At 62.2% G+C, this 56,463-nt stretch carries 49 protein-coding genes, 2 tRNA genes and 1 pseudogene (1 of these 52 only partly in view); 20 read left to right on the top strand and 32 right to left on the bottom strand.

The window, feature by feature from the left end:
- The 3 genes from rodA to ACWGXF_RS15145 form a co-directional block, all read left to right on the top strand.
- Window positions 1-300, top strand: the 3' portion of a protein-coding gene (rodA, locus tag ACWGXF_RS15155; RefSeq protein ID WP_003068946.1) for a rod shape-determining protein RodA. 882 nt of this gene lie to the left of the window's left edge; 300 of the gene's 1,182 nt are visible here — the last part of the coding sequence; its start codon lies off the left edge, out of view; the stop codon is at window positions 298-300.
- 384 nt (window positions 301-684) lie between these two features.
- Complete coding sequence (gene tldD, locus ACWGXF_RS15150) at window positions 685-2,145, top strand: metalloprotease TldD (RefSeq protein ID WP_003051333.1); 1,461 nt, start codon at window positions 685-687, stop codon at window positions 2,143-2,145.
- A 589-nt stretch (window positions 2,146-2,734) separates the two neighbouring features.
- Entirely contained in the window at window positions 2,735-3,895 is a 1,161-nt protein-coding gene (locus ACWGXF_RS15145; RefSeq protein WP_003068944.1) for a 3-deoxy-7-phosphoheptulonate synthase, read from the top strand.
- 95 nt (window positions 3,896-3,990) lie between these two features.
- Here the strand turns inward: ACWGXF_RS15145 and ACWGXF_RS15140 are convergent, their stop codons facing one another.
- Entirely contained in the window at window positions 3,991-4,362 is a 372-nt protein-coding gene (locus tag ACWGXF_RS15140) for a YqcC family protein (RefSeq protein WP_012839819.1), read from the bottom strand.
- 395 nt (window positions 4,363-4,757) lie between these two features.
- Here ACWGXF_RS15140 and ACWGXF_RS15135 point away from each other — a divergent pair, with 395 nt between their 5' ends.
- Window positions 4,758-5,075 carry a hypothetical protein gene (locus ACWGXF_RS15135; RefSeq protein WP_012839818.1) on the top strand — a complete coding sequence of 106 codons (318 nt, stop codon included), beginning with the start codon at window positions 4,758-4,760 and terminating at the stop codon, window positions 5,073-5,075.
- 142 nt (window positions 5,076-5,217) lie between these two features.
- On the opposite strand, the gene mpl is transcribed toward ACWGXF_RS15135, so the two are convergent.
- A complete protein-coding gene (gene mpl, locus ACWGXF_RS15130; protein WP_256628567.1) occupies window positions 5,218-6,636 on the bottom strand; it encodes a UDP-N-acetylmuramate:L-alanyl-gamma-D-glutamyl-meso-diaminopimelate ligase in 1,419 nt (472 codons plus the stop codon).
- Between the two features lie 43 nt (window positions 6,637-6,679).
- On the opposite strand from mpl, the gene ACWGXF_RS15125 reads away from it, so the two are divergent.
- The 8 genes from ACWGXF_RS15125 (at window position 6,680) to ACWGXF_RS15090 (ending at window position 13,431) form a co-directional block, all read left to right on the top strand.
- The gene (locus ACWGXF_RS15125) at window positions 6,680-6,913 is read left to right on the top strand and encodes a hypothetical protein (RefSeq protein ID WP_164091265.1); all 234 of its coding nucleotides are present in this window, start codon (window positions 6,680-6,682) and stop codon (window positions 6,911-6,913) included.
- Complete coding sequence (locus tag ACWGXF_RS15120) at window positions 6,910-7,512, top strand: hypothetical protein (RefSeq protein ID WP_256628566.1); 603 nt, start codon at window positions 6,910-6,912, stop codon at window positions 7,510-7,512. Before ACWGXF_RS15125 ends, ACWGXF_RS15120 begins: the two co-directional genes overlap by 4 nt.
- Entirely contained in the window at window positions 7,505-8,056 is a 552-nt protein-coding gene (locus ACWGXF_RS15115; RefSeq protein WP_003068935.1) for a TlpA family protein disulfide reductase, read from the top strand. The genes ACWGXF_RS15120 and ACWGXF_RS15115 overlap by 8 nt, the downstream gene beginning before the upstream one ends.
- 147 nt (window positions 8,057-8,203) lie before the next feature.
- Window positions 8,204-8,662 carry an acetyl-CoA carboxylase biotin carboxyl carrier protein gene (accB, locus tag ACWGXF_RS15110; protein WP_087080453.1) on the top strand — a complete coding sequence of 153 codons (459 nt, stop codon included), beginning with the start codon at window positions 8,204-8,206 and terminating at the stop codon, window positions 8,660-8,662.
- A gap of 126 nt (window positions 8,663-8,788) precedes the next feature.
- Window positions 8,789-10,147 carry an acetyl-CoA carboxylase biotin carboxylase subunit gene (gene accC / locus ACWGXF_RS15105; RefSeq protein ID WP_003068932.1) on the top strand — a complete coding sequence of 453 codons (1,359 nt, stop codon included), beginning with the start codon at window positions 8,789-8,791 and terminating at the stop codon, window positions 10,145-10,147.
- Between the two features lie 142 nt (window positions 10,148-10,289).
- Window positions 10,290-11,180, top strand: a complete 891-nt coding sequence (prmA, locus tag ACWGXF_RS15100; RefSeq protein ID WP_003068930.1) for a 50S ribosomal protein L11 methyltransferase — start codon at window positions 10,290-10,292, stop codon at window positions 11,178-11,180.
- Between the two features lie 61 nt (window positions 11,181-11,241).
- Complete coding sequence (locus ACWGXF_RS15095) at window positions 11,242-12,507, top strand: zinc-ribbon and DUF3426 domain-containing protein (protein ID WP_256628565.1); 1,266 nt, start codon at window positions 11,242-11,244, stop codon at window positions 12,505-12,507.
- Window positions 12,508-12,531: 24 nt separating this feature from the next.
- Window positions 12,532-13,431 carry a carbohydrate kinase family protein gene (locus ACWGXF_RS15090; protein WP_046460600.1) on the top strand — a complete coding sequence of 300 codons (900 nt, stop codon included), beginning with the start codon at window positions 12,532-12,534 and terminating at the stop codon, window positions 13,429-13,431.
- Window positions 13,432-13,534: 103 nt separating this feature from the next.
- Here the strand turns inward: ACWGXF_RS15090 and ACWGXF_RS15085 are convergent, their stop codons facing one another.
- The 8 genes from ACWGXF_RS15085 to ACWGXF_RS15050 form a co-directional block, all read right to left on the bottom strand.
- On the bottom strand, window positions 13,535-14,311 hold the full coding sequence (locus ACWGXF_RS15085) for a histone H1 (RefSeq protein WP_452102065.1): 777 nt from the start codon (window positions 14,309-14,311) through the stop codon (window positions 13,535-13,537).
- A 179-nt stretch (window positions 14,312-14,490) separates the two neighbouring features.
- Complete coding sequence (locus ACWGXF_RS15080; protein WP_003070968.1) at window positions 14,491-15,582, bottom strand: ribonucleotide-diphosphate reductase subunit beta; 1,092 nt, start codon at window positions 15,580-15,582, stop codon at window positions 14,491-14,493.
- 228 nt (window positions 15,583-15,810) lie between these two features.
- On the bottom strand, window positions 15,811-18,720 hold the full coding sequence (locus tag ACWGXF_RS15075) for a ribonucleoside-diphosphate reductase subunit alpha (protein WP_034381329.1): 2,910 nt from the start codon (window positions 18,718-18,720) through the stop codon (window positions 15,811-15,813).
- Window positions 18,721-19,225: 505 nt separating this feature from the next.
- Entirely contained in the window at window positions 19,226-19,855 is a 630-nt protein-coding gene (gene ampD, locus ACWGXF_RS15070) for a 1,6-anhydro-N-acetylmuramyl-L-alanine amidase AmpD (protein ID WP_256628564.1), read from the bottom strand.
- Window positions 19,848-21,314 carry a sigma-54-dependent transcriptional regulator gene (locus ACWGXF_RS15065; RefSeq protein ID WP_081007817.1) on the bottom strand — a complete coding sequence of 489 codons (1,467 nt, stop codon included), beginning with the start codon at window positions 21,312-21,314 and terminating at the stop codon, window positions 19,848-19,850. Before ACWGXF_RS15065 ends, ampD begins: the two co-directional genes overlap by 8 nt.
- A 47-nt stretch (window positions 21,315-21,361) precedes the next feature.
- On the bottom strand, window positions 21,362-23,167 hold the full coding sequence (locus ACWGXF_RS15060) for a sensor histidine kinase (RefSeq protein WP_256628563.1): 1,806 nt from the start codon (window positions 23,165-23,167) through the stop codon (window positions 21,362-21,364).
- Between the two features lie 4 nt (window positions 23,168-23,171).
- Window positions 23,172-23,417 carry a PP0621 family protein gene (locus ACWGXF_RS15055; protein ID WP_057093520.1) on the bottom strand — a complete coding sequence of 82 codons (246 nt, stop codon included), beginning with the start codon at window positions 23,415-23,417 and terminating at the stop codon, window positions 23,172-23,174.
- Window positions 23,414-24,220: a cytochrome C assembly family protein gene (locus tag ACWGXF_RS15050; RefSeq protein ID WP_034357803.1), complete on the bottom strand. Its 807-nt coding sequence runs from the start codon at window positions 24,218-24,220 to the stop codon at window positions 23,414-23,416. The genes ACWGXF_RS15055 and ACWGXF_RS15050 overlap by 4 nt, the downstream gene beginning before the upstream one ends.
- A gap of 497 nt (window positions 24,221-24,717) precedes the next feature.
- Between ACWGXF_RS15050 and ffh the strand changes: the two genes are divergently transcribed.
- The gene (gene ffh, locus ACWGXF_RS15045) at window positions 24,718-26,109 is read left to right on the top strand and encodes a signal recognition particle protein (RefSeq protein WP_003070990.1); all 1,392 of its coding nucleotides are present in this window, start codon (window positions 24,718-24,720) and stop codon (window positions 26,107-26,109) included.
- A gap of 296 nt (window positions 26,110-26,405) precedes the next feature.
- Complete coding sequence (locus ACWGXF_RS15040; RefSeq protein WP_034357801.1) at window positions 26,406-26,984, top strand: C40 family peptidase; 579 nt, start codon at window positions 26,406-26,408, stop codon at window positions 26,982-26,984.
- Between the two features lie 67 nt (window positions 26,985-27,051).
- Here ACWGXF_RS15040 and ACWGXF_RS15035 read toward each other — a convergent pair whose 3' ends face one another.
- The 9 genes from ACWGXF_RS15035 to modA all read right to left on the bottom strand — a co-directional run bounded on the left by ACWGXF_RS15035 (window position 27,052) and on the right by modA (window position 37,087).
- Window positions 27,052-27,759, bottom strand: coding sequence for a DUF1266 domain-containing protein (locus tag ACWGXF_RS15035; protein ID WP_003070995.1), 708 nt, complete (start codon window positions 27,757-27,759; stop codon window positions 27,052-27,054).
- Complete coding sequence (locus ACWGXF_RS15030) at window positions 27,756-28,958, bottom strand: hypothetical protein (protein ID WP_256628562.1); 1,203 nt, start codon at window positions 28,956-28,958, stop codon at window positions 27,756-27,758. Before ACWGXF_RS15030 ends, ACWGXF_RS15035 begins: the two co-directional genes overlap by 4 nt.
- Window positions 28,940-31,252, bottom strand: a complete 2,313-nt coding sequence (locus ACWGXF_RS15025) for a hypothetical protein (protein ID WP_256628561.1) — start codon at window positions 31,250-31,252, stop codon at window positions 28,940-28,942. The genes ACWGXF_RS15030 and ACWGXF_RS15025 overlap by 19 nt, the downstream gene beginning before the upstream one ends.
- A 188-nt stretch (window positions 31,253-31,440) precedes the next feature.
- A complete protein-coding gene (miaB, locus tag ACWGXF_RS15020) occupies window positions 31,441-32,769 on the bottom strand; it encodes a tRNA (N6-isopentenyl adenosine(37)-C2)-methylthiotransferase MiaB (protein WP_256628560.1) in 1,329 nt (442 codons plus the stop codon).
- Window positions 32,770-32,926: 157 nt separating this feature from the next.
- Window positions 32,927-33,331, bottom strand: coding sequence for a hypothetical protein (locus ACWGXF_RS15015; protein ID WP_256628559.1), 405 nt, complete (start codon window positions 33,329-33,331; stop codon window positions 32,927-32,929).
- 96 nt (window positions 33,332-33,427) lie between these two features.
- Window positions 33,428-34,291 carry a formate dehydrogenase accessory sulfurtransferase FdhD gene (gene fdhD, locus ACWGXF_RS15010; RefSeq protein WP_256628558.1) on the bottom strand — a complete coding sequence of 288 codons (864 nt, stop codon included), beginning with the start codon at window positions 34,289-34,291 and terminating at the stop codon, window positions 33,428-33,430.
- A 57-nt stretch (window positions 34,292-34,348) separates the two neighbouring features.
- A complete protein-coding gene (modC, locus tag ACWGXF_RS15005) occupies window positions 34,349-35,434 on the bottom strand; it encodes a molybdenum ABC transporter ATP-binding protein (protein WP_054075735.1) in 1,086 nt (361 codons plus the stop codon).
- Complete coding sequence (gene modB, locus ACWGXF_RS15000) at window positions 35,431-36,111, bottom strand: molybdate ABC transporter permease subunit (protein WP_003075261.1); 681 nt, start codon at window positions 36,109-36,111, stop codon at window positions 35,431-35,433. The genes modC and modB overlap by 4 nt, the downstream gene beginning before the upstream one ends.
- Window positions 36,112-36,292: 181 nt before the next feature.
- Complete coding sequence (modA, locus tag ACWGXF_RS14995; RefSeq protein WP_003075262.1) at window positions 36,293-37,087, bottom strand: molybdate ABC transporter substrate-binding protein; 795 nt, start codon at window positions 37,085-37,087, stop codon at window positions 36,293-36,295.
- 97 nt (window positions 37,088-37,184) lie between these two features.
- On the opposite strand from modA, the gene ACWGXF_RS14990 reads away from it, so the two are divergent.
- Window positions 37,185-38,057, top strand: coding sequence for a molybdenum-dependent transcriptional regulator (locus ACWGXF_RS14990; protein WP_081007818.1), 873 nt, complete (start codon window positions 37,185-37,187; stop codon window positions 38,055-38,057).
- Window positions 38,058-38,221: 164 nt separating this feature from the next.
- On the opposite strand, the gene ACWGXF_RS14985 is transcribed toward ACWGXF_RS14990, so the two are convergent.
- The 4 genes from ACWGXF_RS14985 to mdlC all read right to left on the bottom strand — a co-directional run bounded on the left by ACWGXF_RS14985 (window position 38,222) and on the right by mdlC (window position 42,930).
- Window positions 38,222-39,238, bottom strand: a complete 1,017-nt coding sequence (locus ACWGXF_RS14985) for a Bug family tripartite tricarboxylate transporter substrate binding protein (RefSeq protein WP_012839795.1) — start codon at window positions 39,236-39,238, stop codon at window positions 38,222-38,224.
- 30 nt (window positions 39,239-39,268) lie between these two features.
- Complete coding sequence (locus tag ACWGXF_RS14980) at window positions 39,269-40,240, bottom strand: Bug family tripartite tricarboxylate transporter substrate binding protein (RefSeq protein WP_059440751.1); 972 nt, start codon at window positions 40,238-40,240, stop codon at window positions 39,269-39,271.
- A gap of 103 nt (window positions 40,241-40,343) precedes the next feature.
- The gene (locus ACWGXF_RS14975) at window positions 40,344-41,285 is read right to left on the bottom strand and encodes a ketopantoate reductase family protein (RefSeq protein ID WP_087865218.1); all 942 of its coding nucleotides are present in this window, start codon (window positions 41,283-41,285) and stop codon (window positions 40,344-40,346) included.
- Between the two features lie 28 nt (window positions 41,286-41,313).
- Complete coding sequence (mdlC, locus tag ACWGXF_RS14970; protein WP_256628557.1) at window positions 41,314-42,930, bottom strand: benzoylformate decarboxylase; 1,617 nt, start codon at window positions 42,928-42,930, stop codon at window positions 41,314-41,316.
- 111 nt (window positions 42,931-43,041) lie between these two features.
- On the opposite strand from mdlC, the gene ACWGXF_RS14965 reads away from it, so the two are divergent.
- Complete coding sequence (locus ACWGXF_RS14965) at window positions 43,042-43,947, top strand: LysR family transcriptional regulator (RefSeq protein WP_012839790.1); 906 nt, start codon at window positions 43,042-43,044, stop codon at window positions 43,945-43,947.
- 156 nt (window positions 43,948-44,103) lie between these two features.
- Here ACWGXF_RS14965 and ACWGXF_RS14960 read toward each other — a convergent pair whose 3' ends face one another.
- The 7 genes from ACWGXF_RS14960 to ACWGXF_RS14930 form a co-directional block, all read right to left on the bottom strand.
- Window positions 44,104-45,273 (bottom strand): MFS transporter, encoded by a 1,170-nt coding sequence (locus ACWGXF_RS14960; RefSeq protein WP_193751125.1) that lies wholly within the window; start codon window positions 45,271-45,273, stop codon window positions 44,104-44,106.
- A gap of 375 nt (window positions 45,274-45,648) precedes the next feature.
- Window positions 45,649-45,725, bottom strand: a tRNA-Met gene (locus ACWGXF_RS14955).
- A gap of 121 nt (window positions 45,726-45,846) precedes the next feature.
- Window positions 45,847-45,923, bottom strand: a tRNA-Met gene (locus ACWGXF_RS14950).
- A gap of 73 nt (window positions 45,924-45,996) precedes the next feature.
- On the bottom strand, window positions 45,997-46,776 hold the full coding sequence (locus tag ACWGXF_RS14945) for an enoyl-CoA hydratase (RefSeq protein ID WP_012839788.1): 780 nt from the start codon (window positions 46,774-46,776) through the stop codon (window positions 45,997-45,999).
- A gap of 96 nt (window positions 46,777-46,872) precedes the next feature.
- The gene (locus tag ACWGXF_RS14940) at window positions 46,873-48,690 is read right to left on the bottom strand and encodes a M61 family metallopeptidase (protein WP_256628556.1); all 1,818 of its coding nucleotides are present in this window, start codon (window positions 48,688-48,690) and stop codon (window positions 46,873-46,875) included.
- A 94-nt stretch (window positions 48,691-48,784) separates the two neighbouring features.
- A complete protein-coding gene (locus ACWGXF_RS14935; RefSeq protein WP_003071046.1) occupies window positions 48,785-49,492 on the bottom strand; it encodes a DsbC family protein in 708 nt (235 codons plus the stop codon).
- Between the two features lie 128 nt (window positions 49,493-49,620).
- Window positions 49,621-50,748: an FAD-dependent monooxygenase gene (locus ACWGXF_RS14930; protein ID WP_012839786.1), complete on the bottom strand. Its 1,128-nt coding sequence runs from the start codon at window positions 50,746-50,748 to the stop codon at window positions 49,621-49,623.
- A gap of 164 nt (window positions 50,749-50,912) precedes the next feature.
- Between ACWGXF_RS14930 and ACWGXF_RS14925 the strand changes: the two genes are divergently transcribed.
- From ACWGXF_RS14925 to ychF, 3 genes are all read left to right on the top strand, one after another.
- Complete coding sequence (locus ACWGXF_RS14925) at window positions 50,913-51,800, top strand: MOSC domain-containing protein (protein ID WP_256631280.1); 888 nt, start codon at window positions 50,913-50,915, stop codon at window positions 51,798-51,800.
- A 107-nt stretch (window positions 51,801-51,907) separates the two neighbouring features.
- A complete protein-coding gene (locus ACWGXF_RS14920; RefSeq protein WP_256628555.1) occupies window positions 51,908-52,231 on the top strand; it encodes a hypothetical protein in 324 nt (107 codons plus the stop codon).
- Between the two features lie 274 nt (window positions 52,232-52,505).
- A complete protein-coding gene (gene ychF, locus ACWGXF_RS14915) occupies window positions 52,506-53,603 on the top strand; it encodes a redox-regulated ATPase YchF (protein ID WP_003071057.1) in 1,098 nt (365 codons plus the stop codon).
- 629 nt (window positions 53,604-54,232) lie between these two features.
- On the opposite strand, the gene ACWGXF_RS14910 is transcribed toward ychF, so the two are convergent.
- Complete coding sequence (locus ACWGXF_RS14910; protein ID WP_003071059.1) at window positions 54,233-54,601, bottom strand: DUF1428 domain-containing protein; 369 nt, start codon at window positions 54,599-54,601, stop codon at window positions 54,233-54,235.
- 445 nt (window positions 54,602-55,046) lie between these two features.
- Window positions 55,047-55,871: pseudogene (locus ACWGXF_RS14905) on the bottom strand (GGDEF domain-containing protein); the annotation flags it as partial.
- A 69-nt stretch (window positions 55,872-55,940) separates the two neighbouring features.
- On the opposite strand from ACWGXF_RS14905, the gene ACWGXF_RS14900 reads away from it, so the two are divergent.
- Window positions 55,941-56,463, top strand: a 523-nt coding sequence (locus tag ACWGXF_RS14900; protein ID WP_452102064.1) for a transposase, incomplete at its 3' end; no start/stop codon positions are given.

Raw genomic sequence — 56,463 nt, 5'->3', positions numbered from 1 at the left:
CTCTTCATCATCGTCGGCTTTCTGCTGCTGGTCTGGCGCGGGCTGGCCATTTCCATGAATGCCAACTCGCTGTTCGGCCGGCTGATGGCAGCTGCCGTGGCCATGATCTTCTTCACCTATGCGTTCGTGAACATGGGCATGGTCAGCGGCATTTTGCCGGTGGTGGGTGTGCCCCTGCCTTTCATCAGCTATGGCGGCACGGCCATGGTCACGCTGGGCCTGGCGCTGGGCGTGCTGATGTCGGTGTCGCGGGCACAGCGGCAACTACCCGGCGGTGATGGGCATATTCCCCATGCGTGAAGACCCGTGATAGGGATTGGATGCTCTTGAAAGGAGAGCTTCCATCCTATGTTTTGCAAGCCTTGAGTAATGGTTTTGTGTGAAATTGCGTGCTGGGGCGGCAGGCTTAGATCGTTGAAAAATGTCAGTAGTTCCGTCCAGGGTCTTGCTTCGACTGTAAACAGCGTTTACAAACGGTTCTGGGGGGTCAGAAGACCGATCAAGCGGGAGCGGCAAAGACCCAGGTGGGGTTCTGCAATGCAAAGCGGGCAGGGCGGAACCCGGCAAGTGCGAAGCTAAGTGAACGGAGCGGAATGTTGTTCAGCCTGGTGGGGCAGCATTCCGCTCTTTTTTATGCGCAGCCCGAGACAAGTCAGGGCTTGCAGCTATCTCTACAATGCTCTCATGATTTCCCGCGAACCCACCATCGAACGCTTGGCCACGGCCCGTCAGTTGCTGCTTGAGCCCTTCGGCCTGGACGAAACCCATCTTGCGCGTGCGCTTGCCGAAATTCGCTCGCACCAGGTGGATGACGCCGATCTCTACTTCCAGTACACCCGCGCGGAAGGCTGGAGTCTGGAGGAAGGCATCGTCAAGACCGGCTCCTTCTCCATCGATCAGGGAGTAGGCGTTCGGGCGGTCAGCGGCGAGAAGACGGCTTTTGCCTATTCCGACGACATTTCCGAAGCCTCGCTGCTGGATGCCGCACGTACCGTGCGCTCCATCTCCAGCGCAACCCAGACGCGCCGCGTCAAGGCGGGTGCGCAGAAGATTGCGCAAAGCCGCTCGCTCTATCCTGAGCTGGATCCCATCAGCACGCTGGACAGCACGGCCAAGGTCGAGCTGCTGGGCAAGGTGGAAAAGCTGGCCCGCGCCAAGGACCCGCGCGTGGTGCAGGTCATGGCCGGTCTTGCCAGTGAATACGATGTGGTTCTGGTGGCGCGTGCGGACGGCACGCTGGCCGCTGACGTGCGCCCGCTGGTGCGCCTGTCGGTGACGGTGATCGCCGAGCAAAAGGGCCGCCGCGAGGTGGGCTCCTCCGGTGGTGGCGGTCGCTTCGGTCTGGCCTATTTCAGCGACGAGCAGATCAGCCAGTATGTGGACGAGGCCGTGCATGCGGCCCTGGTCAACCTCGAATCGCGTCCCGCACCGGCCGGTGTGATGACGGTGGTGCTGGGCTCGGGCTGGCCCGGCGTGCTGTTCCACGAGGCCGTGGGCCACGGCCTGGAAGGCGACTTCAACCGCAAGGGCTCCAGCGCCTTCAGCGGCCGCATCGGTCAGCGCGTGGCCGCCAAGGGCGTGACCGTGCTGGACGACGGCACGATTGCCGATCGCCGTGGCTCTCTGAACGTGGACGACGAGGGCCATGTCAGCCAAAGCAATGTGCTGATCGAGGACGGCATTCTCAAGGGCTATATCCAGGACTCCATGAATGCACGCCTGATGGGCGTCAAGCCCACGGGCAATGGCCGTCGCGAAAGCTACGCCCACATCCCCATGCCGCGCATGACCAACACCTATATGCTGGGTGGCGACAAGGATCCGCAGGAGATCATTGGCTCCATCAAGAAGGGCCTGTACGCCACCAACTTCGGCGGCGGTCAGGTGGACATCACCAGCGGCAAGTTCGTGTTCTCTGCCAGCGAAGCCTACTGGGTGGAAAACGGCAAGATCCAGTACCCCGTCAAGGGAGCGACCATCATCGGCAGCGGCCCGGAGTCGCTCAAGCACATCAGCATGATAGGCAACGACATGCGACTGGATTCGGGTGTGGGCACCTGCGGCAAGGAAGGCCAGAGCGTGCCTGTGGGCGTGGGCCAGCCTACGCTGCGCATTGACGGCCTGACAGTCGGCGGCACGGCCTGATAGAAGTTTCATGACGGCTTTGCCCGTCGCGAGCACCAACCCCCGCTTTGCATGGCAGAGCGGGGGTTTTTCATTTCAGTGTGCTGCAGGCCGTTCGCCACAGGCCGTTTACGGCAAAAAAGCGTGTGGCAAACCGCTGTAGATCGCCAGGCAGCAGGGTTTTTTCATGGCGTTTCGAGGCCTTGCCCTGAATATTGTCGATTCGCTGGAAAATTGCATTGATTCTGGATTATTGGAATTTTTTATCAATAAAATTCTGAAAAATAAGAAAAAACGCAAAAATATTGCGAATGAATAAATTTTGAAAAATGCGCCATTTCAGAGGGAAAACCTGTTTTTGACAGAACAGCGGTGCGAGCTGCCGATGTTGCAATGCAAAAGAGCTGTGCTACATTGAAAGACATGCAAACGCAACGCGCCTATTTCTTTTACTTTTGGTTCTCGCCCCCGGCGGCTGAGAGGTAAACGCGCGCACCCTGCAAACACCTCCCAAAGAACCGCCGAAGCTGCAAAGCCCGGCGGTTTTTTTTCACCCCTACGTTTCAGCACCCCCGGTTTTCAACGATCAAACACCTCACGAAAGATTGCCATGACTGCTCTGAACACTTCCGCCACCGATTCCTGGTATCGCGCCGGCTCTCCCAAGACAGGCCAGACCGACGACGCACGTATCAAGGAAATCACAGTGTTACCCCCTCCAGAGCACCTCATTCGCTTCTTCCCCATTCGTGGCACTGCCGTGGAGACGCTGATCAGCGACACCCGCCGCAGCATCCACAACATCATGCGTGCGCAGGATGACCGTCTGCTGGTCATCGTCGGCCCTTGCTCCATTCACGATCCGGCTGCTGCCCTGGACTACGCCCGCCGTCTGGCCGTGGTGCGTGAGCAGTACAAGGACACGCTGGAAGTGGTGATGCGCGTCTATTTCGAAAAACCCCGCACCACCGTGGGCTGGAAGGGGCTGATCAACGATCCCTACCTGGATCAGAGCTATCGCATCGACGAAGGCCTGCGCATTGCGCGCCAGCTCCTGATCGACATCAACCGCCTGGGTGTGCCAGCGGCCAGCGAGTTCCTGGACGTGATCTCTCCCCAGTACATCGGCGATCTGATCAGCTGGGGCGCCATCGGTGCCCGCACCACGGAAAGCCAGGTGCATCGCGAACTGGCTTCGGGCATTTCGGCGCCGATTGGTTTCAAGAACGGCACGGACGGCAATATCCGTATTGCCACCGACGCGATTCAGTCGGCCAGCCGCGGCCACCATTTCCTGTCGGTGCACAAGAACGGCCAGGTCGCCATCGTGCATACGGGCGGCAATCAGGACTGTCACGTGATTCTGCGCGGTGGCAAGACGCCCAACTACGATGCCGAGCATGTGGCGGCTGCCTGCAGGGATCTGGAGACAGCGGGCCTCACACCTTCGCTGATGGTGGACTGCAGCCACGCCAACAGCAACAAGCAGCATGAGCGCCAGAAGGATGTGGCGCGTGATATCGCGGCTCAGATCGCCGGAGGCTCCAGCAGCGTGTTCGGTGTGATGATCGAAGGTCATCTGGTCGGCGGTGCGCAGAAGTTCACGCCCGGCAAGGACGAAGTCTGCGATCTGACCTACGGCCAGAGCATTACCGATGCCTGCCTGGGCTGGGATGATTCTCTGGCAACGCTGCAAGAGCTGTCGCAGGCCGTGAGCCAGCGCCGCGCTGCTGCGCTCGCCAGCAAGCAGGAAGCCGAAGTGCTCGCCTGATCGATAAAGCGGGCGTGAACGAAACAGGCCACAGGGAGTATTTCCTGTGGCCTGTTTGTTTTTCCATACAGGAATGGGGCTGCTTGCCTGCTCGATCAGTGTTTGGTGTCCGGCGTTGATGCCGGAGTCATTTCGCATCCATTGAGGGTGGCATCGATGCGGTTGAGCAGGCGCAGCAACTGTTGCTTGTCAAAGTCGGTGCGCTGCTGCCACTCGTGGTCGGCCAGCGGATAGACATGGCTTTGGTGGGGGAGGCTGCCCTTGGCATCGATCACGGCGCGCAGGCGCGGGATGAATACCCATTGCAGCCACTCGTGCAGCTTGAGCGTGTCGTACATGAAAGGCGTGGTGGATTCCAGTGCCTTGGGGTCCGGAGCAACGGCAGACCAGAGTTTCTGGACTTGAAGTTCGGCTTCCAGCTGCAGCAGATGCTCGCGTATTTCTTGGTGGATGTTCTCAGCGGTCATGGTGATGGTTCCTGAAGGCGTTGCAAGGCCTGCAAACTGGTGTTCGTCAAAGATTTATGCAGTATGTAAGTCCTCTCATCACATTTTCAAGGCAGGAGCCTGGATGGAGATAACTGGCGGGTTACGAGTCCGTAATGACACTTGAAAAAGACAGTTTTGCCCTTATATTCTTGCCAAGCATGCGAGCAATGCTATGAAATTTAAAGATTTTTCATTGCTTTGCATGCCATGTTCCTGTAACCACTGTGATGCTTGATGCAAGTCTTTCAGGCCATGCATTGGTTGCCGCAGCTGTTTGCAAGCCGTCAGCTTGCAGCGTCTTCAGCACCGCGGTCACTATTAAGCTGTGGCCACGACAACGAATGGTGCAAGAGTCACCAGGTCAGAGGAGATTTATGCGTAGTGAAGTAATCGTGGTTTTGGATGGCGACCGTGAATACCGGGTCGATACCCAGTCGCTGTCCCCTATCAGTTCGGACGAAGGCCGACGCTGGCTGGATCAGCAGTTTGTCTCGCTCGAGTGCGAGCCTTTGCGGGCTACCGGCAAGGTGTTGCTGGCTGACAAGCTGGTGGTGGTGGCGCGTGAGGCGCGCAATCGCCCCGAGCTGTTTGACAACGAAGACTGGCGCAACAGCTATGCCCTGGCAGCGCATGCAGTGCTGTCCAAGCCCTTGATCCGGGTGGATGTGCCTGCGATGTCGATTAGCTATTGATCCCCCTGAGCCGCTTTGCGGCTTCCCCCCAGGGGGACGACGCCTTTGCTGCGGGGCGGCCCTTGCTTGGCGTCTCTGGCTTGGTCTGTTCTCGAGCAATGAAAAATGCCCGCGTAGAGCGGGCATTTGCTTTTATCGGGGCTTATTTCAGCGCTTGCAACAGCTTGGCGTGGATGCCGCCAAAGCCGCCGTTGCTCATGCAGACGATATGGTCACCGGGGCGGACGACGGCGCTGATCTGCGCTATCAGGGTCTCGATATCACCTGCTACCTGAGCGCGCTGGCCGGGGCCTACGCCCATGGATTCCAGGGCTTCGGCGGCATCCCAGTCGAGGCCTGCGGTGTGGCAGAAGACCAGATCGGCGCTTTCCAGCGACCAGGGCAACTGGCTCTTCATGGTGCCCAGCTTCATGGTGTTGCTGCGAGGCTCGAACACTGCCAGGATGCGGGCCTCTGCCCCGAGCTTGCGGCGCAGGCCGTCCAGGGTGGTGCGGATGGCTGTGGGGTGGTGGGCGAAGTCGTCATAGACCTCGATGCCGTTGACCGTGCCGCGCAGTTCCATGCGACGCTTGACGTTCTGAAAGCGCGACAGGGCTTCGCAAGCCACCTCGGCACTAACGCCCAGATGGTCGGCGGCAGCGATGGCGGCCAGTGCATTGAGCTGGTTGTGCACGCCGGTCAGGCTCCAGCGCAGTTGCGCCACCTTTTTGCCGCGGTGCAGCACGGCAAAGTCGCTGGGATCGCCATCGGCGCTGAAATCGCTGACAGCCGAGCCGAAGCTCCGCACTTCGCTCCAGCAGCCCTGGGCCAGTACGCGGGTCAGGCTCTCTTCCAGGCCGTTGATCACCACACGACCGGTCGACGGTACGGTGCGTATCAGGTGGTGGAACTGGCGCTCGATGGCTGCCAGATCGTCAAAGATGTCGGCGTGATCGAATTCCAGGTTGTTGAGCACGGCCGTGCGGGGGCGGTAGTGCACAAACTTGCTGCGCTTGTCGAAGAAGGCGGTGTCGTACTCATCGGCCTCGATCACAAACACGGGTTCGTCACCGACGGGGCCAGGACCAGCGGCGGGGCGCTGGGCCGCACCGAGGCGGGCGGAGACGCCAAAGTCCAGTGGTACGCCGCCGACCAGGAAACCGGGTTGCAGACCTGCGCACTCAAGCACCCAGGTCAGCATGGAGGTGGTGGTGGTCTTGCCGTGGGTGCCGGCCACGGCCAGCACATGGCGACCGCGCAGCACATGCTCGGCCAGCCATTGCGGGCCGCTGGTATAGGCGGCGCCGGTGTCCAGAATCGCCTCCATCAGCGGGAATTTGGGCGACCCGTCGGGCAGACGTTTGCGGCTGACGACGTTGCCGACCACATACATATCGGGCTTGAGCGCAATCTGGTCGGCGCCATAGCCCTCGATCAGCTCGATGCCCAACTGGCGCAGCTGATCGCTCATCGGCGGGTAAACACCGGAATCGCAGCCCGTCACCCTGTGACCGGCTTCTCGTGCCAAGGCGGCCAGGCCCCCCATGAAGGTGCCGCAAATGCCCAGAATATGTATGTGCATGGCCGGGGATTCTACGTTTGCCTGCATGACCTGGAGGCAAGCCATGGCCCGCCTGAGCGCTGACGGTAACCTTTCTTATCAAATTGATAGCTGGTTGCGCATGACCTATATGGATTTAAATGTGTTTTTACTTTCGGTTCGATACAAAGCGGTCGCTAGCAGCTATCAAAACCTTGGTCTGTACGGGCCAGGTCAAAGTGCGGTCATTCATCTGGGTCACAATGCGAGCATGACCTGCCGCGCCTGCTGCGGCGGGCGTGATGAAATAGCGCTATGAGTTTGGATAACGTGACTGCTGAAATCGCTCAGACAGCGGCCCGCCTGGTGGTGGAGGAAGGCCTCGAATGGGGTCCGGCCAAGCAACGGGCCGTGCGTCAGCTCGGCCTGCCCGGCCGCACGGCGCTGCCCGACAACGACCAGCTTGAAGAAGCGGTGCGTGAATATATAGAGCTGTTCTGCGGCGACACCCAGCCGCAGGAGTTGCAGGCACTGCGCGAGCTGGCCCTGGTCTGGATGGACAGGCTGCAGGAGTTTCGCCCGCATCTGGCCGGAGCAGTCTGGCGCGGAACGGCCACGCGGCTGTCGGATATCTATCTGCAACTGTTCTGCGATGATCCCAAGTCTGCCGAAATAGCGCTCATCAACAACCATGTGCAATACGAGCCGAGCACGATCACAGGCTTTCAGGGCAAGCCGGTCGAGGCACTTTCCATTCATGCACTGTGCAAGCCGATCAATGAAACCGTGGGCGTGCATCTGCTGGTCTACGACCATGATGATATGCGCGGAGCCATGAAGTCCGACAGCCATGGCCGCAGCCCGCGTGGTGATGCCAAGGCCTTGCGCAAGCTGCTGCAGGAGAGCTGCAATGAGTGAAAACACCTCTGAGAACAAGTCGACCAATGGCTCGCGCCGTCTGTGGCTGACCGGCGCAGTGGCCGCAGTGGCGGCCGGGGGCGGCGCCGGCGTGGCCTGGTGGCGCAGCCAGCCTCAGGCCATGGGCCCTGGCATCGAGGCGCAACTGTGGGGTCAGACCTTTGAAACGCCCGATGGCAAGCCTTTTGTCATGGCAGGCTTCCAGGGGCGGCCCTTGCTGGTCAACTTCTGGGCCACCTGGTGCCCGCCCTGTGTCAAGGAGCTGCCCATGCTCAGCGAATTTGCGGCGCAGCAGGGTGCAAAAGGTATTCAGGTCGTTGGTCTCGCGGTCGACAAATCCGAAGCCGTGCTGCGTTTTTTGCAGCGTCAGCCTGTGCAATTTCCCGTAGCCATCGCCATGCAAGGGGGATTGGGACTGAGCAGAAGTCTGGGTAACTTGCAGGGAGGCCTGCCATTCACGGTTCTGTTTGATGCCAAGGGGCAAGTGCGGCAACGTAAAATAGGCGAGCTTTCCAGCGAAGATCTGACAGATTGGAGCAAATAGAGCGAATGAACATTGCTCTTGTCGTCAGAAAAGTGTAGGCAACTAAATTCCATGGCGACGTTAGTGAAAAATATCTGCCAATGCACGCAGAAGGCCGAATTTGAGGTAAATTCGCGCCCTGTTTAGAAATACGTCGCTGGAGCTCCCATGGATTTGCGAAAACTCAAGACCCTTATTGATCTGGTGTCCGAATCGAATGTGTCGGAACTGGAGATCACCGAAGCAGAGGGCAAGGTCCGTATCGTCAAGAGCGAAGGTGTGGTTCACCAATACGTTGCTGCCCCCGTGCAAGCCGCTCCTGTGATGGCTGCCCCCTTGGCGGCAGCTCCCGTTGCCGCTGCTCCCGTGGCGGCCGCAGCACCTGCTGCTGAAGGCCATGTGGTCAAGTCGCCCATGGTCGGTACCTTCTACCGTGCCTCCAGCCCCGGCGCCAAGCCCTTTGTGGATGTGGGAAGCCAGGTCAAGGAAGGCGAAACCATCTGCATCGTTGAAGCCATGAAGATCCTCAACGAAATCGAAGCCGACAAGACCGGCACCATTGTTCGCGTTCTGGGTGAAAACGGCCAGGCTGTGGAATACGGCCAGCCTCTGTTCGTGATCGAGTGATATAGATCATGAGGCGTTGCGTGCAGTTCGCATGGCAGCGCCGAGGTGCGCTAGCCACTGGCTGCGCGACTGAGTCATTGGCAGTAGTCTGTGCCGCGGCACAGGCACCAAGCTGCGAGGAACTTCATGTTTAAGAAAATTTTGGTTGCCAATCGGGGCGAGATCGCCCTGCGCATCCAGCGCGCTTGCCGTGAGCTGGGTATCAAGGCGGTGATGGTGTACTCCGAAGCCGATCGTGATGCCAAGTACGTCAAGCTGGCCGACGAGGCCGTCTGTATCGGCCCGGCTCCTTCTCCGCTGTCCTACCTCAACATGCCGGCCATCATCTCGGCTGCCGAGGTGACCGATGCAGAAGCCATCCATCCCGGTTACGGTTTCCTGTCCGAGAACGCCGACTTTGCCGAGCGAGTGGAAAAGAGCGGCTTCACCTTTATCGGCCCGACTCCCGAGAACATCCGCACCATGGGTGACAAGGTTTCGGCCAAGCAAGCCATGATCAAGGCCGGTGTGCCTTGCGTGCCCGGCTCGGACGGCGAACTGCCCGATGATCCCGCGCTCATCAAGCGCATTGCAAAGACCATCGGCTATCCCGTGATCATCAAGGCCTCGGGCGGTGGCGGCGGTCGCGGCATGCGTGTGGTGCACACCGAGGCTGCGCTGATCAATGCCGTGCAGATGACCAAGGCCGAAGCCGGCGCTGCTTTCGGCAATCCTGCCGTCTACATGGAAAAGTACCTGCAGAATCCGCGTCACGTGGAGATCCAGGTGCTGGCCGATACGCACAAGAACGCCGTGTATCTGGGCGAGCGCGATTGCTCCATGCAGCGTCGCCACCAGAAGGTGATCGAGGAGGCTCCGGCTCCCGGCATTCCCCGTCGTCTGATCGAGAAGATCGGCGAGCGCTGCGCTGCGGCCTGCAAGAAGATCGGCTATCGCGGTGCGGGTACTTTCGAGTTCCTGTACGAGAACGGCGAGTTCTACTTCATCGAGATGAACACCCGCGTGCAGGTGGAGCACCCCATCACCGAGCTGATCACGGGCATCGACATCGTGCGCACCCAGATCATGATCGCTGCCGGCGAGAAGCTGCCTTTCACCCAGCGCCAGGTCGAGTTCAAGGGGCACGCCATCGAGTGCCGTGTGAACGCCGAAGATCCGTACAAGTTCATCCCTTCGCCCGGCCGCATCTCCATGTGGCATGCTCCCGGCGGTCCTGGCGTACGTGTTGACACCCATGTGTACAACAATTACTTCGTGCCGCCCAACTACGACTCCATGATCGGCAAGATCATTGCCTATGGCGATACTCGCGAGCAGGCCATGGCCCGCATGCGCACGGCCTTGCTGGAGACCGTGGTGGAAGGCATCAAAACCAATATTCCGCTGCACCAGGATCTGATGGTCGACTCCAAGTTCATGGAAGGCGGCACCAACATCCACTATCTGGAAGAGTGGCTGACGCATCGCACGCCCAACAAGCGATGAGATCAGGAGCCTTGCTGCTCTGAGTTCCCATGCTGGCCTCTGGCAACGGAGGCCAGCATTTTCGTTTTTCAGGAAAGTACAAGTGCGTTCTCTCCATCAGGGCTGACCTGGCATGGAGACGCAGTTGCTAGAAAGGATGGCCATGTTCGAGCTGAGCCTGCTGTGCCCCGAAGATCGGGTCGAAACCATTAGCGAAGCGCTGGATGCACTCGATGCATTGAGCGTGTCCGTAGAAGATGCCGATGCGCAGACCGAAGCCGAGCAGGCACTGTTCGGCGAGCCTGGCATGCCGGCACCGAAGGAAGGCTGGAACCGCAGCCGCGTGATCGCCCTCTATCCCGACGAAGCCGCAGCCACCGAGGCGCGTGATCTGCTGCTGCCGCAGGACTTTTTTGAGGGCTGCAAGATTCTGGCCCTCAAGCCCGTGCCCGAGCAGGACTGGGTGCGCCTGACGCAGTCGCAGTTCGAGCCCGTAGATATCACGCCCGAGTTCTGGATCGTTCCCACCTGGCATGAACTGCCCGAGCAGGCCAAGGTCAGCATCCGTCTGGACCCTGGTCTGGCTTTCGGTACCGGCACCCACCCCACTACTCGCATGTGTCTGCGCTGGATTGCACGCCAGCCCAAGGGTACCCTGGGACGCACGCTGGACTATGGCTGTGGCTCGGGCATTTTGGCCATTGGTGCAGCCAAGTTCGGCGCGACCGATGTGGATGCGGTGGACATCGATCCCGCGGCCGTGGAATCGACCAACTACAACACCAGTGCCAACCATGTGGAAGTCAGGGCCGGCCTGCCAGATGCGGCTGGCGGCGAGTACCAGACCGTGCTGGCCAATATTCTGGCTACGCCGCTCAAGGTGCTGGCGCCGCTGCTGTGCGGTCGTGTGCAAGCTGGCGGCAATCTGGTGTTGGCGGGCATTCTGGAACGCCAGGCCGACGAGCTGAAAGAGGCCTATGCGCCTTATCTCAAGCTGGAGGTGGCCGACAGCGAAGACGGCTGGATTCTCATGACTGCACAGCGAGCAGCCTGATTGCGACGCAAACCCGCAGCCAGCAGGTGTGCGGATTGTTGCTGCCTACAATTGAACCCTGATGAGCCAAGTCACCCGTTGCCCCTCCTGTGGAACCCGCTTCAAAGTGGTCGCCGACCAACTGCGCATCTCGCAGGGCTGGGTGCGCTGCGGGATGTGCCAAAGCGTCTTTGATGCCTCGCAGGAGTTGCAGTCCGTGCCCGACGAGCTGCTGCAGCCGGAAGCTGCTGATGCGCCGCAGAGGCCTGCCGTGCAGGAGGTGCAGCAGACGGAAGCCGGAGAACAGCGGACGCCGGTTTGGCCTCAGCAGGATGCCGCGGATGCTCCCGCCCCCGATACGCAGAAGGCTGAGGCCTTGCAGGAGTTGGCATCGGATTCGGTGGACGCGGCACCGACTGTTGCCCAGGTCGCAGAAGACGCACCGGCAGCAGAGTCTGCCGATGTGGTTTCCGAATCCGAGCCGTCCGGGTCCATGCCCGGGATGGCGGATGCACGGCCCTCGTTTGTCGATCAGGCGCGCCCTCTGACTGAAGAGGATGCAGCGGCTGCTCAGCATGATCATCATCCGGATGCGAGCGAGCCGGAGGCTGGTGATATTCCCGCTCCCACCGAGCCGGAGCTGCTTGTGCCGCCGCCGAGCGAGGTCCTGATGGCCGAGGCCGCGCAGGACCTCAAGGATGAGGCCCAGGCCGAAGCTGTCTCGAAGGAGGCGCTGCTGCATGCCGATATCGGCGCTATACAACCCGCCAGGGACCGGGCGCAGGCTGTCACGGATGCGGATCAGGATGAGGCCGCTGCCATTGCCGGCGATGAACCGGGCTTTGTGCGTCAGGCCCGCCGGCAGGCGTTCTGGCACTCGGCAGGCATGCGTGTGGCGCTGGTGCTGGGCTCGCTGGTAGCCGTAGCCGGTGTCGTGGGGCAATATGCCTGGCTGCAACGCGATGTGCTGGCTGCGCAATATCCGGCGCTGGCCCCTGTGCTGACCAAGGCCTGCAGCCTGGCGGGTTGCGAGCTGCAGGCCCGCCGCGCGATTGCCGATGTGGTGATCAGTGGCTCGGGTTTCAAACAACTTGCCGATGACCATCAGTACCAGTGGAGCCTGACATTGGAGAACCGCTCCGATGTGCCAGTGGCCATGCCCATGGCCGAGCTGACCTTGACCGATGCACAGGACAGGCCTTTGCTGCGCCGTGTGATCGACCTGAGGCTGCTGGGTGCCCCGGAGCAGCTGCATGCCCGTCAGGAGTGGAGCGTGAACGTTCCTGTGCAGGTGCAGGATCTCGGCTCTGCAGTGGCGGGTTACCGGGCGCTGGTTTTTTATCCCTAATTCATTTCTGAAAGAGAACGCACCATGGCCGCTTTGATCTGCGGGTCGCTGGCATTCGACAACATCATGACCTTTGAAGGTCGTTTCGTAGACCAGATTCTTCCCGACCAGCTGCACATACTGAATGTATCGTTTCTGGTGCCCACGCTGCGCCGCGACTTTGGTGGCTGTGCCGGCAATATTGCCTATAGCCTGAAGCTGCTCGGCGGCGATGCGCACCCCATGGCCATGGTGGGCAGCGACGGTGCGGATTATGTGCAGCGCTTCAAGGAACTGGGCATTGAGACCCGTCATGTGGGTCAGCTGCAGAGCACGCATACGGCGCAGTGCATGATCATGACCGACCATGACAACAACCAGATCACGGCTTTCCACCCAGGCGCCATGATGCAGGCGCACGAGAATCGCATCACTGCCGACATGGCTGCCGATATCAAGATCGGCATTATTGCTCCCGATGGCCGTCAAGCCATGATCGAGCACGCCGCCCAGTTCAAGGCTGCAGGCATTCCCTTTGTGTTCGATCCCGGCCAGGGCCTGCCCATGTTCAATGGCGACGAGCTCAAGGCTTTTATCGAGCAGGCCGACTGGGTGGCAGTGAACGACTATGAAGGCAAGATGCTCAGCGAGCGCACGGGCCTGAACTTTGACGAGATCTCGCACAAGGTGCGCGGCCTGGTCGTGACCCTGGGCGCCGAAGGCTGCGAAGTCTGGCAGCAGGGTGAAAAAACATTGGTTGCTCCGGTGAAGCCCGCTGCCGTGGTCGATCCCACGGGTTGCGGCGATGCCTGGCGCGGTGCCTTCCTGTTTGGTCTGGAGCGTGGTTGGGACCTGGTGCGTTGCGCCGAACTGGGAAATCGCATGGGGGCGCTCAAGGTTGCGCATCGCGGCCCGCAGAACTATCAGCTGGACTTCCAGCCCTGATTGGGTGTCCGTGCCCTGAGGGCACTGATATCAGGCATGTAAAAAAGCCCGACTCTCGCAAGAGAGGTCGGGCTTTTTTATGGCGTGCAGGTCAGCGAACCGATCAGGGCTTGTTACCTGTGGGGAAGGGCCAGGCGGCTTGAGGTGCCAGGCGGGTCTGTGCCACGGGTGCAGCGGTTTCGGTTACTGCGGCAGGAGCGGGTGCTGCTGCAGCCTTCTTGGGAGCAGCGGCCTTGGCAGCAGTTGCAGCCTTCTTGGGGGCAGCCTTTGCGGGAGCAGCGGCCTTGGCAGCGGTTGCAGCCTTCTTGGGAGTAGCGGCCTTGGCAGCAGTTGCAGCCTTCTTGGGGGCAGCGGCCTTGGCAGCGGTTGCAGCCTTCTTGGGAGCAGCGGCCTTGGCAGCAGTTGCAGCCTTCTTGGGGGCAGCGGCCTTGGCAGCAGTTGCAGCCTTCTTGGGGGCTGCGGCCTTGGCAGCGGTTGCAGCCTTCTTGGGGGCGGCGGCCTTGGCAGCAGTTGCAGCCTTCTTGGGTGCAGCCTTTGCGGGAGCAGCGGCCTTGGCAGCGGTTGCAGCCTTCTTGGGGGCAGCCTTTGCGGGAGCAGCGGCCTTGGCAGCGGTTGCAGCCTTCTTGGGTGCAGCCTTTGCAGGAGCAGCGGCCTTGGCAGCGGTTGCAGCCTTCTTGGGTGCAGCCTTTGCAGGAGCAGCAGCCTTGGCAGCGGTTGCAGCCTTCTTGGGTGCAGCCTTTGCAGGAGCAGCGGCCTTGGGGGCTGCGGTCTTGGTTGCAGCTGCCTTCTTCACAGCTTCAGCCTTGGGCGCGGCCGCCTTCTTGGCAGGTGTCTTTTTCTCGGTTGTGGCCTTGGCGGCCGTCTTCTTCGCAGTTGCCATCATTTTCTCCTTCGTTGATTTGCATAAGACGTCCGGTTCCTTGCGGTGCCGGACGATTCAAAGCGATGTGGAGTTACGCATCGCTAGGAACACAAATTTGCTTCACGCCAAAAATCTCAGTTTTTTGTAGCAATGAAGTGAAGCAAGTCATGACTCGCATTGTGCCTGCTTAGAAGCAATTAATCCCAAGAAAGTGCGCCTCCGGTCTGATACTCGATCACTCGTGTCTCAAAGAAGTTACGTTCTTTCTTCAAATCGATCATTTCGCTCATCCAGGGGAAGGGATTTTCTTCACCGGGGAACAGTTCCTCCAGACCGATCTGCGTGGCGCGACGGTTGGCGATGTAGCGCAGATAGCCCTTGAACATGGATGCATTCATGCCCAGCACGCCGCGTGGCATGGTGTCTTCGGCGTAGCGATATTCGAGCTCCACGGCCTTCTGGAACAGCTCCGTGATTTCCTGCTTGAACTCGGCCGTCCACAGATGGGGATTCTCGAGCTTGAGCTGGTTGATCAGATCGATGCCGAAGTTGCAGTGCATGGACTCGTCGCGCAGGATGTACTGGTACTGCTCGGCGGCGCCCGTCATCTTGTTCTGGCGGCCCAGGGCCAGGATCTGCGTGAAGCCCACGTAGAAGAACAGACCTTCCATCAGGCAGGCAAAAACGATCAGCGACTTCAGCAGAGTCTGGTCGGTCTCGGGCGTGCCGGTGTGGAAGTTGGGGTCCATGATCGCTTCGATGAAGGGGATCAGGAACTCGTCCTTGTCGCGGATGGATTGGACTTCGTTGTAGGCGTTGAAGATTTCCGATTCATCCAGGCCCAGCGATTCCACGATGTACTGGTAGGCATGGGTGTGGATGGCTTCCTCGAAAGCCTGGCGCAGCAGGAACTGGCGGCACTCGGGCGCCGTGATGTGGCGGTAGGTGCCCAGCACGATGTTGTTGGCGGCCAGCGAGTCGGCCGTCACAAAGAAGCCCAGATTGCGCTTGACGATGCGGCGCTCGTCTTCGGTCAGGCCGTTGGGGTCCTTCCACAGCGCGATGTCGCGCGTCATGTTCACTTCCTGCGGCATCCAGTGGTTGGCGCAGGTGGCCAGATACTTTTCCCAGGCCCACTTGTATTTGAAGGGGACCAGCTGGTTCACGTCGGTCTTGGCGTTGATGATGCGCTTGTCGGCGGCATTCACGCGCTTGTGGGTGCTGGTGGACGCGCCGGCTTCTGCGCTGGTGGCGGAAGAGGCAAAGGTGTCGTCGTCAAAGCTCAGCATATTTATTCCTTGAGGGGGAAAAGGCTGGGTGCAATGCAATCGACATCCAGCTTTTCAGTCATTTATTGATGGAGTGGCACCACTCAAATACTGGTGCACTCTAAAGCGAGAGACACCGAGGAAGCGCCGCCGCGCACCGAGGGTGTCGTCCCCCTCCGGCGCTCAGCGCCAGAGAGGGGGAAGGCGCGGGGGCCGCCTAGGCCAAGCGCCTCAGGGGGAGCCAGTCAATTACTGGCAGGCCTCGCAGCCTGGGTCGTCGATCGCGCAGAACTTGATGTCCGTGGCGGGTGCCTGGGCACGGGCAGCGGCGGCAGCGGCTTCCAGTGCGCTCACCGCAGGCTTGGCCGCAGGGGCCGCCGAAGCGGCAGGAGCACCGGAGGACACGGCGTTCAGCACACGGCTTTGCACGGTGGACTTCTCGATATTGGTCGCGCTGGTGGTGCGCAGATAGTAGGTGGTCTTCAGACCGCGCAGCCAGGCCAGCATGTAGGTGTCGTGCAGCTTCTTGCCCGATGCACCGGCCATGTAGATGTTCAGGCTCTGGGCCTGGTCGATCCACTTCTGGCGGCGCGAGGCGGCTTCCACCAGCCATTCGGGCGAGACTTCGAACGCGGTGGCGTAGAGGTTCTTGATCTCTTGCGGCACGCGGTCGATGGCGCGCAGCGAGCCGTCGAAATGCTTGAGGTCCATGACCATCACGTCGTCCCACAGGCCCAGACGCTTGAGGTCGCGCACCAGGTACTGGTTGATGACGGTGAATTCGCCCGACAGATTGGACTTCACGGACAGATTGCCGAACGAAGGCTCGATCGAGGCATCCACACCCACGATGTTGGAGATGGTGGCTGTGGGCGCAATGGCCACGCAGTTGGAGTTGCGCATGCCGTCCTGGGCGATCTTGGCGCGCAGTGCATCCCAGTCCAGCTTGGCGGAGCGATCCACTTCCACATAGCCGCCGCGGGCCTTTTCCAGCAGCTTCAGGGTGTCGGGGGGCAGGATGCCCTGATCCCACAGCGAGCCCTTGAAGGTGGAGTAGGTGCCGCGTTCCTTGGACAGCTCGGTCGACGCCCAGTAAGCGTAGTAGCAGATGGCTTCCATGGCCTCGTCGGCGAACTCGACGGCGCCCTGGCTGGCGTAGGCGGTGCGCATTTCATACAGCGCGTCCTGGAAACCCATCAGGCCCATGCCCACGGGGCGGTGGCGCAGATTGGAATCCTTGGCCTTTTGCACGGCGTAGTAGTTGATGTCGATCACGTTGTCCAGCATGCGCATGGCCGTGTTCACGGTCTTGCGCAGCTTGTCGTGGTCGATCTTGCCGTCCTTGATGTGCTGGACCAGGTTCACGGAACCCAGGTTGCAGACCGCAGTTTCGGTGTCGCTGGTGTTGAGCGTGATCTCGGTGCACAGATTGGACGAGTGCACCACACCCACGTGCTGCTGGGGCGAGCGGATGTTGCAGGGGTCCTTGAAGGTGATCCAGGGATGGCCGGTCTCGAACAGCATCGAGAGCATCTTGCGCCACAGATCCACGGCAGGCACGCGCTTGAACAGCTTGAGTTCGCCGCTGTCGGTCTTGGCTTCATAGGCGGTGTAGGCCTTCTCGAAGGCTTCGCCGTACAGGTCGTGCAGATCGGGAGCGTCGGCGGGCGAGAACAGGGTCCACTGGCCTTTTTCCATCACGCGCTTCATGAACAGGTCGGGAATCCAGTTCGCCGTGTTCATGTCGTGGGTGCGGCGGCGGTCGTCGCCGGTGTTCTTGCGCAGCTCCAGGAATTCTTCGATGTCCAGGTGCCAGGATTCCAGATAGGTACAGACCGCGCCCTTGCGCTTGCCGCCCTGGTTCACGGCGACGGCCGTGTCGTTGACCACCTTGAGGAAGGGAACCACGCCTTGCGATTCGCCGTTGGTGCCCTTGATGCGCGAGCCCAGGGCACGCACACGGGTCCAGTCATTGCCCAGGCCGCCGGCAAACTTGGACAGCAGGGCGTTTTCCTTGATGGATTCGTAGATGCCGTCCAGGTCGTCGGGCACGGTGGTCAGGTAGCAGGACGACAGCTGCGAGCGCAGCGTGCCGCTGTTGAACAGCGTCGGGGTGGACGACATGAAGTCGAAGGACGACAGCAGCTCGTAGAACTCGATGGCACGGGCGTTGCGGTCGGGCTCGTTCAGCGCCAGGCCCATGGCCACGCGCATGAAGAAGGACTGGGGCAGCTCGATGCGGGTCTTGCGCACGTGCAGGAAGTAGCGGTCGTACAGGGTCTGCAGACCGAGGTAGTCGAACTGTTCGTCGCGCTCGGCCTTCAGAGCCTTGGCCAGACGGGGCAGGTCGTAGTTCAGCAGCTCGGGGTTGAGCAGCTCGTTGTCCACGCCCTTTTGCACAAAGCCGGGGAAGTAGTCGGCATAGGCCGCCTGCATTTCTGCGGGCTGCACGTCGCGGCCCATGACTTCGCGCACGATGGTGTGCAGCAGCAGGCGGGCAGTGACGTAGGTGTAGTCGGGGTCTTTTTCGATCAGCGTACGGGCGGCCAGGATGGACGCCTTGTAGACCTCGGCCAGAGGCACGCCGTCGTACAGATTGCGCAGGGTTTCGGCCACGATGGGCGCGGACTGGATGTCGGCATTCAGATTGCGGCAGGAAGCGACGATCAGAGCCTCCAGGCGCTCCTGGTCCAGGGGCACGCGCTGGCCGTTGTCGGTCACATGCAGCACGGGCTTGGCGGCGGCAGCGGCGGCCACTTCGGCGGCCTTCTTCTGCTCGGCACGTTCCTGGTTGCGGCGCTCGCGGTACAGCACATAGGCACGGGCCACGTCCTGGTGACCGGCGCGCATCAGGCCCAGCTCGACCTGGTCCTGCACATCTTCGATATGGAAGGTGCCGCCATCGGGGCGCGAGCGCACCAGTGCGCGCACCACGCCTTCGGTCAGTTCGTTGACGGTGTCGCGCACGCTGGCAGATGCCGCGCCCTGTGCGCCGCGCACAGCCAGGAAAGCCTTGGTCAGGGCCACGGCAATCTTCTGGGGCGCGAAAGCCACCACATCGCCGCTGCGGCGGATGATCTGATAGCTGTCATTGGGGGAGGAAGAATTGGCTGCACCGGCAGGTGCGGCAGAAGGCAGTGAGTTCAACGCTTCTTGCATAAGTTCCTCTGAGTCAGTATGTGGATAGGCAGACAAAGGCCTGCACTGTGGGCAGGCCATCAAAAACACGATTCGGCGCCTCGGTTTACACATGGTTTGCACAGGGTGTGCACAACTTGTAAACACTAGATATGGGGTCTGAGGCTCTTCAAAACACTACCGGTAGTGTATCGCGCTTAAATCCGAGCGACCTGATGAAACTACTGAATCTGGCATTTCGAGCGCCGCTTGACAGCCGCAAAAATGACTTCATCCCGCATGAATAAAGGCCTGCGGCGCGGTTGCGCGCGGCGGCAGATCGGGCCGGAAATATGTAAAAAATTTGCGTGTTTGATGCAGGCGACAGTTGTTGCGCGCGCGCCATTGACATGCCGTTTCGAAGCCCCGCAACGATGGATGCTTGGGATTCTTAAAATGAGGAGCGCATGGCGCTTGCTGGTGCAGGATTTCAGCTGCGAATATGCATGAAATCGAGTGTTGAAAGGCGGTAGATGCTATGAAGATTTCAGGCTGCGCCTGAGGCTGCTGCACCGGGAGGGAATTCCCAGCTTCGGGTGCTGTCTGCGCTGGCCAGCTGCTGCTGCAGCCGCTGCCAGTCGAAACCGGGTCCGGGGTCCTGCTTGCGTCCGGGTGCGATGTGCTCGTGCCCGGCGATGTAGCGCACTGGATATTGCGCCGCGATGGCCATGCAAAGCTGCTGCAGGGCCTGGTACTGCGGAGCTTCAAAGCTCAGGCCTTCCAGGCCTTCGAGTTCGATGCCGATGGAGTCGTCGTTGCAGCGCTCGCGCCCGCGCCACTGGCTCACGCCGGCATGCCATGCGCGGTCGTCGCAACTGACGAACTGCCAGATCTCGCCCTGGCGCGTGATAAAGAAATGCGACGAGACTTCGAGGCCGCGAATGCCCTGGTAATAGGGGTGGGCGTCCCAGTCCAGCTGATTGGTGAATAGTTGCTGCACCGCGCCTGTGCCGTACTGGCCCGGAGGCAGGCTGATGGAGTGGATGACGACGAGGTCGATCTGCGCATCCGCAGGGCGAGGGCCGAAATTGGGAGATTTCAGCTGACGCGCCGCACCATACCAGCCGGCCTGCCAGGGCTGGGCCAGGGAGGAGGAAAGAGGCGTGAAATCAGACATTGTCGCTCTGGTGTTTGCTGCCTTCGGCCGGCAGGTCTATGCCCAGACGGTCGATGCGGTAGCGAATCTGGCGCAGGCTGATGCCCAGTCTGGCCGCCGTGGCTGTGCGGTTGAAGCCGTTGTCCTGCAGGGCTCTGACCAGGATGCTGCGCTCCTGCTCATCAAGCCAGCCTTGCAGATCCTCCGGCAGCGTGGCCGGACTGCCTGCGTGCTGAGCGTGCGGCGGCGGTGCGCTCGATGCCCAAGCGCCCGAGGAAGCCGCTGCCACCACACCAGCGCACTCGGCCGGCACGCCGGATTCGGGCAGACGCAGCGGGCCTTCCTCGCCCAGTGCAATGGCGCGGTGCAGCACGTTCTCCAGCTCGCGCACATTGCCAGGCAGCGGGAGCCGGGCTATCTGGCTCAGGCTGATGTTGTCCAGCTCCGGCGTAGCCAGTCCGGACTCGCGGGCCAGCTTTTGCAGCAAGGCCTGGCATAGCTGGCCCAGGTCTTCACGGCGCTCGCGCAGCGCGGGCAGCTCGATTTCGATGACATTGAGGCGATAGAACAGGTCCTGGCGGAAATTGCCTGCCTGCACTTCCGCTACCAGGTCGCGGTGGGTGGCGCTGACGATGCGCACATCGACGGCTTCTTCCTGGGTGCTGCCCAGCGGACGAATCTTGCGCTCCTGAATGGCGCGCAGCAGCTTCGCCTGCATGGCCAGGGGCAGGTCGCCGATTTCATCGAGAAACAAGGTGCCGCCCTGCGCGGCCTGGAAGTAGCCGGGCCTGTCCTGCGTGGCACCGGTGTAGGAGCCCTTGCGGGCACCGAAGAACTCGGCTTCGAGCAGGCTTTCCGGAATGGCGCCGCAGTTGACTGCGACCATGGGACCGTCGGCCCGCTGGCTGCAGCCGTGCAGGGCGCGTGCCACCAGTTCCTTGCCCGTGCCGGATTCACCGTGGATCAGCACGGGAGCCATGCCTTTGGCGACCTTGGCAATGCGCTGCTTGACCAGCTGCATGGCCTGAGACTTGCCAACCAGAGCCTCCAGGGCGCCAGCTGGCGTTCCCGCACCAGTGCCGCTGGCGGCCGAGCTGTCGCTGGCCTGCGGGTTGCCGGGCTTGGGCACTGCGCCAATGCCTTGCACGGCCGAAGCCACGACCTGACGGAACTGGCGCAGGTCCACGGGCTTGGTCAGATAGTCGAACGCGCCCGCGCGCAGGGCCTCGACGGCGTTTTCGGCAGAGCCGTAGGCCGTCATGACGATGCAGCGCTCGCTGCGCGACTGATCGCGCAGCTGCAGCAGCAGCTCCATGCCGATCCCGTCGGGCAGGCGCATATCGGTAATCAAGACATCGAAATTGCGACCTTGCAACTGAGTCATGCCTTCCTGGACCGAGCCCGCGGTTTCCACGCGGTAGCCTTCCCGCAACAAGGTCAGCTCGTAGAGCGTGCGCAGATCCGGTTCATCATCGACCACGAGAATGCTGGCCGCTGCGGATGAGTGAGGCGATGATGTCACTGGGCTTACACCATGATCGAGTCAAACAGGGAGTGGCTCGCGAGGGATGAAGGGCCGCTGCGCAGAGTCACGATAAAGGCATTGCCGTTCACCTCGCCTTGCGGTGTGCTGCGAGCCAGGCGTTGATAGCTGATGGAGGCATCGTAGCGCTGGCACAGCTCGCGGCATATATAGAGTCCGAGGCCGCTGGAGCGGCTTTGAGAGGAGAAGAACGGCTCGAACAGATGGCGCTCGACGCTGGACTCCAGCGGCGCTCCATCACTCCAGACCATGAACCAGTAGGTGTCGTCCTGCGGTGCGAGACCCTGGATCTGACCGTTCAAGGGCCCGTGGCCGCTGATCAACTGCAGGCCCGCTTCATTGCCGGCATGGCTGCGGTGGCGCTGGGCATTGTCCAGCAAGTTGATCAGCACGCGGCGCAGATGCTCTTCATCGAACAGGATATGGCGGGCCGTTGCATTGAGCCGCAGCAGAAGCTGGCGCGGCGGAGCGGCCTGTGTGCGCCATTCATGGCTGATCTGGGCCAGCAGGGTGTCCAGCGGCAGCGACTGGCCCTGATGGGTTTCTGCGCCCTGCTGCACGCGTGCCAGGTTGAGGATTTCTTCGGCGATGCGGGCCAGTCGGTCGGCGTTTTGCCCCACGATCCGGCATAGCTGTTGGGGACCGGGCTGGCTCGCCAGGTCTTCAGCCAGCAGCGCATTGGCCTGGGTGATGGCGGCCAGCGGGTTGCGTATTTCATGGGCCACGGCAGCCGACATACGGCCCATGGAAGCCAGCTTTTCGGTGCGCAGCTGCGCTTCCATTTCGCGCAGGTCGTGAAGAAACATGACGCAAAGCGAATGGCTGGCTTGCGCCTGCGGACCCTCGTCCAGATAGGGCGCCGAAACTTCGGTGATGCGTGTGCGCACATGCATGCCCGTGGCGCCGTGTCGTTCATGAGCCTGCAGGTGAATCGTGGCGGACAGCGGGCGGGCATGGGCAAAGCTGGCTTGTGTTGAATGCGCCAGCGGCTCCCACCAGCTGTGGGCCTGCAGGGAAAAAGGCTGGGGGTGATCTATGGGCAGGCCCAGCAGCTGCAAGGCAGCTGGGTTGGCCTGCAGAACCAGCAAGCTCGAGTCGACCACCAGCACGCCGTCGGAGAAGTGGTTGATCACCAGACTGTTGACCTGCTCCTGGGTCTGGGTGCGCAAGCGGTTGAACAGGGCCTGGGAACGCTCGCGCCGGACACGCTTGGCCAGCTCGTGCGTGAGATAGGCCACGCAGAAATAGCCGGCGCAGGAAAAAGCCGTCTGGTAGTAAGACTGGGCGCCGTCGTTGAGCCCGCCATGGTATTGCCAGAAGGTGTAGGCCAGCGTCAGCAGCGTGATGCTGGCCGTGGTGCCAAAGGCCAGCATCAGTCCGCCCAGCGCCGAGGAGATCAGGACGGGAATGGCCAGCAGCGCGGTGTAGTTGAGCGAGCCGACCTGAAAGATCTGCAGCAGAAAGATCGCCGCAATGTCGACGCCGATCACGGGCAGCCATTGCAGGGCTGCGCGAGGCGCCGGCAAATGACGTCCGGCAGCCAGGCGCAGCACGACGGTCAGCGTCAGATAGGTGAAGCAGATCAGCCAGGCCAGGGGAGAGCTGATGTTCTGCAGCTGCAGATTCAGCGTCTGCAGCAGCACCAGGGCCAGCGCCAGAAGCACGCGGCCGCTGAGGAAGGCCTGCCACAGGCGCACGAACGGAGCGTTGAGACTGGCGTCCGCGCGCCGGCTGATGGCTTCATCGAGCGGGATGGCGGTGTGCTGCCAGGGCGAGGCGGAGTTCACCATGCGGTCAGTGGCGGGCAGTGTCTTGCTGGGCCAGGCGGCGGTGTTCTGCGCTGCAGAAGATCTTGCCCGAGGCGTCGCTCACGGCATCTGCTTGCGGCAGGTGAAGGCCGCAGTGAGCGCAAGCTACCATGGTCTGTGCCTGCTTGGGGGTGCTGGCAGGCCTGGTCTGCTCGGCCACTTCTGCGCGGCGTTTGCTGCGCCAGATTCCGACAGCTACCACCACGACCAGCAGGACCAGCAAATACTTCATGCTGCGCGCTCCAGCAGGACTTCAATCACAAACCGCGAGCCGGCATAGGCCAGCAGCAAAAAGATGGCGCCGATATAAAGAACACGTACGGCGCTCTGGCCGCGCCAGCCGAATCGCTTGCGGCCGAACAGCAGCACGGCAAATGCCAGCCAGGACAGCAGGGAGAAAATGGATTTGTGATTCCACACCCATGCCTTGCCGTAGAGCTGCTCGCCAAACAGCCAGCCTGCGGCCAGTGTGGCGGTCAGCAGCACAAAGCCTGCTCCGACAAAACGGAAGGTCAGCCGCTCCAGCGTCAGCAGCGGCAGTCCGCTGTCATGGTCGCCGCCCTGGCGCATCTGCCGCTCGGCATGGCTCATCAGCGCACCATGAACGACGGCTGCGGCAAACAGGCCGTAGGAAGCAATACCCAGAGCCAGATGCAGCGGCAGCCAGGGCGAAGCGTTGACGTGCAGCGGTGTGCCGGGGAACACCACGGCCAGAAGCACGGCCACGCTGCCCAGCATGGACAGAGGCCAGCGCGAGCGCAGCTGCGGATAGAGCTGCTGCTCCACCACATAGACGGTCAGCACCAGCCAGGCAGTGATAGAGAGTGCAGGAGCAAAGCCGAAGTGCGGCAGCTCGCCAAGCAGACCCCAGCCCAGCAGCAGGGCATGCAGTGCCCAGGCCAGGCGCAGGCAGCGACGGGCACCGGCTTCTTGCAGGTGCTGGGTGGCAAGTGCAGGAATGGCGTAGGCAATGGCTGCGGCCATGGCCAGGATCCAGCCAATGGGGCCAGCTGCGGTGAGCGGTTGGGAGAGCATGCTTTCTATGATAGTGCCGCTGGCCCGCACTCATCTTTTGCAGGCCGCTGCCGTCCGGCAATTTTGTGCATAAAGCACTGCCTGAACCCGGTCATGAGCGTGGGTTTGAGCGCTTGCGAGCAGATCGTCGACTTTCGAGCCCGTTCTTCAAGGATTTTCTCCAGCCGGGCGATGCCTCCAGTCTTCCCGCCCAGCCGGCCAGTCCTGCGCCACGAGCAAGGACTTGCAGCAGAGCTCGATTCAGGTCCATTCAGGTCTATTCAGGACCGGCCTGGTCTCTTTTTCGAGGGAGCTGTGGGGCAGGGCGCAGCGACCTTGCACGCCTGAGGCAGATCACGGACAAGCCTGCGGGGCATCGTCAATCAAGGGCAGCGGGTAAAATGCCTGTTCATGCAGCTTCGCCTCGCCTGAGCTGGGTCCGCAAGCTGCCCGGAGAGTCGTGCTGCGCGCTCGCGCACGACTCCCGTCCATCCATAACTTTCGAATGCTTTTTGCTTATGGCCTCCGCACTCACCGATAAACTCTCGCGCCTTGTCAAAGAGATGCGCGGCCAGGCCCGCATCACCGAGTCCAATGTGCAGGACATGCTGCGCGAAGTGCGCATGGCCTTGCTGGAGGCCGACGTGGCCCTGCCTGTGGTGCGCGACTTCATTGCCCGCGTCAAGGAAAAGGCGCTGGGCCAGGAAGTCATCAGCTCGCTGCAGCCCGGCCAGGTGCTGGTGTCCATCGTCAACAAGGAGTTGGCGGCGACCATGGGCGAAGGCGTGGCCGACATCAACCTCAATGCCCAGCCTCCCGCCGTCATTCTGATGGCGGGTCTGCAAGGCGCAGGCAAGACCACCACCACGGCCAAGCTGGCCAAGCATCTGATCGAAAAGCGCAAGAAAAAGGTGCTCACGGTCTCGGGTGACGTGTATCGCCCTGCGGCCATCGAGCAGCTCAAGACCGTGACGGCCCAGGCTGGCGCTGAGTGGTTTCCCTCCACGCCGGACCAGAAGCCTCACGATATCGCCGTGGCCGCGATCGACTACGCCAAAAAGCATTTCTTCGATGTGCTGCTGGTGGATACGGCCGGCCGTCTGGCCATCGACGAGCTGCTGATGGCCGAAATCAAGGATTTGCACGCCACGCTCAAGCCCGTCGAAACCCTGTTCGTGGTCGATGCCATGCAGGGCCAGGATGCGGTCAACACGGCCAAGGCCTTCAAGGAAGCGCTGCCGCTGACCGGTATCGTGCTGACCAAGCTCGATGGCGATTCGCGCGGCGGTGCGGCGCTGTCGGTGCGCCAGATCACGGGCGCGCCCATCAAGTTCGCCGGTGTCTCGGAAAAGATCGACGGCCTGGAAGTCTTCGATGCCGACCGCCACGCACAGCGCGTGCTGGGCATGGGCGACATCGTGGCCCTGGTCGAGCAGGTCACCAAGGGCGTGGACATGGAAGCCGCGCAGAAGATGGCCGAGAAGCTCAAGAGCGGTGACGGCTTCGACCTCAACGACTTTCTGGCCCAGCTGCAGCAGATGAAGCAGATGGGCGGTCTCTCGACCCTGATGGACAAGCTGCCCGCCGAGCTGGCCGGCAAGGCCGGTCAGGTCGACATGGACAAGGCCGAGCGCGAGATCAAGCGCAAGGAAGGCATCATCTGCTCCATGACCTTCAAGGAGCGCAAGAACCCCGCCCTGATCAAGGCCACGCGCAAAAAGCGTATTGCCGACGGCGCCGGCGTACAGGTGCAGGAAGTCAACCGCCTGCTCAAGGAGTTCGAGCAGATGCAGACCATGATGAAGAAGTTCAAGGGCGGCGGTCTGATGAAGATGATGAAGAAGATGGGCGGCATGAAGGCCATGAAGGGCATGATGGGCGGCGGCGGCATGCCCAAGCTGCCGTTCTGATATTTGATCCCCCTGAGCCGCTGCGCGGCTTCCCCTGGCCAGGCGCCCCCAAGGGGGACGACAGCCTCGCTGCGAGGCGGCGCTTGCTCGCTGTCCCTGAGTTGGGGTGTGCTTGGTTTGAGATCAGCGATCTATAAAAAGTGAGCTGCTTGCGCTTGTTGTTCATGGGTTTTGATGAGAAATGCATCTGAATCAAAGGAATGACAAGCGAGAGCAGCTCACTTTTTTGTAAAGAAGCGCAGTAATTGTGGGTAGAAGGTGGCTGTATGGGCGGCTTTCTGAGAACATGCCTTTCCATGAAGCTACAAGACAGGACTTTCGTGGAGGCGGGTCAGCGGCAACCTCTGCCTCAATGTCTGGAGCGCCGCGGCGCGCTGATGCTGGCGGGTTCGCTGCTTGCGGTGCTGGCAGGGTGTTCCACCACCAAAGACAAGCCCCGGCCTGCTGCGCAAGGTGGATCTTCCGTGCGCCCGGCCAATGCCCTGAGTCTGGATGCAGAGCTGCGCGAGTCGCTGCTGGCGCGCACCATGCTGGTGGTCAACACGCCTTACACCTATGGCGGCAACTCGCCTGAAGGCGGTTTTGACTGCAGCGGCCTGATTCAGTGGGCCGTGGGGGGCATCACGGAAATGCGCCTGCCCCGCACCACATCGCAATGGGCGCAGGCCAGCAACCCGGTGGACGGACGCGATCTGATGCGCGGCGACTTTGTGTTCTTCAACACTCTGGGCGGGCGCTATTCCCATATGGGAATTTTTGTGGGCAACGGACAGTTTGTGCACGCGCCGTCCAGCGGCGGAACGGTGCAGCGGGTACGCATGGACAATGTGTACTTCGCCAAGCGATTCACGGAAGCCCGAAGCATCTTTGCCTGAACGCCTGCGCTGCGGATGTAAAAAGGGACTGCCTGGCAGTCCCTCGGTTTTTGCGGGGGGCCTGCACTTATGCCGCAGGCTCGGAGGCGGGCTTTGCCTCATCGCCGGTCAGCGGCAGATTCCAGCTCATCGCATGCCAGGGGTGCTGCTCCTGCGTCACCCATTGCGCCACTTCCTCGGTCGTGAAAGCCTTGCCCAGCACATCGCTGCGGCCTTGTGCCAGCCATTGAGCGCGGCCCTGGGCATAGGCCTGGCCGAAAGCAAGCCAGCTGTCGAAGCATTGCTGGGCGCGCTGGGCGTTGAGCTGAAGGATATCCCAATGCAGGGCTTCGTCCGTCCATTCCAGCAGCCTGGCGCTGCGCACAAAAAAGGTCACGCGCGCGCAGGCAAACGCCATTGCGGCGCGCACGTCGTCGCTGCGCTGCAGGCGCTGCAGATCCAGCATGAACCAGCGCTGGCGCAGTGCGTCGGGCAGTTGCTGGCGCACCTGTTCGTCGCTGAGGTCGGTGCGCAGGCCAAGATGGTGCAGGATCATGGGGCGCAACTGCCTGGCCAGCGCATCGTCAGCGCCATGCAGATCGCTGGCAAAGCCGCCTTGCATGGCGTGGTAGGCCATGGGGTGGGCCAGGGCCAGGGCCCAGTTGCGCTCCTGGCTGCCCGCCTGGTAGCTGATGATGTCGCCGCGTTGCTTGGCCTCCTTGAGGCGCTTGAAGCCGCCGCGCAGCACCCAGTAGATCAGGGCCACGATGAGCAGAAAGATCGTCCATCCGCTCATGTGCGAACTCCTGGGCGACCGGGACGCTTTTTGGCCATCAGCAAGCTCTGTTTCAGTGCGGCGGATTTGGGCATGCGTTCAATGACTTCGCTGTCCAGCGAGTCCTTGCGTGCCGCCACCATCCACTGCATCAGTGGTGACTGCAGATTGAGCCGGGGCAGCAGGGCGGGGTGCTGCTGCATCAGCCACAGTTGCTCGTCGTCGGTCTGCAGCTCCTGCACCGAGCACCAGGGCGCCAGCCCTGGATGGGACTTCAGCAGCTCGGGCGGGCGGCGCACAATGCCCATGGACAGCGCGTCCTCGGGCACCTCGTCATTGAGCGGCAGATGGTTGAGCAGAGTCACCACATCGGGCATATAGCGCGCAATCGGCGGTCGGTTCTGCTTGCCCTTGATCTGCTCGATCTGAAGCTTGCCGTCCTTTTGCACATAGGCATTGACGGTGATGCGGGGCTGTGCAGTGCCCGTGCGGTAGCTGAACAGCCGCATGCGCCCCGACTCGAGACCCTCGGCGTAATGTTCTCCATAGCCGCCGCTGAAGGACTTGCGGTTGGCAAACTGGCCCACGCAGTGGCCCATCATCTGGCTTTCATAGGCCATTTCCTGGCGCATCTGCGCACTTGTGCCGTCAAACTCCACAAAGGTACCGTGCTGGCCACGCAGCAGCCCGTGCACGGCGCTCTGGCTGTGCTCGACCCGGCCGCTGTTCTGTTTTTTCTCGAAAGCCAGATGCTCCAGCGTCCAGCGCGCCAGCGCCTGTGGGCAGTTCACGCGCTGCAGCTTGCCTTCGAGAGAGGTGCCCTTGCGGGTGGAGAGAAATTCCACCAGCCGTGTCTCCAGCGCCAGCAGGGCCGCGCTGTCGGGCTGCACCCACCAGAGCTCGGGCAGCTCGAAGCCGGCCTGCCTGCGCTCCAGCCGCTCCAGCGCCCAGGCCGGCGGCTGCTGACGGCCGGCCAGCTCCTGCAACTGCCGGACGTCGGCAATGCGCAGCACGGCAGGCTCGTCGGCCTGCAGATTGCCCACCACATGGCGGTAGAAGTGGTTGCCCAGCCAGACCGCGACATCGGCTGCGTCGCCACGCTCTGCGCTGCGCTCCTTGATGCGCTGCTTGATGGCCGGGGCGTTGACGACATCGCGCGCCTTGTAGGCACTGGCGGCAGCGGCTTTTTCGATGACCTGATTCACCAGAATTTCCACCATGGTTTGCGACCCGATGCCGCAGCGCCGGCCTGGGCGTCGCGCTCGGCCAGCTTGCGCACGGCGCGCTCTATGCCGGACTGCGACATGCGCCGCTCGTCCTCGTCGTCGTCCTTGTCCAGATAGCTGTTGGCCTGCTTGTGCAGTGCCACGGATTCTTCCAGCAGCTCGGGGTAGGCTTCCAGCGCACAGGCCAGGCGGCGCAGCGGATAGCAGTCCTGCAGCGCAATGACTTCTTGCTGATGCGCGCGCAGGCGCGGCAGCACCAGCTCGGGGCGTGTGCTGGAGAAAAAGTCCAGCATGGACATCAGGGACGCCAGGTAGTTGCGGCGCACGTCGCGCTGCTCGTCTTCATCCAGGTCGTGGAACCATTGGTCCAGACGCTCCATCCAGATGCTGATCTCGTCATCGCGGTTGAGCTTGTAGAGCGACAGGGCGACGGTGGAGAAGTAACGCGTGGGTTCATGGCGGCTGTAGCCATGCTCCTGGGCGAAATGCCACAGGCGCTCGGCCTCGACCACGGTCTGCGCGTCGTCATCCTTGCCCACGGCACACCACAGCAGGCCGTTGTGATGCTCGGCAAACGGGCTGCTGCCCAGTCCCTTGTGGTGCAGCTCGGCGGCCTCGTCGTAGCGGTCCATGAAGCGGTACTTGATGGCCAGGTTGTTGCAGAGCATGGAGTACACATGCAGGTCGCCATCCTTGAAGCGGCCCTGGCCAGTCGCCCAGAAATGCTCGAAGCGGGCGAGACCCTCCTCGTAGTAGCGCACGACCAGAGGCTCGCGCACCTCCTGCGCAGGCACTTTCTTCTTGCCACCCATCAGCGGTGCCAGATCGTCTGCATCGTCAAGGACCACGCCGGCGGCGTAGCACCAGTGCGCGCCATGGCCCTGGGGAAAAGGCCGAGCCAGCGCTTCTTCCAGCGGCAGCGCGGCAAAGCGGGCAGCCCAGAGCGCGGGCAGCTTGTCGCTGTCGGCCATCTCGGGGTGCTGGCCCACGCCGATTTCCAGCAGCGGCAGAGCCTGCTCCATCTGGCGCTTGCGTGCCAGACGCAGGCCGTCGAGCAGAGCCAGCACCGGATGCGCCGGCTGGGCTGCGCGCACCATGTTCAGATAGAAATCCGCCGGATGCAGTGGCACTTCCTCTTGTGCGAGCAGCTGGCGCATGTCTTCGTCAGTCTGGCCAATGGCCAGAACCAGCGCCCAGGTGATGGCGTTGGCCGGGTCGTTGCTGAACTGTTCCTTGGCCAGCTGAAAAGCGGCCACGGCCGAGACGGGACGAGCGTGGAGCACGCTCTGAAGCGCCAGATCGGCGGCTTGCTTCAGGCGCCCGGTCTGCTCCAGCCAGCCCAGCCAGGAGGCGGTGAAGGGATCGCCCGAGTCATCCGTCAGTCCGAAGTGTCCCTGAGGGGCCAGTTGCAGAGCTGCCTCCAACTGACCGGCCTGAGCGCAGGCCTGGGCCTGCAGCCGCACGATCTTGACCTGGCGATGCGCCTTGACGGCTTGCGATGGTGGCGGGTTCTCCAGACGGGCGAGCTGTTGCTCACAGGCCATGAGCAGGGCTGGCAGGCTTTGCGGGGCCAGCGGCAGCACATGGTCGGCCAGCGTCATCCAGCGGTCAAAGTCCACCTGCTGATCGGGCGCGGCATCGCGCAATATATTGATGGCGTTCTGCACGAGGCTGGCGGCCTCGCTGGTGTGGCCGCTTTTGTGGGCCATTTCCGCCTTGCGAACGCAGAGGATGGCATCGAGATAGGCCGCATCTTCGGCCAGGTCGGGGTTGCGACGCTCCTGGGCGCGTTGCAGCTCAAGGCCCGTGGCCGCAGCTTCCCAGGCCTGGAGCTGAGAAGCCATCCAGTGCCAGCCATGCCAGTAGTTGTCGCTGTCCACATCCTCGGGCAGCCCGGCAATGGCCTGTGCCGTCGAACCCAGCAAGGCTTGCGCGGAGGGCTGGTCAAAGCCCATGCGGCTCTGGATGTCGCTGAGGCTCAGGCGCAGCGCGGCTTCTGCGGGGCTCAGTTCGTCGGCAGCGGCCAGGGCAGTGCCGCGATGCTGCTGCAGCAGCTTGTTGGCCGCTTCGGGCTGATCGAGGTAGAGCCAGAAGTCGTGAACGCGCTCGAGCTCCTGCACGGTGGCAGGGGCAAAGTTCTGCTGCCCCATCAATTCCACCGCAGCGGCGATGCGCTCCTGACGGCTGATGCTGCCGGGCTTGTCGTCGTTGTAGTCGTTCAGTAGCTCATGGGCTTGATCCAGCAGGGCGTAGATGGCATCGCCCTGCAGTGCGGCAGTTTGGTTCATGGTGTCCAGAGTTCAATCCGAGGCAGCTTGGCCCCAATAGGCCACCATCCTAGCGGCGGATTGAAGAGGCGTGTGCCATCCGGCAAGGGGTCACCATTTGTTACAGAATTTATAACCAGTCATGAAAAAAGCCTGCCTTGGCATTGCCGGCAGGCTTTGTGTGGATGAGGCCGGGGACTGTCGGGCTGTCAATCCTTGACCAGGACTTCGCCGCGCAAGGTGTAAGCCTTGGCTTCGGTAATCTTCACATCCACCATCTGTCCGATCAAACGCTCGTTGCCGGGGAAGTTGACCACGCGGTTGCAATAGGTGCGGCCCATCAGCTCGCTGCCGTCGCGTTTGCTCACGCCTTCGACCAGCAGGCGTTGCACCGTGCCGACACGCTCTTCGCTGATCTCCTTGATGTTGGTGTTGATCACGGCCTGCAGCTCCTGCAGGCGGCGCAGCTTGACTTCGTGCGGCGTGTCGTCGTGCAGATTGGCTGCAGGCGTGCCGGGGCGGGGGCTGAAGATGAAGCTGAACGAGTTGTCGAAGCGCACATCGTGGATGAGCTTCATCATCTTCTGGAAGTCCTCCTCGGTCTCGCCGGGGAAGCCCACGATGAAGTCGCTGCTCATGGCCAGATCGGGGCGGATGGCACGCAGCTTGCGGATGGTGCTCTTGTATTCCATGGCCGTGTAGCCGCGCTTCATGGTCATGAGGATCTTGTCGCTGCCATGCTGCACAGGCAGATGCAGATGGCTGACCAGTTGCGGAATCTTGGCGTAGGCCTCGATCAGGCGCGGCGTGAACTCGTTGGGATGGCTGGTGGTGTAGCGGATGCGTTCGATGCCGGGAATCTCGGCCACATATTCCAGCAGCAGCGCGAAGTCGGCCATCTCGCTGCTGTCGCCCATCTTGCCCAGGTAGGCGTTGACGTTCTGGCCCAGCAGCGTGATTTCCTTGACGCCTTGCTCGGCCAGGCCCGCGACTTCCACCAGCACGTCCTCGAAGGGGCGGCTGACTTCCTCGCCGCGTGTATAGGGCACGACGCAGTAGCTGCAATATTTGGAGCAGCCCTCCATGATGGAGACAAAGGCCGAAGCGCCTTCCACGCGCGCCGGTGGCAGGTGGTCGAACTTCTCGATTTCGGGGAAGGAGATATCGACCTGGGGCTTGGCCTTGGCCGCACGCTGATTGAGCAGCTCGGGCAGGCGGTGCAGGGTCTGGGGACCGAAGACCACATCGACAAACGGAGCGCGCTTGATGATCTCGGCACCCTCCTGGCTGGCCACGCAGCCGCCCACGCCGATCAGCACGCCTTTTTCCTTGAGATGGCGGATGCGGCCCAGATCGCTGAATACTTTTTCCTGGGCCTTCTCGCGCACCGAGCAGGTGTTGAACAGGATCAGGTCGGCCTCGTCCACGTTCTGTGTGGGCTCGTAACCCTGGGCCGCGCCCAGCACATCGGCCATCTTGTCCGAGTCGTACTCGTTCATCTGGCAGCCAAAGGTTTTGATAAAGACTTTCTTGCTCATGGGGCGCTCTTGTCAGGTGGGCTTGCAGAGTCTGCAAGCACAAAGTGATAGCGGCTGGCGCTTGCCATCACTCGATTTGGATATGGAAACAGTTCGAAAAGCTTGCTGAAAAAACGCAAGCAGTTCGTCAATCAATAGCGGCCGGCGCGGGCCGGACTCAGCTGCCGAACACGCGCTGCAGCAGGGTGCGCGGCTGGATCGGCTTGTATTTCTCGATTTCGGCCGGGGTCAGAATCCAGGCCGTGTGCAGACCCTGCGTCTGTGGCTCGATCACATAGCCCACCAGCAGCTTCTGGCCTGCATAGTTGCTGGCAAAGACCAGGCTGCGTTCGCGGCTGAACAGGCGAAAGCCGGGTGTGGTGCGAATGGCCGTGCCGTTGATGGCCACTTCGGGGAAATGGGTGACCGTCAGTTCGCCGAACTGCGCCGTGGGCGGAAAGTTGCGCGTGTCGTCCGAGGGCAGGCCCTGGGCCAGGGCCGGCAGGCCGGCGCTGGCGGCAGCGGCCAGCAGGGCGCAGGCCACGAAGCGGCGGCTGATGAGGTCGGTGGTGCAGCGGTTCATGGTGTATATCCAGGGGCTGATCGTGGGGCGGTCAGAGCTGGAGTCATGGCCGCAATGCCGTGATTCTAGAGGCTGGCGCTTGGCAGCAGGGCTTGCTCAGGCTTTGCCGCCCGCAGCATAGAGCACGGCCTTGGGCGGACGGCACAGCCCCCAGAAGCGCAGGCCCGTCAGCTCGGCCATGCGCACGCCCATGGAGGTGGGCGCGGAAATCGTGGCCAGCGCCGCGATGCCGACCTTGGCGCATTTGCGCACCAGTTCATGGCTGCCGCGGCTGGACAGCAGCACAAAGCCGGGCTCGCCGAGGCGGCCTGTGCGGGCCAGCCGGCCGACCAGCTTGTCCAGCGCATTGTGGCGGCCCACGTCTTCGAGCACATCCGTGATGTCGCCGGCCAGCGTGGCCCAGCCTGCGGCATGGATGGCGCCGGCCTCGGCATTGAGAATCTGGTGTGGCGGCAGGGCGTCAATCGCCTTGAGCACGGTGGCTGCGTCGACCTGCTCCAGCCAGTCCTGGGGCGGCAGGGCATCAAACGACAGATCCAGCGCCGCAAAGCTCTCGACTCCGCAGACGCCGCAACCCGTGCGGCCCGTCATGCTGCGGCGTTTGTCCTTGAGCCGGGCAAAGCAGCGCGAGGCGATGTCGAGCTGCACTTCCATGCCGTCCATGCCTTCGGGCAGGCCGGCCGCAGCGGCAGACACGGGGCGGGCTTCGATGCCGTAGCAGTCCGCGGCGCTGTCGATGATGCCCTCGGTCAGCGCAAAGCCCAGCGCAAAGTCCTCCACATCGGTGGGCGAGCCCATCATCACCGCATGCGAGATGCCGTTGAAGACCAGCGCGATCGGCACCTCGGCCGCCAGCACGCGCTCCTGGCGCTCCTGCTGCCCGGCGTTGAAGAAGCTCACGGCATGGGTGTGCAGCGGTGCTATCGGCTGGGCAGGGATGAGGCAGGCGGACTCGGTCATGGGCTGATGATAGTCAGCAGGCGCATCCCTTGCCGGCAAGGGGCGGATGCGCTGGGCTCAGTCCAGCAGTGCCATCCCTTTGATCTGTGCATACACCGGCATGCCGGCCTGCAGTTGCAAGGCCTTGGCCGAGTGCCGGGTGATTCTGGCCAGCAGCCGGGTGCCACCCGCCTGCAGCGAGACCATGACCTGCCCCGGCCCGTCCTCGCGCAGGCCCAGCACCTGCACCGGCAGGATGTTGAGAATGCTGCTGCCCTCGGGCCTGAGCAGACTCAGGCTGACATCGCGTGCCTGCACGCGCAGCGGCACCTGGCTGCCCGGCTCGCGCGGTCTGGCCATGACGAGCTGCAGCCGGCCTCCGTCGAAGATCAGGGTGCTCAGATGATCGGCAGCGTCATGGGCCTGCACTGTGGCATGGACCACGCTGGAGGCCACGTCGCCATGGGCCAGCGGCAGATCGAGGCTGGAGAGCAATTCGGTGACGGAGCCCTGCGCCAGCACCTTGCCCGCGCCGAGCAGCACCATATGCTGGGCCAGGCGCGCAACCTCGTCCATGGAGTGGCTCACATAGATCACGGGAATCCGCAGATGCCGCTGCAACTGCTCCAGATAGGGCAGAACCTCGGCCTTGCGCTGGGCGTCGAGCGCGGCCAGGGGCTCGTCCATGAGCAGCACTTCGGGGCTGGTGGCCAGAGCCCGTGCAATCGCCACGCGCTGGCGTTCGCCGCCCGAAAGCGTGGCGGGCATGCGATCCATCAGATGGCTGATGCCCAGCAGTTCCACGGCCCGCTCCTTGGAGACCTTGCGGCGTTCCTGCGGCGTGCGCTTGAGACCGTAGTCGATATTGCGCTGCACCGACAGATGCGGAAACAGGCTGGCCTCCTGAAACACATAACCGAGTGCGCGCTGGTGCGTGGGCAGCCATTGTCGGCTGGTATCGTCCTGCCATACGGTCTGGTTGACGGTGACGCGACCTTGCGCCCGTTCAAGCCCGGCAAGACTGCGCAGACAGCTGGTCTTGCCGCAGCCCGAAGGCCCGAACAGGGCCGTGACCCCCTGGCCGGGCAGTTGCAGATCCACATCGAGTTCAAAGTCCGGTCGGCTCAGCCTGAGCTGTGCGGCGATGAAATTGGTGGCTGTCATGCGCGGCGCTCCGCTTTGGGTTGCAGCCAGTTCAAAGCCAGCAGCACGATGAAGGAGAACACCACCATGCCGGCCGCCAGCATATGGGCGTGGCCGTACTCCATGGCTTCCACATGGTCGTAAATCTGTACCGAGACCACGCGCGTGACGCCGGGGATGTTGCCGCCCAGCATCAGCACCACGCCGAATTCGCCCACGGTGTGGGCAAAGGTCAGCACGGCGGCAGTGATGAATCCGGGACGCGCCAGCGGCAGGGCCACGGTCAGGAAGCGGTCCAGCGGACTGGCGCCCAGGCTGGCGGCAGCCTCCATGGGGCGCGGGCCCAATGCCTCGAAGGCACGCTGCAGCGGCTGCACGGTGAATGGCATGGAGTAGATCAGCGAGCCGACCACGAGGCCGGCAAAGGTGAACGGCAGATTGCCCAGGCCCATGGCCTGCGTGAGCTTGCCTATGGGTCCATTGGGGCCCATGGTGACCAGCAGATAAAAGCCGATGACGGTGGGCGGCAGTACCAGCGGCAGCGCCACCACGGCACCGATCGGGCCGCGCCAGCGCGAACGGGTATGGGCCAGCCACCAGGCCAGCGGTGTGCACAACAGCATGAGCAGCACGGTAGTCACGCCCGCGAGCTTGAGCGTGAGCCAGATGGCTGCGTAGTCTTCGGCATTCAGTTGCATGGAATCAAAAACAGGACTTGCGCAAACAAGCATGCACAACGGACATTTCTATCGGCAAAGCACCATGTCCGATCCGAATTTGCGCAAATCGTAAAAAAAGACCCTTGGAGCGCCCAGCTTAGCCGAGCAGCGCCAAGGGTAGAGCGGATTGGTCTGAGCTCCAGGATTTGCCGGTCAAGCGTCAGAAGCTATAACCATAGGAGCGGATGATGTCATGTGCCTTGGGGCTGCGCAGGTACTTCATCAAAGCCGCAGCGGCTTCGTTGTCCTTGGCGCTGTTGAGCACAATGGCGTCCTGGCGAATGGGTTCATGCATGTTGCCGGGCACCTGCCAGGCCGAACCCTCGCGGATCTTGCCGTTCTCCATGACCTGGGACAGCGCCACAAAACCCAGCTGCGCATTGCCGGTGGCCGCGAACTGGTAGGTCTGGGCGATGTTCTCGCCCATCACCACCTTGGGCTGTACCTGTGCGCTCAGGCCGAGCTTGTTCAGCACTTCCATGGCAGCTGTTCCGTAAGGGGCCAGCTTGGGATTGGCAATCGCGATGTGCTTGTAGTCGCCGCTCTTGAGCACATCGCCCTTGTCGTCCACATAGCCGGCCTTGGGGCTCCACAGCACCAGCGTACCGATGGCGTAGGTGAAGCGCGAATCGGTCACGCCCTTGCCTTCCTTGGCCAGCTTCTCGGGTGTGGTGTCGTCGGCGGCCAGCAGAATGCCGAAGGGTGCGCCGTTGTTGATCTGGGCATAGAACTTGCCGGTGGCGCCAAACGACAGCTCGGCCTTGTGGCCGGTATCCTTCTCGAACTCGGCCGCAATCTTTTTCATGGGCGCGGTGAAGTTGGCGGCCACGGCGACCGCCACTTCCGCGGCCTGCGCCTGCGCAGACCACAGGCCCAGCACGACTGTGCCGATCACGGCCGCAGAGCGAGCCAGTTGAAAGGAAAAACCGGTGGAGCGGGCAGTGATCTGAGTCATTGAAATTTCGCTATTCATTAATGGAATAGCGAGTGTAACGTGAATGAACAACTGAGGTCGAGCGAGGAAATTGGCTGTCAGGGCATGATGGCGGTCTATGTCAGACACAGAAAATTTCGAACAAGAACAATTGGATATGGCCGGCGACGAGGCTGTGCCGGGAGGCGCACTATCGTCCGACTCGGTTTCCCAGGCGCTGGGCTATGACATGGCCGACCGTCGCATTGCCATCCTGCGCGGGATTGCGCAAAGCGGCTCCATCTCCCAGGCCGCGCGCGATGTGGGCGTGAGCTACAAGGCGGCCTGGCAGGCCATCGATACCCTGACCAATCTGGCCGGCGTGCCGCTGGTCGAGCGCAGCGTGGGCGGCGCCGGGGGCGGCGGTGCACAGATCACGCCGGCGGGCGAAGAATTGCTGCATGCTGCCGAGGCCATGATGCGCTTGCGCAGCGAGTTGCTGCAGCGCATGCAGGCCGGCACGCCCGGTGGCGGGCAGCCCAATCTGGGCCTGATGACCAGCATGCGCAATCAGTGGCCCTGCAGCGTGCTCAAGGTCGAGTCCATAGGCGGGCAGATCCGTGTCTGGCTGCGTGCCGCAAGCGATGCAGGCTCGGACTGGACGATTGCCGCGCGTATCACGCCCGAAAGCTATGAGCTGCTGGGTCTGGCACCCGGCGTGCAGGTGCTGGCACTGTGCAAGGCCACGGCCGTCAAGGTCTGGCTGGGGCAGGAGCGGCCTGTAGGGTCCACGCAGCCCATCAATATCTGGCCTGCCGTGGTGCAGCGCGCGACCTATGGCGCGGCCACGGTGACGGAAGAGAGCCTGGCTTCCGACGAAGCCATCTGTCGCTTGAGCTGGGGTGCTCAGATCGTGGGCTTTGCGCCGGCCATGAGCGGGCTGGTGGCCAATGACAATGTCTGGCTGGAGGTGGCCGAGTCTGCGGTAGTGGTGGCGGTGGCCTCCCACTGAAGCACGACTTGCGCAAATTCGGATCTGACTCGGTGTTTTGTCGGTAGGCACGCCTGTTGAGCATGCTTGTTTGCACAAACCAAAAAAAGACCACCGGTCCTTTCAGACGGGCGGTCAAAAGGGAGTTTTCGGGCAACCGGACTCCCACGTTGAACTGAAATTTCTTAGTCCACTTTCAAGCCGATTTCCTTGATCAGCGGTGCAAAGCGGGCGCGTTCCTTGGCATGGTGGTCCACGAAGTCCTGGCGGCTCATGCGCGGCTCGGGCGTGGCGCCCAGACCCTGGATCACATCGACCACGCTTTTTTGCTCCAGTGCCTTGATCACGCTGGCGCGCACGGCATCCACCACGGGTGCGGGCGTGCCGGCCGGCGCGTAGACGCCGAACAGTGTGTCGGCATCGAAGCCCGGCAGGCCGCTTTCGGCCAGCGTGGGTACCTTGGGGTACAGAGGCGAGCGGTGCGGGCTGCCTATGGCCAGCAGCTTGAGCTTGCCGGCCTCGACCTGCTTGAGTCCCGGGCCCGGATCGAACCAGTATTGCAGCTGACCGCTGAGCACATCGGTCAAGGCCGGACCGGCACCCTTGTAGGGAATATGGCTGGCATCGACCTTGGCCGCGCGCTTGAACATCTCACCGGCCAGATGAGGCGAGCTGCCCGGGCCTGGCGAGCCGTAGGACAGCTTGCCCGGATTGGCCTGCAGGTGCTTGATGAAGTCCTGCACATTGCTCACGGGAAGGCTGGGGTTGGTTTCCAGAAACACATGCACGCGTGCCACGGCCGCCACGGGGATCAAGTCCTTTTCAGGGTTGAACGGCAGCTTGCTGTAGATCAGCGGATTGATGCTGATGCCGCCGCCGCTGCTCAGCAGCAGCGTATAGCCGTCCTTGGCAGAGCGCACGGTTTCGCTGATACCGATATTGCCGTTGGCTCCGGGCTTGTTGTCCACCACCACGGACTGGCCCAGCACCTGGCTCATGGTGGGAGAGATCGCGCGCCCCATCACATCGGCGGCGCCGCCAGGGGCGAAGTTCACGATCAGGCGGATGGGGCGATCCGGCCATGTCTGTGCCTGGGCGGCCGGTGCCAGGCAAAGCGCCATGCCCAGGCTGGCCCAGCCCTTGGTGATCAGGGCGCGCAACTGCCTGTGCGCAGAAGGGCGTTGAGTGATGGGAGTCTCCATATGCGTTTTCCTGCTTGTCATTGATATCGATCAGTCCAGCTTGATGCCTGCGGTCTTGATGACCTCTCCCCAGCGCTTCTTCTCGGAGAGCCAGAACTCGCGCATCTGCTCGGGAGTGCTGGGCAGGGGCTCCAGGGCCAGTGATTCGAAGCGGGCCTGCACGGCCGGCGTCTTCAGGGTTTCCTGCAGCGTCCTGGACCACATCTGGATGGTGGCGTCATCCGTGCCCCTGGGGGCGACCAGGCCCTGCCAGGCGAATGCCTCGAAGCCGGCCACGCCCTGCTCGATGAGCGTGGGCGTGCGGGGCAGGCTTTTGAGCCGCTGCGCGCTGGCCACGCCGATGGCGCGGACCTTGCCCGTGTTGATGTGGGGCAGGCCTGCGGCGCTGTCCACCAGCATGAAGGGAATCTGGCCGCCGATCACATCCAGCATGGCCGGGCCGGCGCCGCGGTAGGGCGCGTGGGTCATCTTCACGCCCATCTTCTGGGCCAGCAGTTCGGTGGCCAGGTGATGCGGGGTGCCCAGCCCGGGAGATCCATAGCTGAGCTTGTCGGGGTTGGCCTTGGCCCAGGCTGCGAACTCCTGGAAGCTGCGCACCGGCAATTCGTTGTTGACGACCAGCAGCAGCGGAAAGCGCGCCAGCAGGCTGATGGGGACGAAGTCCTGTTCGGCGTTGTAGGCCAGCTTGGGGAACAGATGCGGGTTGGCGGCCAGGGTGGCGAAGTCGGCGGTGAAGACCAGGTTGCCATAGTCGCGCGAGCGCGCCGCATATTCTGCGGCGATGTTGGTGCCGGCCCCCGGCTTGTTGATCACCACGATGTTGCGATGGATGGGCTTGGCCCAGGCCTCGGCTACGCCGCGAGCCACAGCATCCGAGCCGCCGCCCGCTGCAAAGCCGACCACCCACTCCATGGGTCTGGCGGACGCCTGCTGGGCGTGGGCCGCACCCAGCATGAGCTGTACACCGCAAGCAGCTCCGGCTTTGAGAAAGGTTCTGCGCATGTTGTCTCCTTGTTGTTGAATCCGTGGGCCCGGGCCATGCTGTCTTTCTCTTTGTTTGGCTGTCTTTCCCGAGCCTTCGATGCGTTTTCGCCGAGTCCTGGGCCTATGGCGTGCGCTGCTGTGCCATGCTGATGAGCCGGTGCAGGGTGCGTGTCATGGGCGTGGCAATGCCATGCCGCTCGCCCGCGCGCACCACCGCGCCGTGGATGGAGTCGGTCTCGGTGGGGCGCCCCGCCAGCAGGTCCTGCAGCAGCGATGGCTGGTGTCCCACATGATGGTTCAGGGCGTCCTCCACCGTGGCCCGGATGCGCAGGGCGTCCACGGCGATGCCGTTGGCCGCAGCTACGGCAACGACCTCGTCCAGGACTTCGTGGATCAGGCTGCGGCCCAGAGGGCTGGCCAGTCCGTCAACGGTCTGGCGAGTGATGCCGCACAGGCCGTTGAAGGCTGCATTGAAGGCCAGCTTCTCCCAGATGGCGGTTTCGACCTCGGGATCGATCTCGCAATGCAGTCCGGCGCGGTTGAGGTCGTCGCAGAAGTCCTGGAACCTGGCGTCCGCCTGCCCGGTGCGCGGCATGAAGCGGATCTTGCCGCTGCCCAGCGAACTCACTTTTCCGGGAGCCAGCAACCGGGCCGGCCATGTCGTCACACCCACGGCGATCTGCTGGGAGTCGGCAAATCCGTGCAGGGTCTCGATATGTCCTATGCCGTTTTGCAGGCTGAGCAGCAGGGTCTCGGGCCCTATCAGGTGGGCAATGCTTTGCAGCGCGGCCTGGGTATGGGCGGCCTTGGTGAAGATCAGCCAGCGCGCGGGCGGTTGCGTCAGCTCATGGGCCTGCAGGGCCTGAACGCCGGCGTGCAGCGGACCCTGGTCGGTCTCGCAGTGCACGCCGTGCTCGCGTATGGCCTGGAGCAGCTGCGCGTTGACATCCACCAGCGTGACGGGGATGCCGGCCCGGGCCAGCCGGGTGCCGAACAGGGTGCCCATGGCCCCCGCTCCCAGGATGCCGACGGTGGCCGCTCGCGACTCTTGTGTGTTGTGCATGTCTTGTCTCCGAGAGCTCGGGGCCGGGTCAGGCGACCTCGACTTCGACCAGAGTGGCGCGCGGGCTGCGCAGGGCGTCCCGCAGAACCTGGGGCAGTTGGGCGGCTTCGGTGACGCGCACGCCGTCGCAGCCCTGGCCCTTGGCCAAGGCCACGAAGTCGATGTCGGGCAGGTCCGTTCCCTCGACCTTCTCGCCCTCGCGGTAGCCGAACACCCTGGAGAAATCCTGCAGGGCAGCGTAGCGGCGGTTCTTGACAATGATGTAGGTGACCGGCAGCTTCAGATGGGCTGCGCCCCACAGGGCCTGGATGGCGTACATGGCCGAGCCGTCGCCGATGACGCCTATGACTTTCTTGTCGGGCTTGGCCAGCGCGATGCCTACGGAAGCAGGCAGGCTGTGGCCCAGCCCGCCGCTGCACATGGTGAAGAAGGTCTCGGCAGCGTAGATGGGCAGATGGGCCTGGATGATGGAGCGCGAGCCAGGCGCCTCCTCGACGATGATGCTGTCGCGCGATCGCACCTGGGCCAGTGTGTGCATGAGGAAGGCATCGCTCATCAGCTCGCCTGGCTCGGGTGCCGCCGGCGCCGGTATGGCGGGCCGGGGCTGGAGCGCGGGGCGCGGATGCGTCAGGGGGCGGGCCAGCAGCTCCTGCACGCCCATGCGGATATTGCCCACGGCCGCGTCGCCAACAGGGGCCCAGGCGGCGATGGCGGGGTCCTCGATGAGCTGGAAGAGTTGCGTGCCTTCGGCGATGAAGGGGCCGTGGCCTTCGACGTGGTAGGTGAAGGCAGGTGCGCCGATGACGAAGACCACGTCATGGCCCGAAAGCCTGTCCACGATGCGCTCGCGCATGGCGGGCAGGAAGCCTCCGAACAGCGCATGGTCCTCGGGGAAGCCGCAGCGTCCGCTCATGGGCGCCACATAGACGCGCGCCTGGTGGCGTTCGGCCAGGGCCTGGACGGCCTCGAAGGCCTGGCTGCGGTCCACGGCCGCTCCGACCACGAAGGCCGGTGTGCGCGCACTCTCCAGCGCCTGGCCTATGCTGTCCAGCAGGCGTGGGTCGGGTCGGGTCTCGAAGCCGACTTTGCGCAGCGTGATGGGCTCGCAGGGCACATCCCAGTCATCGGCGGGAATGGAGACGAAGACCGGGCCGCGCGGCTCCTGCATGGCAATGTAGTAGGCCCGCGCCAGGGCCTGGGGCACGTCCTCGGCACGCGCGGGCTCGCAGCTCCACTTCACATAGGGCTTAGGCAGCTCGGCTGCCTGGTTGGAATGCAGGAAGGGGTCGAACTGCAGCAGCGAGCGCGTCTGCTGGCCGGCCGTGATGACCATGGGCGTGCGGTTCTTGAAGGCCGTGAAGATATTGGCCATGGCGTGGCCCACGCCGGCGGCCGAATGCAGGTTCACGAAGCTGGCATTGCGCGTGGCCTGGGCATAGCCGTCTGCCATGCCCACGACCACGGTTTCCTGCAGGCCGAGGATGTATGAGAAGTCTTCGGGATAGTCGCGAAACAAGGGCAGCTCGGTGGAGCCCGGGTTGCCGAAGATGCGCGTCATGCCCAGCTCGCGCAGCATGTTGATGACGGCGTGGCGCACGGTGAAGACCTCGGCGGCCTGGGCATTGGGGGCGGTGTTGGCGGGCAAAAAATTCTCCTTGGATCGGGCTGGCATCGGGCCTTGGCACTGTTGGCATCAATCCTGCCTTTGGAGATAATTTCCAGCAATTGAATAAATCATCTAAGAGATATTCGTTTAATGGATATATCAGGTCTGGATCTCAATCTCTTGCGTGTTTTCGATGCGGTGTTCCGCCACGGCAGCGTCAGCCGCGCTTCGCAGGAGCTGGGTCTTTCCCAGCCCGCAGCCAGTCAGGCGGTGACGCGGCTGCGCCATTTGCTGGGCGATCCGCTGTTCGAACGCATGCATGGGGGCGTACGCCCCACGCCGCGTGCCGAGCGGCTGGCTCAGGCGGTAAGAACTGCGCTGGCAACGCTGGAGGTGGCCTTGGCAGAGGCACACAGTTTTGATCCCTTGCAGGCGAATCAGTGCTTTCGCATTCACCTCAGCGATATTGGCGAGGCGCGCTTCCTGCCACCGCTGATGCAGGCCTTGAGAGGCAGGGCGCCCCATGTGCAGCTGGAAACCCTGCCCATGCCCATGGGCGAGATTGCCGATGCCCTGGATCGCGGCTCGCTGGATATCGCCATCGGCTTTCTGCCTGGTGTGACGGGCACGCAGCAGAAGGTGCTGCTGTCCGATCACTACGCCCTGTTGCTGCGTCAGGGGCATCCGGTGCTCAAGGATTTGAAGGCCGAGAGGCTGAGCACTGAACATTTGCGCGGGCTCGACTATGTGGCCGTGCGCTCGCATTCCGAGACGCTGCGCATTCTGCGCAAGCTCGAGTTGCAGGATCAGGTGCGGCTGTCGGCGGCCCACTTCATGGCCGTGCCTTCCATCGTGCATCAGACGGATCTGGCCGTCATCATGCCCGCCGAGATTGCCGAGACCTTTGAAGCACAGGGCGGATATGTGGTGCTGCAGGCCGATCTGCCAGAGAGTGCTTTCGATGTCTCTTTGCACTGGAGCTGGCGCTTTGCGCAGGAGCCCGCGAACCAGTGGCTGCGGGAATTGGTCAGCGAAGTGTTCGGGCAGCGCAGATAAGGTGCTCGGCCCCCACACATGCCCGCTTCGTGTGGCCGCTGCCCCTGCGTCGGGCGCCCCAGCGGAGGCTTGTTGCCTTGGGATGATTCAGCGGCAATAAAAAAGCGCCAGGCTATAAGGCTCTGGCGCTTGATGGGTCTGCGATGGCAGCTATCTTTAATGAAGTTCCTTGCCCTTGAGCTCGGGAATCAGAAAGACCGTGGCCAGCATGTCCAGCACATAGATGGCGGCCAGCAGCGCAATGGCCACCTGGAAGGAGTAGGCCATGGCCAGCGCACCAATGACGACCGGGCCCAGGCCGCCGACGGCGCGGCCGATGTTGAACAGCACGTTCTGAGCCGTGGCGCGGGCCTCGGTGGGATAGGCTTCGCTGATGACGGCGCCATAGCCGCCCATCATGCCGTTGACGCACAGGCCCATGATGGCTCCCACCCACAGCATGGCCGTGGCATCGGTGAGCTGGGAATAGGCCAGCACCGAGATCACGGAGCCGAGCTGGAAGATCAGGAAAGTGGGCTTGCGGCCGATGCGGTCGGCCAGCTGGCCGAAGACCCAGATACCCAGCGACATGCCGACGATGGTGACGGCCGTCCACATGGACGACTTGGTCAGGCTGAAGCCCATCTGCTTGGACAGAAAGCTGGGCATCCAGATCATGATGCCGTAGTAGCCGAAGTTCTGTACCGAGGTCAGTACGATCACGCCCAGGCTGATCTTGCGCGTGGCCTTGTCCTTCATCAGCAGTTTCAGGCATTGCATGGCCGAGGGCTGCTCCTTCTTGCTGCGTGCCACGAAAACTTCGGGCTCATGCAGCTTGTTGCGGATGACCCAGGCCACGACAGCAGGAATCACGCCGACCAGAAACATGCCGCGCCAGCCGATGGAGGGCAGCAGCAGCGGGGTCAGCATGGCTGCGCCCAGCACGCCCAGTTGCCAACCCAGAGCCACATAGGACGAGACGCGTGCGCGATGGCGTGCGGGCCAGGCCTCGGCGGCCAGTGCCATGCCGATGCCGAACTCGCCGCCCAGGCCGATGCCGGCGATGGTGCGGTAGATCAGCAAGTCCCAATAGCCTTGTGCAAAAGCGCACAGGCCGGTAAAGACGGCAAACAGCACGATCGTCCAGGTCAGCACGCGGATGCGGCCGTATTTGTCGCTGAGCATGCCGAAGACGATGCCGCCGAAGACGGCGCCGATCAAGGTCCAGGTCACGAGAGAGCCGGCCTGGCCGGGCGTGAGGTTCAGGTCCTTGGAGATGGCCGAGAGCATGAAGCCCAGAATCAGCAGGTCAAAGCCGTCCATGGCGTAGCCGACGGCCGAGCCCATGAGTGCTTTCCAGCTGTATCCGTTGACTTCTGTTGGAGCGGCGGGCGCGGCTATGCCTGCCACGGCGCCTGTGGTTGGTGTGGTCACGGGGGAGTCCTTGAGCGAAGACGGACTTCGGGTGCCTGCAGGCCGGCTTTTGCAGAAAAAAGCCGGCCCTCGCTGGGCGCAAGACCAGCGCGCGGGCACGCAGCGTGCGTGCGGCATCCTTGGGGTGCAACGGGCACGAAAAAAGTCCTTGAAGGGGAGGTTTGAGCGGCTGGAGCATGGCGGAGCGATCTGCGCTGATTTCTGCAGGGCAGAAAGGGCAGTGCGGCGCCATGTCGCCTCTGTAAAAAGCGAAAAGCCCCAGCTGCGTGAGCAACTGGGGCTTGTATTTGGTGGTCGTAGCGGGACTCGAACCTGCGACATCAGCATTATGAATGCTGCGCTCTAACCAACTGAGCTATACGACCGACAGTGCGCAATTCTAGAGGTAAAACAGTGGCCTGGCGGCAAACTTGGAAATTTTTTTATCCGGCAGCACCAGGCAAAGAAAAAACCGCAGTGCTTTTGCAAACACTGCGGTTTCCTGTCTGGTGGTCGGGGCGGGACTTGAACCTGCGACATCAGCATTATGAATGCTGCGCTCTAACCAACTGAGCTACACGACCGAAGACAGCGATTATATGCAAAAAATCGCTGCTTCAGTCGGTTTTCTGAAATTTCTCGCGAAAAATCTGCTGCTTACTGGTGGGTGAAGTTGGCGGGGCGCTTGTTCACAAACGCGTCCATGCCTTCCTTCTGGTCCTGGGTGGCAAACAGGGCATGGAACAGGCGGCGCTCGAACATCACGCCATCGGACAGGCCGCTCTCGAATGCACGGTTCACGGATTCCTTGGCAGCCATCACGGCCAGCTGGGAGAAGCCGCTGATGATGATGGCCGCACCCAGAGCTTCTTCCATTAGCTTGTCAAAAGGCACGACGCGGCTGACCAGGCCGGCGCGCTCGGCCTCGCTGGCATCCATCATGCGGGCGGTCAGAGCCATGTCCATGGCCTTGGATTTGCCCACGGCGCGCGGCAGGCGCTGCGTACCGCCGGCACCAGGAATCACGCCCAGCTTGATCTCGGGCTGGCCGAACTTGGCGTTATCGGCAGCGATGATGAAGTCGCACATCATGGCCAGCTCGCAGCCGCCGCCCAGGGCAAAGCCGCTGACGGCGGCAATCACGGGCTTGCGGATGCTGCGAATGGTTTCCCAGTTGCGCGTGATGTAGTCGCCGCCATAGGCGTCGGCAAAGCTGTACTTGGCCATGGCACCGATGTCGGCACCGGCGGCAAAGGCGCGTTCGCTGCCGGTGATGATCATGCAGCCAATGCTTTTGTCGGCATCGAACTTCCTGAGCGCATCGCCCAGTTCGTCCATGAGCTGGTCGTTCAGGGCATTGAGCTGCTTGGGACGGTTCAGCGTGATGACGCCGACTTTGTCCGCTTCCACGCGGACTTCGATAGTTTCGTAGGCCAAGTTTGTCTCCTGCTAAAGAATGAATGGCTGCTGTCAAGAATAACCGCTGAGTCTGGCTGCCAGCTGTCGCGCTGCAGCGCCACTTTGGGGCCGGGCTCAGGCCGCAATGCCCGTCAGCCAGCGCTCTGCGGCGGCCTTGTCGCTGATTTCCAGTCCCAGATTGCTGATGGGGCTGGCGCTATCTGCATCCTCGCTGGCGGCTTTGGCGAGCAGGCCGCCCGGGTTCAGCGTCAGCTGCAGGATCTGCTGGTCGCGTGCTACCCAGGCCGTGAGCTGATTGGAGCCGGCCGCGTACAGCTGCACATCGTCCAGTTTGCTGATGCGCCAGCGCTGACCATCGGCCTCGACGGCCAGCCACTCGTCTCCAGCCATCATGCCGGCCTGCTCGGCAGCGCCGCCGCGCAGCACGGTCTTGATCTGCACGCTATGGTTTTCCTGGACGCGCAGACCCAGTTTCTGCGCCAGCTGTGCGGGCTCGGCCTTGCTCTTGATGCCATGCCGGGCCAGCAGCTCGCGCAGCGGCAGGTCCTCGGTGGAATGAACCCAGGCTTGCAGCTGTCCGGCAATCTCAGGGTTACCCACTTCGCTGACCACGGCCAGTACATCGGCTTCGCTGATGGGGCCACCTTCACTGCTGCGCCACAGGCCGCGCATCACATCGTCCAGGCTGCTCTTGCCGTTGGCGCGCAGGGCCAGATCGAGGCACAGAGCGACCAGCGAGCCCTTGGTGTAGTAGCTGACCGTGTGATTGGCGGTGTTCTCGTCCTGGCGGTAGTACTTGACCCAGGCGTCGAAGCTGGCCTCGGCCACGGACTGCACCAGGCGGCCCGGCGTCTGCAGCACCTGGTTGATGGTGCGCGTGACGAGCTTGAGGTACTGGCTGTTGTCCAGCAGTCCGGCACGGCGCAGGAACAGATCGTCGTAGTAGCTGGTGAAGCCTTCAAAGAACCACAGCAGCTCGGTGTAGTTCTCCTGCTCGTAGTCGTAGCGGGCCAGTTCGGCCGGGCGCAGGCGCTTGACGTTCCAGGTGTGGAAGTACTCGTGGCTGATCAGGCCCAGCAAGGTGTTATAGCCCTCGCCGGCCTTGGCCTCACCCTTGCGCGGCAGATCGCGGCGGCCGCAGATCAGTGCCGTGCTGTTGCGGTGCTCGAGGCCGCCATAGTTGTCATCCACCACATTGAGCATGAAGACATAGCGATCCATGGGCGGCTGGCTGCCGTCGGCGTGCCAGAAGGCGATCTCGGCCTCGCAGATCTTTTTCGTATCGGCGAGCAGGCGCTCGCCATCAAAGCTGGGCGCAGCACCGGCCACCACGAACTCGTGGGGCACGCCTCCGGCCACAAAGCTGCCGCGCCAGAACCGGCCCATCTCCACGGGGCAGTCCACCAGCTCGTCGTAATGGGCTGCCGTGTAGAGGCCGAAGCCGTTGGCATCGATTTGCGCGGGCGTCAGGCCGGTGGCCACCTGCCAGTCCTGCGTGGCGGGGCTGCCGAGCAGCTCCAGTGCATGGGGGCGCTCTTCCTGACCATGCACGCGCAGGCACAGGCTGGTACCGTTGAAGAAGCCACGCCGGCGATCCAGCCAGGCGGTGCGCACCGAGGTGTCATAAGCGCAAACCTGATAGCTGATAACGCAATCTGCATTGGCGTTACAGGCGATTTTCCATTGATTCTTGCTGAGCTGTTGCACGGCCACGGGCTGACCGTTCTGCGTGGCCTTCAAGCCCTGCAGGTTCTTGGAAAACTCGCGCACCAGGTAGCTGCCCGGAATCCACACCGGCAGCGACAGCAACTGCTGTGCCGCAGGCTGGGCGATATGCAGCTGCACATCGAAAAGATGGGCTTCCACCGCGCTGGCCTGCACGGCAAAGTGGATGTCGGGGCGAATGCCGGAGGCATTGGGGGCAGAGATCATGGCAGCTCCAGAAATGCGGGCCGGAGCATGCGAACCTATCGCAGCGTGCCTGAAACTTCATCAGATGCACGCTGCTCCGGCAATAAGACAGGGATTACTTGGCGGCGGCGAGGTGCTTTTCGACCTCGGCAGCCGAGATGGCGCCGGGCACACGCACATTGTTGGAAAAAATCACGGTGGGCGTGCCGGTGATCTTGTACTTGCGGCCGAAAGCCAGATTGCGCTGGATGGCGGCGGGGTCGCACTGGGCGGCTGGTGCGTTCTTGCTGTTCAGCATCTGCTCATGCCAGGCCTTGGCCTGATCCTTGGCGCACCAGATATTGCGCGACTTCTCGGCCGAGTCCGGGCTCAGGATGGGGTAGAGGAAGAGGTAGATGGTGACGTTGTCCACGCTTTGCAGGTCTTTTTCGAAGCGCTTGCAGTAGCCGCAGTTCGGGTCTTCAAACACGGCCATCTTGCGCTCGCCCTTGCCATGCACGATGGTGATGGCGTCCTTGATGGGCAACTGTTTGAAGTCCACGGCCGTGAGCTGGGTCATGCGGTCTTCGGTCAGATTGCGGCGCGCCTTGGTGTCGATGAGCTCGCCCTGAATCAGATAGTTGCCCTTGGCATCGGTGTAGAAGATGTCCGTGCCCACGCGTACTTCGTACAGGCCGCTCATGGGGGTGGAGCGCACCTCGTCGATTTTCTCGAGCTGGGGAATGCGCTCGGTCAGCGTCTTCTTGAGGTTGGCATCCTGGGCATGCACGCTCAGGCCGAAGGTCAGGCTGGCGGTGGCCAGCAGGCAGGCAACAAGTTTCATGGAAGATGTCGTGGGCTGCAGCGCGCTGCAGCGTGGAAAGAATGAGGTCGGCTGCCATCCACTATGCATGGACGGCAGGGCTGTTGCTTGGAGTACGGACTGAGTCAAGGGTTCCCTGAGCCGTCTTCTCAGAGCAGACCCATGGCCTGCTTGGCCATCCAGGACTTGAGCAGGCCGCTGCGCTCAAAGCCTTTCATGCCCCAGTTGCGCAGCATCTGCACAGGCACTTCGGGACGGGCAAACAGCTGCTGCAGCCCGTCCATGGCCAGGCCCATGGGGGCCAGAGATGCCTTGCGCTCACGCTCGTACTGGCGCAGCAGCTTCAGGTCGGCGGGGCTGCGCCAGTAGTCGCGCTCCTGAAGGATGCGTGCCAGAGTCTGCACATCGCCCAGGCCCAGGTTCAGACCCTGGCCGGCCAGCGGGTGGACGTTGTGGGCGGCGTCACCCGCCAGCACCCAGCTTTGTTGACTGTTCCTGTCCAGCGGTCCGCACCAGCGGTCGGCCACGGCCTGTTGCAGAGGCCAGGTGGCGCGCTCGGCCACCAGCTCCAGCTGGCCCAGCGCATCCTGACTGATGGACTGCAGGCGAGTGGTAAAACTTTCTTCGTCGCTTTCCAGCCAGTCAGGCACCAGCGATTGCTCCAGCGACCAGACAACGGCCACTTCGTGACCGTCGGGACCGCCCATGGGTAGAAAGGCCAGGATCCCTTCCGGCGTGAACCACTGGCGTGCAATGCCGCCATGCGGCAGCTCACAGCTCAACCGGGTGGCAATGGCGTGCTGGGAGTAGGGCGTGACGGAGAACTCCACGCCGAATTCGGTACGCGTGCTGCTGGAGCGGCCTTCGCAGACGGCGGTGAGTGCGGCTTCCACCGGCTCCTTGACGATTTCCACCTGGGGTTGATAGCGCACGGCCTCGGCCAGGCGCTGCTCCAGCGCGGGGACATCGACGATCCAGGCCAGTGCCGGCACTTCCTGAGAAGCTGCATCGAACTGGACCTGGCCGTCCAGATCGCCAAACACCTGCATGCCGACCACGGGTGTGGCATCCTCGTCGTCAGGCCAGCAGCGCAACGACTGCAGCACGGCCCTGGAACTGGCATTGAGCGCATAGGCGCGCACATCCTTTTGTTGCGGGGATCGAGGCTGTGGCGGCGCCACCAGCGCGACACGCAGACGCTCACGCGCCAGCAAAAGAGCCAAGGTCCGGCCCACAATGCCGGCTCCACGAATACATACATCAAAGGTTTGCGCCATGTCCGGCATTGTAGGAGGCGCGGACAGGGCCTGCGTCCATAGAGGAAACCTCATGCCATGCGGTCGTCGACTGCAGCCAACTATGTTGTTGATAGCGGGCTGTGCAGGTCAGGCAGGGACTAGAGGGCAAAATGAAAGATGAATCCGTAATCGAAGGAGATGTGATGACCGACACCGCCTATGACGTGCAGGGCCGGATTGCCGAACTGTGGATCTACCCCGTCAAATCCTGCGCCGGTATTGCCGTGCCGAAGGCCGCGCTCTCGCGCCATGGCCTGCAATGGGACAGGCACTGGATGGTGGTCGATGCCAATGGCGATTTCTTGACCCAGCGCAGTCATCCGCGCATGGCGCTGATCCGGCCCGAGATTACGGACGAATACTTGCTGCTGCATTTTCCGGGCATGGACAGCTTGCAGATTCCTTTGCTGGTACAGGGCAGCAAATGCCGTGCGCGGGTCTGGAAGGATACGGTCGATGCCTGGAACCTCGGCGAATGGGCCGCGCCTGCACGCAGCTGGCTGAGCCGGGCTCTGGCGCAGGACTGCCATCTGGTGCGCTTTGATAATTCGCAACCTCGCCGGGCCAGCGAACGCTGGGTGGGCGATGGCGACGCTCCGGTGCATTTTGCCGACGGCTACCCTTTGCTGCTGCTCAGCCAGTCGGCCGTGGACGAGCTCAATCAGCGGCTGACGCAGGCCGGCGAGGCTGTTGTCGATGCGCGGCGCTTTCGTCCGAATATCGTGATTGCCGATATCGAAGCCCATGATGAAGATCGTGTGGAACAGCTGGATCTGCCCCAGTTGCCCGGTCTGAGCCTGCTGCCCTGCAAGCCCTGTACGCGCTGCCCGATTCCCGATATAGACCCCGACACCGCCGTACCCGGCACGGCAGTGGGAGATTCAATTTCCAGTTATCGCCAAGATCCGCGTGTGGATGGTGCTATTACTTTTGGTATGAATGCCATAGTGCTGGGTCTGCCAGACGTTGCGGATGCTGCAGCAGAGCTGGCTGTGGGCCAGCAACTGGCGGGCAATCTGCGCTTTGATTGAGGGTGTAGGCCTTTGACCCTCAAAGACTTGGGGCATCCCTGTAATAGTGATGCAGCAGAACCAGTGTCCAATAAGGCCATTGGCAGCAGCAACGAGGGGAGGGCGGCATGGCTGAATTCAAATCTGGCGATTTCGTGGTTCTCACCGGCAGCAGTGCTTTTGCCGGAAAGATCGCTCGCCTGACTTTTCGTGCCCCCGACAGAGATTTCTGTCTGCCGGACGGTCATGCCCATATTGGCTGTGAGGCCGGAGACTGGGTGCTGGAGTTTGCCCAGAAGGTGCCCGCCTTGATGCGCAGCTGTCGGACTCCCTGCATGACCAAATATCTGTGCAGTCCGCAATCCCAGTTCCGACGGCTGGAGGAGACCGCCGGGCTAGAGCAACTGTTTGGCCCCATACGACAGAGTTCGCCGGCGTTGACCGCTGATTGATCCGACATTTCCCGGACTTTTTCTCCCAAGCCTGTCTTTGCGCAGGCTTTTTTGCTTTCTGGCCGGAACCGCGGCGCAATCTACCGCAGATGAGCAGAGATTGCCGGGTCATTACAATCGGGGGCTTTCCGTGGCCAAACCGGGACGAAACTCTGGGTGAACAGAGTGCCTATGGGTCACGCTTCAAAAGAACCGGATTCGCGACGATGCGGATCGGGCACTTCCGCCACATGGGTGTGGTGCTCGATAGTGCATTGATACATAAGGAATTTCCATGAGCCTCAAATGCGGCATCGTGGGCCTGCCCAACGTGGGCAAGTCCACTCTTTTCAACGCGCTGACCAAGGCCGGCATCGCCGCCGAGAACTATCCCTTCTGCACTATCGAGCCCAACACCGGCGTGGTGGAAGTGCCCGATCCGCGTCTGGATCAGCTCTCCGAGGTCGTCAAGCCCGAGCGCATCGTTCCCGCTATCGTGGAATTCGTGGACATCGCCGGCCTGGTGGCTGGTGCTTCCAAGGGCGAAGGACTGGGCAACCAGTTCCTGGCCCATATCCGCGAAACCGATGCCATCGTCAACGTGGTGCGCTGCTTTGAAGATCCCAACGTGATTCACGTGGCGGGCAAGGTGGACCCGATTTCCGACATCGAAGTCATCCAGACCGAGCTGTGCCTGGCCGATCTGGCCACGGTGGAAAAGGCTTTGAATCGCTACAGCAAGGCCGCCAAGTCCGGTAACGACAAGGAAGCCGCCAAGCTGGTGGCACTGCTGACTCCCATTCAGGCAGCCCTGAATGAAGGCAAGCCCGCCCGTGTGGTGTCGGTGTCCAAGGAAGATGCGCCCCTGCTCAAGCCTTTCTGCCTGATCACTGCCAAGCCCGCCATGTTTGTGGGCAACGTGTCCGAAGACGGCTTTGAAAACAATCCTTTTCTGGATCGCCTCAAGGAATATGCAGAAGCTCAGGGCGCACCGGTGGTCGCCATCTGCGCCAAGATCGAGGCCGAGATGGCCGAGATGGAAGACGAAGACCGCGATATGTTCCTGCAGGAGCTGGGTCTGGAAGAGCCTGGCCTGAATCGCCTGATTCGTGCTGGCTTCAAGCTGCTGGGCCTGCAGACCTATTTCACCGCCGGTGAAAAGGAAGTGCGTGCCTGGACTGTGCGTGTCGGCGCTACGGCTCCCCAGGCCGCGGGTGTGATTCACGGTGACTTCGAGCGCGGTTTCATTCGTGCCCAGACCATTGCCTTTGAAGACTTCGTCGCTTTCAAGGGCGAGCAGGGTGCCAAGGATGCCGGCAAGATGCGCGCCGAAGGCAAGGAGTACATCGTCAGGGACGGCGATGTGATGAACTTCCTGTTCTCCCCCAAATAAGCACGATTGACATGCACCCTGGGCACATATGGATGTCCATGTGTGCCCAGGTGTCATCGTCACCGAAGGGTGCAACCGGCAGATGCTTGCGGCGGCATTGTTGAATCAATCAGTGTCGCGGCCGCAGTCCAGCCCCGCTATCGAGCACCAACGGGACGCAGTACAAGGCAGCGCTCAGCTCCGGCTTTGTGCCGGAGGCGGCGATAGCCGGTATCGGCAGGCGGTGCATCCATCCAGCGAGGGCGGGCTGCTTCTGCTTGCTGAATCCACCGGACTCAAATTCCCGGGGCGGCGGTACCGCCGCAATTGCAGGCACAACCCACGGCGATGAGTAGCGGTTGACCATTACGGCTTGTGGAGCTCATGACGCACAGCCCTCTGCATGTCGCCCCGCCACACCCACCACTCGCCCGAGAGAGAATGCCCGGATGCGCAAAGGCGATGTTTTTGTGCATCGCGATGAGAGCGACTGCAGCATGCAGGCGCTCTGGACGCAGGCTAGCCAGGGCTGGTGCGGGGATCACCGGCGCAGCTAGGTGGAGACCAGGCTGCATTGCATCAAGCAACTGGTGAGAGGGTGATGTCGCCTGGGTTTGAACCTGACAGCTCAATGAGCTGAATATCAGACCTCAGGGCTTCACTTCGACGACTTGCTCGAACCCCCCAAAGATCATGCGCTTGCCGTCGAAGGGCATGGGCGGGTTGCCGGGGGCGGATGGGTCCATGCGCGGGTCTTCCATCATCTTCTTCATGGCTGCGTCGCGCGTGGCCTTGTCCGGCCATTCGACCCATGAAAAAGCCACCGTCTCCTCGGCCGTGGCCTGAACCGAGCGGCGGAAGTCGGTAACTTTGCCATCGGGGACGTCATCTCCCCAAGCCTCGATCACCCTGATTGCGCCAAGCTCGATGAATATCGGGTCGAGCTTGCGCGCGTGCTCTATGAACTTCTGCTTGTTGGCAGTGGGGACAGCGATCACGAAACCATCGATATATGACATCTCTTCACTCCTGCTGAATTGACCGTTAGATGCGGAGCTGGCGCCGCATTCACAATGCCCGCAGGGCCGGTGGCAGCAGTGCTCTCAGCCTGGACCCCTTGAGCGCGCAGATCACGCTCCAGCAATCAGGCTGAGCATGGCCTTTCAACATTGCCTGTGGCGACCGGGAACCTGAGCAGCCAATGCACATGCAGCCTGCTCCTCAACTCGATGTCAGTCGAGTGGTTCGCTGGGAACGTAGTGGCAGTTTTCGCGTTGATCGTAATGCAGCTCAGCAGCGCAGAAGCTGAAGTTTGTGACAGACAGCTTCTGGCCGTCGGCAAGATCCGTTGCAGCCTTTGCTGCTGCCAGGGCAACGCAGACATTGTCGAGCGGCGTTGCAACCTTTCGTCATTCTTTCTTGTGCTCATCGAACATCAGCGCCGGTGCCGCCTCCATGACGGATTCAGATCAGGGACTGGCTATGGCTTTTCGTTGTGTCCCGAAAGTCTGCTGCTCGCTGTGTCGGACTTTTGGTGAATACAACAACTTTGTTGCGACCTGTCGTCTTGGCCTTGTACAGCGCCTCGTCGGCCGAACGGATCACCGAGGCTACATCTGCATCGTGTTCTGGCTCCCATGCCGCACAACCAATGCTGACGGTGATGTAGCCGAATTCGCTTCCGGAGTGCTCAACAGAGAGTTGCGAAACGGCGGCGCGGATGCTTTCTGCAAGGCATGAAGCGCCCTCTAGAGACGTATCCGGCAAAACAACGATGAACTCCTCGCCTCCGTAACGAGCTGCGATATCTCCAGGCCTGCGAATATTGTCACCAATGCATTGGGCTATGGTTGCGATGACGTCATCCCCAGCTTGGTGTCCGTATGTGTCGTTGTAGACCTTGAACCTGTCAATGTCGACGAATAGCAATGAAAAAATACTATGGTTTCGTCTGGCCCTGTGCCATTCCTGATCCAGCATTTCGTCGAGTCTGCGGCGGTTGTTCAAGCCCGTCAGCCCATCGGTACGAGCTAGCAGAGCCAGCTCCGACTCGGCATGTATTCGTCGCTTGAGCTGTGTCACGAAAGCAAAGGACAAGCCGATAAAGGCTGCTGTGAGCACCCCCATCAGACAGGCAATGATCAGTGCACGTTTTCGCCAAGCCGTGAAAATATCGGAGTGCGCTTTCGCGACCATGATAATGAACGGCAAGCTCGGAAGATTCTTGAAGTAGTACAGGCGATGAGTGCCATCGAGGTAGGAGGTATCTGAAAAGCTGCCCTCAGGTTCGAGGGTGTGCAGAATTTTGTGTAAACGGACAATCCACCGCAGGCGAGAGCCTGCTTGTCCGCAAACACAATGACAACCAAGAAACACGACGTACCCGAAGAACTGCTGTCTGGCCTGCTGGCCAACTACAAGAAGCCCGAAGACCTCATCGGCGAGAACGGCCTGCTCAAGCAGTTGACCAAGCTGCTGGTGGAGCGAGCCCTAGACGCCGAACTGACCGAGCATCTGGGCCACGAACGCAACGAAGCGGTAGCCAACACCACTGGCAACACCCGCAACGGCAAGAGCAAGAAGACCCTCAAGGGCGATTTCGGCGAACTGCCCATCGAAGTTCCACGCGACCGCCACGGCAGCTTTGAGCCCCAGCTCATCCCCAAGCACCAGACCCGCTGGAGCGGCTTCGACGACAAAATCATCTCGCTGTACGCCCGCGGCATGACGGTGCGCGAGATTCAGGGGCACCTGCAGGAGATGTATGGCACCGAGGTCTCGCCCAGCCTGATTTCCTCTGTGACCGATGCGGTCAGCGACGAGGTCAAAGCCTGGCAGGCACGGCCGCTGGAAGCCATCTATCCCATCGTCTACCTGGACT

It is taken from the genome of Comamonas sp. HJ-2 (assembly GCF_053615495.1).
This window is presented reverse-complemented; position numbering and strand designations above follow the sequence as displayed.

Bases quoted from the DNA above. Each gene is read 5' to 3' on its own strand.
- ACWGXF_RS14925 (WP_256631280.1), top strand. From the start codon at position 50,913: ATGACCGACACCGCCTATGACGTGCAGGGCCGGATTGCCGAACTGTGG.
- ACWGXF_RS15115 (WP_003068935.1), top strand. From the start codon at position 7,505: ATGAGTGAAAACACCTCTGAGAACAAGTCGACCAATGGCTCGCGCCGT.
- ACWGXF_RS15040 (WP_034357801.1), top strand. From the start codon at position 26,406: ATGAAGCTACAAGACAGGACTTTCGTGGAGGCGGGTCAGCGGCAACCT.
- ACWGXF_RS15090 (WP_046460600.1), top strand. From the start codon at position 12,532: ATGGCCGCTTTGATCTGCGGGTCGCTGGCATTCGACAACATCATGACC.
- ACWGXF_RS14935 (WP_003071046.1), bottom strand. From the start codon at position 49,492: ATGAAACTTGTTGCCTGCCTGCTGGCCACCGCCAGCCTGACCTTCGGC.
- ACWGXF_RS15085 (WP_452102065.1), bottom strand. From the start codon at position 14,311: ATGGCAACTGCGAAGAAGACGGCCGCCAAGGCCACAACCGAGAAAAAG.
- ACWGXF_RS15025 (WP_256628561.1), bottom strand. From the start codon at position 31,252: ATGAACCAAACTGCCGCACTGCAGGGCGATGCCATCTACGCCCTGCTG.
- ACWGXF_RS15055 (WP_057093520.1), bottom strand. From the start codon at position 23,417: ATGAAGTATTTGCTGGTCCTGCTGGTCGTGGTGGTAGCTGTCGGAATC.
- ACWGXF_RS15015 (WP_256628559.1), bottom strand. From the start codon at position 33,331: ATGAACCGCTGCACCACCGACCTCATCAGCCGCCGCTTCGTGGCCTGC.
- tldD (WP_003051333.1), top strand. From the start codon at position 685: ATGATTTCCCGCGAACCCACCATCGAACGCTTGGCCACGGCCCGTCAG.
- ACWGXF_RS14930 (WP_012839786.1), bottom strand. From the start codon at position 50,748: ATGGCGCAAACCTTTGATGTATGTATTCGTGGAGCCGGCATTGTGGGC.
- ACWGXF_RS14985 (WP_012839795.1), bottom strand. From the start codon at position 39,238: ATGGAGACTCCCATCACTCAACGCCCTTCTGCGCACAGGCAGTTGCGC.
- ACWGXF_RS15075 (WP_034381329.1), bottom strand. From the start codon at position 18,720: ATGCAAGAAGCGTTGAACTCACTGCCTTCTGCCGCACCTGCCGGTGCA.
- ACWGXF_RS15050 (WP_034357803.1), bottom strand. From the start codon at position 24,220: ATGCTCTCCCAACCGCTCACCGCAGCTGGCCCCATTGGCTGGATCCTG.
- ACWGXF_RS15030 (WP_256628562.1), bottom strand. From the start codon at position 28,958: ATGGTGGAAATTCTGGTGAATCAGGTCATCGAAAAAGCCGCTGCCGCC.
- ACWGXF_RS14940 (WP_256628556.1), bottom strand. From the start codon at position 48,690: ATGATCTCTGCCCCCAATGCCTCCGGCATTCGCCCCGACATCCACTTT.
- ACWGXF_RS15035 (WP_003070995.1), bottom strand. From the start codon at position 27,759: ATGAGCGGATGGACGATCTTTCTGCTCATCGTGGCCCTGATCTACTGG.
- ychF (WP_003071057.1), top strand. From the start codon at position 52,506: ATGAGCCTCAAATGCGGCATCGTGGGCCTGCCCAACGTGGGCAAGTCC.
- prmA (WP_003068930.1), top strand. From the start codon at position 10,290: ATGTTCGAGCTGAGCCTGCTGTGCCCCGAAGATCGGGTCGAAACCATT.
- modB (WP_003075261.1), bottom strand. From the start codon at position 36,111: ATGCAACTGAATGCCGAAGACTACGCAGCCATCTGGCTCACGCTCAAG.
- ACWGXF_RS14960 (WP_193751125.1), bottom strand. From the start codon at position 45,273: ATGGGCTCGGCCGTCGGCTACGCCATGGACGGCTTTGACCTGCTGATT.
- ACWGXF_RS14920 (WP_256628555.1), top strand. From the start codon at position 51,908: ATGGCTGAATTCAAATCTGGCGATTTCGTGGTTCTCACCGGCAGCAGT.
- ACWGXF_RS15125 (WP_164091265.1), top strand. From the start codon at position 6,680: ATGGCCCGCCTGAGCGCTGACGGTAACCTTTCTTATCAAATTGATAGC.
- ffh (WP_003070990.1), top strand. From the start codon at position 24,718: ATGGCCTCCGCACTCACCGATAAACTCTCGCGCCTTGTCAAAGAGATG.
- modA (WP_003075262.1), bottom strand. From the start codon at position 37,087: ATGACTCAGATCACTGCCCGCTCCACCGGTTTTTCCTTTCAACTGGCT.
- fdhD (WP_256628558.1), bottom strand. From the start codon at position 34,291: ATGACCGAGTCCGCCTGCCTCATCCCTGCCCAGCCGATAGCACCGCTG.
- ACWGXF_RS14910 (WP_003071059.1), bottom strand. From the start codon at position 54,601: ATGTCATATATCGATGGTTTCGTGATCGCTGTCCCCACTGCCAACAAG.
- ACWGXF_RS15060 (WP_256628563.1), bottom strand. From the start codon at position 23,167: ATGGTGAACTCCGCCTCGCCCTGGCAGCACACCGCCATCCCGCTCGAT.
- ACWGXF_RS15145 (WP_003068944.1), top strand. From the start codon at position 2,735: ATGACTGCTCTGAACACTTCCGCCACCGATTCCTGGTATCGCGCCGGC.
- ACWGXF_RS15135 (WP_012839818.1), top strand. From the start codon at position 4,758: ATGCGTAGTGAAGTAATCGTGGTTTTGGATGGCGACCGTGAATACCGG.
- ACWGXF_RS15120 (WP_256628566.1), top strand. From the start codon at position 6,910: ATGAGTTTGGATAACGTGACTGCTGAAATCGCTCAGACAGCGGCCCGC.
- ACWGXF_RS14975 (WP_087865218.1), bottom strand. From the start codon at position 41,285: ATGCACAACACACAAGAGTCGCGAGCGGCCACCGTCGGCATCCTGGGA.
- ACWGXF_RS15095 (WP_256628565.1), top strand. From the start codon at position 11,242: ATGAGCCAAGTCACCCGTTGCCCCTCCTGTGGAACCCGCTTCAAAGTG.
- ACWGXF_RS15080 (WP_003070968.1), bottom strand. From the start codon at position 15,582: ATGCTGAGCTTTGACGACGACACCTTTGCCTCTTCCGCCACCAGCGCA.
- accB (WP_087080453.1), top strand. From the start codon at position 8,204: ATGGATTTGCGAAAACTCAAGACCCTTATTGATCTGGTGTCCGAATCG.
- mpl (WP_256628567.1), bottom strand. From the start codon at position 6,636: ATGCACATACATATTCTGGGCATTTGCGGCACCTTCATGGGGGGCCTG.
- ACWGXF_RS15140 (WP_012839819.1), bottom strand. From the start codon at position 4,362: ATGACCGCTGAGAACATCCACCAAGAAATACGCGAGCATCTGCTGCAG.
- ACWGXF_RS14965 (WP_012839790.1), top strand. From the start codon at position 43,042: ATGGATATATCAGGTCTGGATCTCAATCTCTTGCGTGTTTTCGATGCG.
- ACWGXF_RS14990 (WP_081007818.1), top strand. From the start codon at position 37,185: ATGTCAGACACAGAAAATTTCGAACAAGAACAATTGGATATGGCCGGC.
- ampD (WP_256628564.1), bottom strand. From the start codon at position 19,855: ATGTCTGATTTCACGCCTCTTTCCTCCTCCCTGGCCCAGCCCTGGCAG.
- modC (WP_054075735.1), bottom strand. From the start codon at position 35,434: ATGACAGCCACCAATTTCATCGCCGCACAGCTCAGGCTGAGCCGACCG.
- accC (WP_003068932.1), top strand. From the start codon at position 8,789: ATGTTTAAGAAAATTTTGGTTGCCAATCGGGGCGAGATCGCCCTGCGC.
- miaB (WP_256628560.1), bottom strand. From the start codon at position 32,769: ATGAGCAAGAAAGTCTTTATCAAAACCTTTGGCTGCCAGATGAACGAG.
- ACWGXF_RS14980 (WP_059440751.1), bottom strand. From the start codon at position 40,240: ATGCGCAGAACCTTTCTCAAAGCCGGAGCTGCTTGCGGTGTACAGCTC.